Origin of the sequence: Pseudomonas sp. SWRI179, assembly GCF_014268705.1 — a bacterium.
GTDB lineage: Bacteria > Pseudomonadota > Gammaproteobacteria > Pseudomonadales > Pseudomonadaceae > Aquipseudomonas > Aquipseudomonas zanjanensis.
On record NZ_JABWRA010000050.1, the window covers coordinates 1 to 46,449 of the forward strand.

A 46,449-nucleotide genomic window follows, 5' to 3' on the forward strand; every position below is an offset into this window, starting at 1 on the left:
CGCTCGGTCGCGTAGCGGCCGCAAAAGCTTAGGGCTGCTTCGCAACCCAGCGGGAGCAAGCTCCCTCGCCACAAAAGCGTTCCTGACCACAAAAGAGAGGCATGGCCAGAGAGGTCTTCATGGTTTCAGATGTTCCTAATAGAACATCGACCGCGCTTCTTCGATATCCGCGCAGCGGGCCTTGTTTTCCGGGTCGATGCCCAGTTTCTTGAAGGCCGGGACGCCGAACACGTCGATCCTGGACAGCGGGTGGTCGGTGTCCTTGTAGCAGTACAGCGCAGCGACCTGCACCAGATCGACATAATCGATTTGCTTGGAGTCCCGGCTGAAATCCAGGTACAGGCCTGGCAGCTTCACCAACCGCTCCGGAAATTCCCAGACACTGAGCAACTTGTCCCCCAGCACCGGGTGAATCGTCTCGATGACGTGGTTGAGGCTGACCGGGTCCGACAGCAATTCATTATTGTCTTGTGCATACGTGAGGATCGGTAGCACGCCGATTTGATGCACCAGCCCGCCCAATGCGGCCTGGTCGGGCTTGAGTTGGGTGTAGCCGCGACACAGCGCATAGCTGACGCCGGCGATCTCCAGGCTCTTGCGCCAGACTTCGCGCATCTTCAGTTCCACCACCTCGGAGCGGGCATGGAAAATCTGCTCCATGACCAGGCCGATGGCCAGGTTGCTGCTGTAGTTGACGCCCAATCGAGTGATGGCCGTGTGCAGATCAGTGACTTCCTGGGTGGCGCGCAACAGCGGGCTGTTGACTACTTTTATCAGGCGTGCCGAGAGGGCCGTATCGCGGCCGATCACTTTGCTCAGGTTGCTGACGCTGATTTCCGGGTCTTCGGCGGCCCGGCGAATCTGCATGGCCACTTCCGGTAATGTTGGCAGAACCAGGTCGTCGTTATCGATGGCCTGTACCAAATCCCGTTGGACCTTATCCGCCAAATCGCTCATTTAGGTTCTCTAGAGTACTGCGGCAAATACTGCGATCAGCGCTGGATTTCGCGGTCGCGGTCCAGTTCGTAAGGCAGGTCCAACAATTGAAGGCGCGGGCCTTCCAAGGCACCGAGGTGCACATTGTCATCTTCTGCTGCTTCGGCCTGCAAAACCGCCAGCAGTTCAATGTTTCCCTCTCCGCGGGCGGCAATCACCACTTCGCCGATGGAACTGCCATGCGTGGGGGAGAACAGCGCCGTGCCGGGTTCCGGCAGTTCGCTGACGTCCAGCTGCAGGCGATACAGGCGGCGCTTGAGCTTGCCCAGGTATTGCATGCGGGCAACGATTTCCTGGCCGGTGTAGCAGCCTTTCTTGAAACTGACGCCGCCGACGGCTTGAAGGTTGAGCATCTGTGGGATGAACAATTCGCGGGTGGCCGGCATGACCTGGCCGATCCCGGCGCGAATCTGACCCAGCAGCCACGGGTTCAGGTCCGCCTCGGCCAGTTCGGCGCCCAGGCGGGTGCGCAATGTCTGGGCCTGGTCGGCGGGGGCCCACAATTCGGCGCGGCCGGGGGAAACACGGATGGCGATCAAGGCTTCATGGCGCGCCACGCTGTCGGTGTCGCTCGGCAGTTCCAGGCCCAGGCCGGCCAGGGTCGTGTCGGCGTTTTCCAGGCCGAAGCGAACCCAGGCGGCGCTTTCGTCGGTGAGCTTGGATTTGGAGAACACGGCATATTTTTTCAGATCCGCCAGTTGCGGTTCGAGCAGTTCGGTGGCCATGGCCATCAACACGCCGTCGCCTTCGAGCAGGATGCGGAAACTCGATTGCATCCGGCCTTTCTGGGTGCAGCGGGCACCGAGGCTGGCCCGGCTGACGCTCAGGTAGTCGAGGTTGCAGGTCAATTGGCCTTGCAGGAATTTGCTGGCATCCACGCCGCGGACAGCGAGGACGCCTTCGTGGGACAGGGTGCAGAAAAAAGCGAAATCAGCCATGGGTCATCGCAGGGTAAAAAGTCTGGTAGACATCATAAGGGGACGCCCTTGAAATGGGTAGTTCACAAAGGATCGATGGCGCCCGACCAAAGCTGTCTGTTCCGCTGCGGTGGGGCCTGTATACTTGCGCTCTATTTGAGGAGCGCTCCATGGTCGAAGACGTTGAACTGAATCGCCTCTACTGGCACAGCCGCCGCGGCATGCTTGAGCTGGACGTGTTGCTGGTGCCGTTCGTGAAAGAGGTTTATCCCCATCTCAATGAAGTGGACCGTGCGTGCTACGTCCGCTTGCTCGAATGCGAGGATCAGGACATGTTCGGCTGGTTCATGGAACGCAGCGAATCCGAAGACCCTGAGTTGCAGCGCATGGTCCGGATGATCCTGGACCGTGTCCAGCCCAAGTAATCGCTTCGAATGCCGCTGGCAGGCCTCCGGGCAGTTGCTGGCGGCCTATCTGCTTGCCCAGGCGTTCGCCCTGGGTTCGTTGTTCCTGTTGTCCGTGCCGTCCTGGTGCGCAGCGCTTGGCGTCGTAGTGTGCCTGGCTCATGGCGCCTGGGTGATCCCTCGACATTTATTGCTGACCCAGCGCCGGGCTTTTTGCGGGTTGCGTCGTAACGCCACTGGCTGGCAGCTGTGGAACCGGGCCGACGGCTGGCGGGCTGTGCAATTGCGCCCCGACAGCCTGGCGCTGCCAATGATCATCGTGCTGCGCTTTCGCCTGCGGGGGGAGCGGCGGGTTCGCTCGCTGTGCGTGCCCCGCGACGCGCTGGCGCCGGATGTCCATCGGCGCCTGCGGGTGCAGCTCAGGTTCAGTCGGCGTAGGTGGGTGGCACCAGGATAGTGTCCAGCGCCTCGGGCAGCAGGTTCGGGTAGTCGAGGGTGTAATGCAGCCCCCGGCTTTCCTTGCGCTCCATGGCCGAGCGAATCATCAGTTCGGCCACCTGGGCCAGGTTGCGCAACTCGATCAGGTCGCGGCTGACTTTGTAGTTGCTGTAGAACTCGTCGATCTCATCCAGCAGCAAGCGCACCCGGTGCTGTGCCCGTTGCAGGCGCTTGTTGGTGCGCACGATGCCGACGTAGTCCCACATGAAGCGCCGCAGCTCGTCCCAGTTGTGAGCGATGATCACGTCTTCGTCAGAGTCGGTGACCTGGCTGGCGTCCCACGAGGGCAGGGCGGCCGGAATGGCGATCTGCGGCAATTGCTCGAGGATGTCCGCTGCCGCCGAGCGGGCGTAGACGAAACATTCCAGCAGCGAGTTGCTGGCCATGCGGTTGGCGCCGTGCAGGCCGGTGAAGCTGGTTTCGCCAATGGCGTAGAGGCCCGGCACGTCGGTGCGGCCGCGTTGATCGACCATCACGCCACCGCAGGTGTAATGTGCCGCTGGCACCACCGGGATCGGTTGCTTGGTGATGTCGATGGAGAATTCCAGGCAGCGCTCGTACACCGTCGGGAAGTGGCTCTTGATGAACGCTTCGGGCTTGTGGCTGATGTCCAGGTAGACGCAATCGATACCCAGGCGCTTCATTTCATGGTCGATGGCCCGGGCGACGATGTCCCGTGGTGCCAGTTCGGCGCGCGGGTCGAAGCGTTGCATGAAGCGTTCGCCGTTGGGGAGTTTCAAATGAGCCCCTTCGCCACGCAGGGCCTCGGTCACCAGGAAACTCTTGGCCTGCGGGTGGTAGAGGCAGGTGGGGTGGAACTGGTTGAACTCGAGGTTCGCCACCCGGCAACCCGAGCGCCAGGCCATGGCGATGCCGTCGCCGCAGGCGCCATCGGGGTTGCTGGTATAAAGGTAGACTTTCGCCGCACCCCCGGACGCCAGGATGACGAAGCGCGCGCCGTAGGTGTCGACTTCGCCGGTGCCGCGATTGAGCACGTAGGCGCCGAGGCAGCGATCACCGTCCAGGCCCAGGCGTTTTTCGGTGATCAGGTCGACCGCGACGCGCTGTTCCAGCAATTCGATGTTCGGCCGTTGTCGCGCCTGGGCGAGCAGGGTCTTGAAGATCGCCGCGCCCGTGGCGTCGGCTGCGTGAATGATGCGCCGATGGCTGTGGCCGCCTTCGCGGGTCAGGTGAAACTCGAAACCGCCGTCTTCGGTGCCTGATTGTTCGTCACGGGTAAACGGCACGCCTTGGTCGATCAGCCACTGGATGGCTTCCCGGCTGTGCTCGACCGTGAAGCGCACCGCTTGCGGATCGCAAAGGCCGCCGCCAGCGTTGAGGGTGTCGTCGACGTGGGATTCAATGGTGTCGGTATCGTCCAGCACGGCGGCGACGCCGCCCTGGGCCCAGAAAGTCGAACCGTTGGCCAGGTCGCCCTTGCTCAGGACGGCGATGCGCAAGTGCGCAGGCAAGGTCAGGGCCAGGCTCAATCCGGCGGCACCGCTGCCGATTACCAGAACATCATGTTGGAACTGTTGGCTCATTCGAATGGTTTCCGCTCAAGGCGACCCGGGTCGGGGTTGGCGCCAGACACCGCTTCAACGGGTCGGGCAGCCACGCAGCCCACTAGTATATAGAGGGGGGGATCGGCACAATAGCCGGGCATTCATGGCAATGTGAAACCAGTGTGACAGAAAAGCGGCACGCTTCGTCGGACCAGGCGGTTGGCTCTGAGTCGACAAAGGCGTCTGTTTCGAAGACAGAACGCTGTTTATCACGTCATGGTCGTCCATTATTCTATTTGCGACGCTGGAAATAGCGGGAACTTTTGCCAGGCGCCTACGTTCAATAGACGGTTGTCTGCAAAAGGGAGCAGCGTCGGGTTGATGCAGGATTTCGATTGGAATCCCTGCCAATAGGCCCGGCGACAGATTATTCGCGCAGCCGGGGAATCTCCTGCTGCGTTTTTCGTGCGTGCCGAGATCAGAGCGCGTCGGAAACTTGCTTGGAAGGGGGAGAACTTTTGCGAAAAGCCCGAGTCTATGTTTGCAAGCCCGGTCAATTAGTAATGCAAGCCTCCTTCGAGCTTATCGAGGAGTGTTCATGCTAACCCAGGAAGAGGATCAGCAGCTGGTCGAGCGCGTCCAACGCGGCGACAAGCGAGCTTTCGATCTGCTAGTGCTGAAATACCAGCACAAAATTCTCGGGTTGATCGTGCGTTTCGTGCACGACACCCATGAAGCGCAGGATGTCGATCAGGAAGCCTTCATCAAGGCCTACCGCGCACTTGGTAATTTTCGCGGGGACAGCGCGTTTTACACGTGGCTTTACCGCATCGCCATCAACACGGCGAAAAACTATCTGGTTTCACGCGGCCGCCGGCCGCCGGATAGCGATGTAAGTTCTGAAGATGCCGAGTTCTACGATGGCGATCATGGCCTCAAGGATCTCGAATCACCGGAACGTGCGTTGCTGCGGGATGAGATCGAAGGCACCGTCCATCGAACCATCCAGCAACTGCCTGAAGATTTGCGTACGGCTTTAACTTTACGTGAGTTCGACGGTCTGAGTTACGAAGACATTGCGAGCGTCATGCAATGTCCTGTGGGCACCGTGCGCTCCCGGATTTTCCGCGCTCGGGAGGCCATTGATAAAGCCCTGCAACCGTTGTTGCAGGAAAACTAGAGACAGCGGCGACAGCCAAGAGAGGAACGCCATGAGTCGTGAAGCCCTGCAGGAATCGCTGTCCGCAGTTATGGACAACGAAGCGGACGAACTTGAATTACGTCGGGTATTGAATGCCTTCGACGATGTTGAAACACGTGAGACCTGGGCTCGTTACCAGATCGCCCGGGCTGTGATGCACAAGGACTTGTTGCTTCCTCGCCTGGACATCGCTGCCGCCGTTTCTGCTGCATTGGCTGACGAAGCCGTACCGGCAAAAGCATCTCGCGGACCATGGCGCAGCCTGGGTCGCCTGGCGGTAGCCGCGTCGGTCACCGTCGCTGTACTGGCGGGTGTACGCCTGTATAACCAGGATGAGATTGCCGGCGTGCAGATGGCGCAGCAGTCCAACCAGCCTGGCTTGGCCGCTCCACAGGTCAAGGGCCCAGCGGTATTGGCCGGTTACAGCGAAGGTTCGGAAACCGCAGGCCCAATGGCCAACGGTGTTCTGCAAGGCCAGCCTGGCTGGCATGATCAGCGCCTGCCCAACTACCTGCGTCAGCATGCCCAGCAAGCTGCCCTGAAAGGTACCGAAAGCGCGCTGCCTTACGCCCGTGCCGCCAGCCTGGAAAACCGTTAATAAGGAAAGCCATTGCGCGCCATACCTCTATTCACGCTTCTGCTTGGTGGCTGGTGTGCAATTCCAGCCCATGCCGATGAGGCTCAGGACTGGTTGAACCGCCTGAGTCAAGCCGAGCAACAGCAGAGCTTCCAGGGCACTTTCGTTTACGAGCGCAACGGTAGTTTTTCTACCCATAACATCTGGCATCGCGTCCAGGATGGCAAGGTCCGCGAGCGGTTACTCCAGCTCGACGGCTCGGCACAGGAAGTCGTGCGCATTGATGGGCATACTCAATGCGTAAGCGGCTCCTTGATCCCGGGGCTGGGCAATACGCCGGACAGCACTTCACGTGCGCTCGATCCGCAAAAACTCAAGAATTGGTATGACCTTGCAGTCATTGGCAAGTCACGTGTGGCCGGACGTCAAACGGTCATCGTTGCGCTGACGCCCAAGGACCAGCATCGCTATGGCTTCGAGCTGCACCTGGACAGAGAAACCGGCCTGCCGCTCAAATCCTTGTTACTCAATGACAAGGGCCAGTTGCTCGAGCGCTTCCAGTTCACCCGCATGAATCTCGCCGCGCCCGCAGACGCTGATTTGCAGGCCAGCGCCGATTGCAAGGCTGTCACGCAGGATCCCGGCAAGGCCGTCGCGGCGAAAACCGCCTGGCACTCGGACTGGCTGCCGCCCGGCTTCGAGCTGACCAGCAGTACCGCGCGCAAGGACCCGGATTCCCAGGTCCAAGTCAGCAGCCTGATGTATGACGACGGGCTGGCGCGCTTCTCGGTGTTCCTGGAGCCGTTGAACGGTGCCAACGCCACCGATACCCGTACTCAACTCGGTCCGACGGCGGCCGTGTCTCGCAGACTGACGACGCCCCAGGGCGAAATGATGGTCACGGTGGTCGGTGAAATTCCTATCGGTACGGCGGAACGGATCGCGCTGTCTATGCGCTCTGACGTCACGGCGACCCAATAACCTGCTGGCTGCACGGGTGATTCGATTGCGCGAGAGGCCGATGACGCCAGGGCTTGATCGAAATGCCGAAACTTCCTGTCAGCATTTTCATTTGCAAAAACTCAGCTTTTTTTCTATAGGTCAGAGCCGCTCGGCTCTGGCCTTGTCTGTTCCCGGAACAAAAATACCGGCGTATCTTTCCCTGGTATTCCTTGCTCCATATCGCTTAACCATGCTCGTCGTAACGGGAGCCGTATGTCGATACCACGCTTGAAAACCTATCTCTCCATTTTTGCCACCGTGCTTGTGCTCGGCCAGGCCGTTCCTGCCGTGGCGGTGGAATTGCCCGATTTCACGCAACTGGTCGAGCAGGCTTCACCCGCCGTGGTGAACATCAGCACCACCCAGAAGCTGCCGGATCGCCGTGTATCGGACCCGCAGATGCCGGACCTGGAAGGCTTGCCGCCCATGCTGCGGGAGTTCTTCGAGCGCGGCATGCCGCAACAGCCGCGCTCGCCCGGTGGTGGCCGCCAGCGCGAAGCGCAATCCCTGGGCTCGGGGTTCATCATTTCGCCTGATGGCTACATCCTGACCAACAACCATGTGATCGCCGACGCCGACGAAATCCTGGTGCGCCTGGCCGACCGCAGCGAGCTCAAGGCCAAGCTGATCGGCACCGACCCACGTTCCGACGTGGCGCTGTTGAAAATCGAAGGCAAGGACCTGCCGGTGCTCAAGCTGGGCAAATCCCAGGACCTGAAAGCCGGCCAATGGGTGGTGGCCATCGGTTCGCCGTTCGGCTTCGACCACACCGTGACCCAGGGCATCGTCAGCGCCATCGGTCGCAGCCTGCCGAACGAAAACTACGTGCCGTTCATCCAGACCGACGTGCCGATCAACCCGGGTAACTCCGGTGGCCCGCTGTTCAACCTCGACGGTGAAGTGGTCGGCATCAACTCCCAGATTTATACCCGTTCGGGCGGCTTCATGGGCGTGTCCTTCGCCATTCCGATCGACGTGGCCATGGACGTGTCCAACCAGCTGAAAAGCGAAGGCAAGGTCAGCCGTGGCTGGTTGGGCGTGGTCATCCAGGAAGTGAACAAGGACCTGGCCGAGTCGTTCGGGCTGGATAAACCTGCCGGTGCGCTGGTGGCGCAGATCCAGGAAGGTGGCCCGGCTGCCAAGGGCGGCCTGCAAGTGGGTGACGTGATCCTGAGCATGAACGGCCAGCCGATCGTCATGTCCGCCGACCTGCCGCACCTGGTGGGCGCTCTCAAGGCCGGCGCCAAGGCTAATCTGGAAGTGATCCGCGAAGGCAAGCGCAAGAACGTCGAACTGACCGTCGGCGCCATTCCTGAAGAAGGCAAGGAACTGGATTCGCTGCCAAAATCCGGCGTCGAGCGCAGCAGCAACCGCCTGGGCGTGGCCGTGGTCGAGCTGACCGAAGAGCAGAAACGCACCCTGGAACTGCAGGGTGGTGTAGTGATCAAGGAAGTGCAGGACGGTCCTGCCGCGCTGATCGGTCTCCAGCCGGGCGACATCATCACGCACCTGAACAACCAGGCCATCGGTTCGGCCAAGGAGTTCACCGACATCGCCAAGGCATTGCCGAAGAATCGTTCGGTGTCGATGCGGGTCCTGCGCCAGGGGCGCGCGAGCTTCATCACGTTCAAGCTGGCCGAATGACCGGTTAGCCGCTGAAAAAAAACCGCCTCCAAAGAAGTAATGCAGTTACTCAAGAGAGACGATGGACCTGTGGCGAGGGAGCTTGCTCCCGCTTGAGCGCGAAGCGCTCACAAAAAGGGCCGCTTCGCAGCCCAGCGGGAGCAAGCTCCCTCGCCACGGTTTTTTTCGATCGACTTAAGTGAGCCGCATTAGCTCGAGAGAGGCGGTTTTTTTATGCCTGGCGAATGCTCAGCCCATCATGTCCTTGACCATGCGCTCCTGCTCCATGAGTTCCCGCTGGCGCGCATCGATGCGTGACGAAAGGGGGAAGTTGGTGCCGGCGCGCCGTTTGGCGAAGTCCAGTTGCTGGATGGCCTGACGGTAATCGCCCACCAGGGCGAAGTACTCGGCACGGGCCTGATGCAGGCCAATGATGTTGCCGGACAGCCCACGGGTCTCGGCCACCATGTACCAGACGTCCGGATCGTCCGGGCGCGACTTGAGCAAGGTTTCCAGGGCCTTCTCGGCGTCGGCGGGACGGTTCTGCTTGAGCAGCAGGTCGACGCGGACCTGGTTGAGCGGATAATTGCCCGGGTACTGGCTCAGCATTCGGTCGACGCGGGACTGAGCGTCGGCCAGTTTGTTGCTGGTGATGTCCAGGTCCACCAGGGCGAGGTTGTAGATGATCTCGTTGGGTGATTTGGCCAGCAACGGCTTGAGGTTCTCCCGAGCTTCGTTCAACTGGCCGCCCTTGATCTGCGCGATCGCCAGGCCATAGCGTGCCACGTCGTTCTTCGGGTTCTCGTCCAGCTGTGCCCGGAAGCGCTTGGCGGCCAGGCCCGGGGTTTCTTCATAGGTCAGTTGGACCCGTGCACGAATCAATTGATAGCGCACGCTGTCCTCGATGCCGCCCGGCCTGGCCTGTTCGGCGCGGTTACGGGTGTCGGCGATCCGCGATTCGGTCACCGGGTGAGTCAGCAGGAATTCCGGGGGCCTGGCGTCGAACCGATACTGGCGCATCAGGCGCTCGAACATGGTGGGCATGGACCGCGGGTCGTAGCCGGCCTTTTCCAGGTTCTGGATGCCGATGCGGTCGGCTTCCTGTTCGTTCTGGCGCGAGAAGCGCCGTTGTTCCTGGATGGCGGCGGCCTGGGTCCCGGCGATGGCGGCGATCCCGGCGTCACCGCCACCGGCGGCGGCAATCACGATGCCGGCCAGCAGTGCGGCCATCATCGGCACCTGCATGCGTTGCTGGGCTTCGACGCCACGGGCGAAGTGGCGCTGTGACAAGTGGGCCAGTTCGTGGGCCATGACCGAGGCGTATTCGCCTTCGGTCTGGGCGTTGAGGAACAGGCCGCCGTTGACCCCGACGATCCCGCCCGGTGCGGCGAAGGCGTTTAGCTGCGGGCTGTTGATCAGGATGAACTCCAGGCGCCGGTCATTGACCTGGCTGGTCTCCACCAGCTTGTAGACGCTGGTTTCGACGTAGTCCTTGAGCTGTGGATCGTTGAGCTGTGAAACCTGGCTGCGCAGCAGGGCCAGCCAGGCGCGGCCCAACTGGTGTTCCTGTTCTGGTGAGACGATGGCAGAACTGGCATCGCCAAGTGACGGCAAGTCGTCGGCGAAGCCCGGTGAGGCAAGCAGGCAAGCGAGCGTCAGCAGGGTGGGGCGCAGAAATGTCATGCACGAGGCCTTAGTTGACAAAGACCCTACTGTAGCCGGACACCGGGCCCGGGACCAGATATTCTAGGCCGCTCAACGACCTGCCGCGGAGCGAACCCATGACTGATGCTGTAGCCCACGATGCCGAACTGGACGCCAGCGGCCTGAACTGTCCGTTGCCGTTGCTCAAGGCCAAGCTGGAACTCAATCGCCTGGCCAGCGGCAGTGTGCTCAAGGTGATCGCCACGGATGCGGGCTCGCAACGTGACTTTCGCACCTTCGCCCGATTGGCCGGTCATACGCTGCTGCGTGAAGAAGACGAAAACGGCGTCTACCGTTATTGGCTGAAAAAAGCCTGAAAACACCGACAGCGTCCTTAAGGATTTTTAATGTTCAAAGTGTTACGCGACTGGATTCAGCGCTACTTCTCCGATGAAGAGGCGGTGGTCCTGGCAGTGCTGTTGTTCCTGGCCTTTACCGCCGTGCTCACGTTGGGCGGCATGCTGGCGCCGGTGCTGGCGGGGATGGTGCTGGCGTACCTGATGCAAGGGCTGGTCACGACGCTGGAGCGTCTGCGGCTGCCCGGCACCGCGGCAGTGGGGCTGGTGTTCGCCCTGTTCATGGGTGTGCTGGTGGTGTTTCTCGTGGTGATCGTGCCGTTGCTCTGGCACCAGTTGGTGACCTTGTTCAATGAGTTGCCAGGCATGCTCGCCAAATGGCAATCCTTGCTGTTACTGCTGCCCGAGCGTTATCCGCACCTGGTCTCCGATGAGCAAGTGCTGCAGACCATCGAAGTGGTGCGCGGCGAAATTGGCAAGTTCGGCCAATGGGCGCTGACGTTTTCGCTGTCCAGCCTGCCGCTGCTGGTCAACATCATGATCTACCTGGTGCTGGTGCCGATCCTGGTGTTTTTCTTCCTCAAGGACCGGGAGATGATCGGGCGTTGGGTCCGTGGCTACCTGCCGCGCGAGCGGGCGCTGATTACCCGCGTGGCTCAGGAGATGAACCGGCAGATCGCCAATTACATTCGCGGAAAAGTCATCGAGATTTTTATCTGCGGTGGCGTGACTTACATCGGCTTCGTGACCATGGGGCTCAATTACGCTGCGCTGTTGGCGCTGCTGGTGGGCATTTCGGTGGTGGTGCCTTACGTCGGCACCGTGGTGGTGACCGTGCCGGTGGCCTTGATTGCCCTGTTCCAATGGGGCTGGAGCGATCAGTTCATCTACCTGATGGCGGTCTACGGGATCATCCAGACCTTGGACGGCAACGTGCTGGTCCCGCTGCTGTTCTCCGAGGCGGTGAACCTGCACCCGGTGGCAATCATCTGCGCGGTGCTGCTGTTTGGCGGGCTGTGGGGGTTCTGGGGGGTGTTCTTTGCGATTCCCCTGGCGACGCTGTTCAAGGCGGTGCTGGATGCGTGGCCGAGCAAGGAGCCGGTGGTGGCGCCGTTGTTGTAGCTTGATTATTCAGGTGATGCTGATGGCCCCTTCGAGAGCAAGCCCGCTCCCACATTGGATCTGCGGTGACTTGGTCAACCCAGACCCCCTGTGGGAGCGGGCTTGCTCGCGAAGGGCCTGAACAGGCCCAAGGTAAAATCAGCCCTTGTCGAGGGCCTGGGCCGCCGCCAACACCGCATCCACATGTCCCGGCACTTTCACACCACGCCATTCCTGGCGCAGCACACCCTCCTTGTCGATCAGAAAGGTGCTGCGATCAACGCCCAGGTATTCCTTGCCATAGAGCTTTTTCAGCTTGATCACGTCGAACAATTGGCAGATAGCCTCGTCCTTGTCGCTGATCAGCTCGAACGGGAACTCCTGTTTGCACTTGAAGTTCTCGTGGGACTTGAGGCTGTCCCGGGAGACGCCGAACACTTCAGTGTTGGCGGCTTGGAATTGTGCATATTGATCGCGAAAACCCTGGCCTTCGGTGGTGCAGCCAGGGGTGCTGTCCTTGGGGTAAAAATAGATCACCACCTGCTTGCCCTTGAGGGCGGCGAGGCTGATCGTCTGCCCGCTGGTGGCAGGCGCTTGGAAATCGGTAACCGGCTGGTCGACGGCAACGGCCATGAACGCTTCCTTACATTGGGTTTTGTGGGCGCCACGGCTCGATCAGGGCATCCAGGTTCATCGCATCGGCGAAGTCCAGGAACTGATCGCGCAGCCAACTGATCTGGGTGCCGGCCGGCAGGGTCACGGTGAAGGTGGCGTTGAGCATGGTGCCGCCGGTCTGCGGAGCCTGATAGGTGTCGCAGGTCAGGTTTTCCAGCTCGACGTGATGGTCCATGAAGAACTGGCACAGCTCGTTGATGATGTCCGGACGGTAGGCCGAACTCACGTAGGCCACGTAGGGCAGGGCCTGGGGACGGTTCTCCAGGGCGGCGCTGCGCACCACGTTGACGGTAAAGGCATGCTTCTTGGCCAGCACCGGCAGGCTGCCTTCCAGGCGCGCCAGGGCGTCCCAGCTGCCGGAGATCTCGAGCACGAGTGCACTGCATTCGCCATGACGGGTCAGGCGTGAGGTCACGACGGCGCAGCGATTTTCATGGCTGGCGCGGCACAGGACGTTAGTCAGCTCCATGGGGTTGGCGCCGAGGGCACTGATAACAAGGAATTGTTCGCGGACTGTGGGGGTGGACATGCAGCATTCCTAAAGCGATGAGCGGTCGGTACCTTTGCCGCTCGACACGACGCCCGGCCCCGGAAAACGAACGGCTCAAGCCTGGTGCCCGGGGTTGTGCTGCATTCCGCGACAACAGGAGTGCACCAGGACAAACCCGGGATCGGGGCTTGTGACGTCGAAAACGGAGGCTGGAAACCGGCGTATGAGCTTGTCGGTACCGATCAAAGCCTGAAGGGTAGCGAAAACCAACGCCAAGGGGAATGGTAGTTCGCTTGTACAAGCATCTTGGCGCCAGTACCATTACGCTCTCTTTTTCCGGCAGGAGCGGTTTCATGATTGCGGGCAGTATGGTGGCTCTGGTCACACCCATGGATGCAGACGGGCGTCTTGACTGGGACAGCCTCAGCAAACTCGTGGACTTCCACCTTGAAAACGGCACCCATGCCATTGTCGCCGTCGGTACCACCGGCGAGTCGGCAACGCTTGATGTAGAAGAACACATCGCCGTGATCAAAGCCGTGGTCAAGCAGGTTGCCGGGCGCATTCCGGTCATCGCCGGCACGGGCGCCAACTCGACCCGCGAAGCCGTCGAGCTGACCCGCAACGCCAAGGAAGCCGGTGCCGACGCCTGCCTGCTGGTCGTCCCGTACTACAACAAGCCGACCCAGGAAGGCTTGTACCAGCACTTCAAGCACATTGCCGAAGCCGTCGACATCCCGCAGATCCTCTACAACGTTCCCGGCCGCACCTCCTGCGACATGCAGGCCGAGACCGTGATCCGCCTGTCCACCGTGCCGAACATCATCGGCATCAAGGAAGCCACCGGCGACATGAAGCGCGCCAAGGCCATCCTCGATGGCGTGGGCAAGGACTTCATCGTGCTGTCCGGTGATGATCCGACCGCCGTCGAACTGATCCTGCTGGGTGGCAAGGGCAACATCTCCGTCACTGCCAACGTCGCGCCGCGCGAAATGGCCGACCTGTGCGAGGCCGCGCTCAAGGGCGACGCCGAGACCGCACGGGCCATCAACGAAAAACTGATGCCGTTGCACAAGGACCTGTTCATCGAGGCCAACCCGATTCCGGTGAAGTGGGCCTTGGTCGAAATGGGCTTGATGCACGATGGCATCCGCCTGCCACTGACCTGGCTGAGCACCCCCTGTCACGAACCGCTGCGGCAGGCCCTGCGCCAGTCCGGCGTCCTGGTTTAATTGAGGAAGTACAACGCATGAAGCGAATGGCCGGACTTTCCGCACTTGCCTTGATTATCTCCAGCACCAGCGGCTGCGGATGGATCTGGGGGCCGGAGGGTTACTTCCGCGACCGTGGTAGTGATTACCTGCAAGCGCAACAGACTGCACCGATGCAACTGCCGCAAGACGTCAGCGTCGCCAAGCGCCTGGATCCGTTGTTGCCGATCCCGCGCAACGTCGCGGACGACAGCGTGAAGGGCGAATACATCGTTCCGCGTCCACAGCCGCTGTCGGCCGTGGCCGATGCCAGCGACTACACCCTGCAGAAGAGTGGCGATTCCAGCTGGGTCATGGGCCAACACCCGCCGGCCGAAGTCTGGCCCGTGGCAATCCAGTTCTTCCAGGACAACGGTTTCCGCCTGGACGAGCAGCGCCCGCAAACCGGCGAGTTCACCACCACCTGGCAGCGTTCCGATGAACTGTCCGCCGCCATGGCCAAGCGCCTGAGCGCCGCCGGTGTCGCGGCCGACAGCGAAACCCGCGTGCGGGTGCGCATCGAGCCGGGCGTGCAGCGCAACACCAGTGAAATCTACGTGGTCAGCGCCGAGCGTCCCGCCGGCAGCACCGCCGACGTGGCCTTCACCAACCGTTCGGTCAATACCGGTCTCGACGCTGCGCTGGTGGACGACATGCTTGCGAGCATGAGCCGTACCGCAGAGCAGGGCGGTTCGGTGTCGATGCTGGCGACCCGGGACTACGATACGCCGAGCCGCGTCAGCCTGAACGAAGACGGCAGCGGCAACCCGGTGCTCAACGTCGGCTCCGACCTGGACCGTGCCTGGTCGAGCGTTGGCCGTGCGCTGGAGCAGGGCGAGTGGCGCGTTGAAGACATCAACCGCAGCCTGGGCCTGTACTACATCAACCTGGCTGAAAAGGCCGAGAGGAAAGACGAGAAGCCTGGCTTCTTCAGTGGCCTGTTCGGCAGCAAGCCGGACAAGGAAGAAGTCGAAGCCCGCGCCGAGCGTTACCAGGTTCGCCTGAGCAAGGTCGGCGACAACGTCCAGGTCACCGTCGAGAAAAACATCAATACCGTGGCGCCGGCCGACGTGGCCCGCAAGGTGTTGAGCGTGATTCAGGACAACCTGGGCTGATCCGATGCGTTTTGCCGTTCTCGGCAGCGGTAGCCAGGGCAACGGCACGCTGATCGCCAGCGCCGGCACGTATGTGCTGGTCGATTGTGGTTTCTCCCTGCGGGAAACCGAGAAACGCCTGTTGCGCCTGGGTGTGCACCCGGCGCAACTGAGCGCGATACTTGTGACCCACGAACATGCCGACCATGTGCATGGCGTGGGTTTGCTGTCTCGGCGCTACAATCTGCCGGTGTACCTGAGCCGTGGCACACTGGAAGGCCTGCGCAAACCCATCGAGCCAGCTGGTTTCGTGGCCGGTGGCGAGCAACTGCGTATCGGTGGCCTGGACATCAGCGTGGTCAGCGTGGCCCACGATGCCCGGGAGCCAACGCAGTATGTGTTCAGCGACGGCGAGCGGCGCTTCGGCTTGCTCACCGACCTGGGGTCGTATTGCGACCGGGTGATGGACAGTTACCGGGACCTCGATGCGTTGATGATCGAGTCCAACCACTGCCGTGACATGCTGGCCCGTGGTTACTACCCGTACTTTCTCAAGCAGCGGGTCGGCGGGGAGCACGGACATTTGAACAACCACCAGGCCGCGTTCCTGGTGGCCGAGTTGGGCTGGCAAGGCCTGCAACACCTGGTCCTGGCCCATCTGAGCAGCAAGAACAACCTGCCGCAGCTGGCCCGGCAATGTTTTGTCGACACCCTCGGGTGCGACCCGGACTGGCTGCAACTGGCCGATCAAGATTCAGGGCTCGACTGGCGACATATCGCCTAGCCCACTACTTAGCAAGCGGAGCCCATCATGGAAAAACGTGAAGAACTCTACCGCGGCAAAGCCAAGTCGGTTTACAAGACCGACGACGCTGACCGCTTGATCCTGCTGTTTCGTAACGACACCTCGGCGTTCGACGGCAAGCGCATCGAACAGCTGGACCGCAAGGGCATGGTGAACAACAAGTTCAACGCCTTCATCATGCAAAAGCTCGAAGCCGCCGGCGTGCCGACCCAGTTCGACAAGCTGCTGGGCGACAACGAATGCCTGGTCAAGAAGCTGGACATGATCCCGGTCGAATGCGTCGTGCGTAACTACGCCGCCGGCAGCCTGGTCAAGCGCCTGGGCGTGGAAGAGGGCATGAAGCTCAACCCTTACACCTTCGAGCTGTTCCTGAAGGACGACGCCAAGGGCGACCCGTTCATCAACGAATCCCACGTCGTGGCATTCGGTTGGGGCACCGCCGAGCAATTGGCGCGCATGAAGGAATTGTCCCTCAAGGTCAACGACGTGCTGACCAAGCTGTTCGACGACGCCGGCCTGCTGCTGGTGGACTTCAAGCTTGAATTCGGCGTGTTCAGCGACGGCTCCATCGTCCTGGGCGACGAATTCAGCCCGGACGGCTGCCGCCTCTGGGACAAGGACACCAAGAAGAAAATGGACAAGGACCGCTTCCGCCAAGGCCTCGGTGACGTCATCGAAGCCTACGAAGAAGTTGCCCAGCGCCTGGGTGTACCGCTGTAATCGACGCAAGCATCTGATAGCACGGAAAAAATTTCGCTCGGGGGTTCGCTTCCGGCGAATGTGCTGGTATGATGCGCGCCACTGGAGAGATGCCGGAGTGGCCGAACGGGACGGATTCGAAATCCGTTGTACTGGCGACAGTACCTAGGGTTCAAATCCCTATCTCTCCGCCATATTCAGAAAACCCCTGTAACTCAATGAGTTACAGGGGTTTTTCTTTTTCAGTTGTACTACTCATTTGTACTACTTCCTCTTGTCGCTCAAGAGCCCGTTTGAGGCAATCTCAACCCTTCTCTCTGTGCAGTTTTAATCTGTCAGGTGGCCGGTCCGAATAATCAATTCGTGGGGGGCTAGTACAGGCGCGTTCTCCTTATGTGGACAGGGTTCGTGCAAGCCGATAATGTCGAGGGAATACGTTTCCCATCTTGCCATTTAGAGCCAGTCCGTATGACCGCGCAGACGCCACCACCGACAAAAAAAGAGTTCTGTATCGCTTATCCCTTGTATAAGGAATTTACGTTTGCTGAAGAGCACGATCAAGAAGGCTGGAACGTATTTTTCTCCCAAGAGCCTATCGACACGTATTGCCCGGAATGTAATGCACACAGCATTTTCCACCAACATAACAACGGGAACACTCCTCATTATATTGACGCATGGGCGGGGAGTAGGCGTTACAGCGTCTTGCTTAGATGCTCTAGAAATTCGGCCCATCACTTGTTCTTCCTGTTCGATATTGAGGGCAGGACGGTGCAGAAGATTGGACAGTATCCGTCCCTTGCTGACCTCAACACTTATGATGTGCGTCAATATTCTACTGTGCTATCCAGAGAGGATTTCAAAGAGTTCACTAAAGCGATCGGCTTGGCTGCACATGGTGTGGGTGTAGGGTCTTTCGTGTATCTAAGACGAATCTTTGAAAATCTTGTCGATGCTGCGTATCAGGTCGCGAAAAGCGATAGTGGATGGGATGATGAGGCTTACTGCAAAGGGCGGATGGCTGAGCGGATACAGCTGCTAGGAGGGCACCTCCCCGAATTCCTTGTGGAGAATCGTTCGATGTACAAGATTCTTAGCCAGGGCGTGCACGAGCTGACAGAGAACGAGTGCCTAGCGGCGTTCCCAGTCGTGAAAATGGGAATTGAGCTGGTCCTAGATGAAAAGCTTGCCGCAGCGGCAAAGCAGCAAAAACTGGAAGAGGCAAAGAAAGCTATTCATGGCCTTGTCAGTAAAGCAGGGGCTGAGGTTCGCTCTGGCACTAGTAGGTAGCCCTTTTTTCTATGGAATCTACAGAACCACAAGGATATATGCGAATGAAGCTTCCTTCCGATCGTGCCATTTTAGAACGCATTTACAAACTCTACTACGAAGAGTTTCAGAATCACTCCGATGGAGAAAATAGTGGGCGACGCAGCAAAATTTACGTTCCCATCGACTGCAAGATGATCGCCCAAGACCTTGATGTAGATGCCGATATCATCTTTGGGCGCCTTTACTATCACCTTCAAAAAAAGCATGGTTACACCAATGAAAACGGCTCCAAAGTCATTTTCTTTGATGAGGTGGCGAGCGATGGGCGCTGTATCAACTTTCCACTCATGTCGTCCGTGCTGGCAGGCCTCCAAGAGGATGCCAATAAATTCAGAACAGCCACATGGTTATCCACCTGTGCGCTAACGGTCTCAATTGCAACAGCCGTGTTCAACATCTTCTTCAAATGATCTTTTTTCTGGATGCCCACCGCCGCCGAACACATGGGGGCGCATATCAGGGGGGGCTGTTTGATAGAAGAAAATGAGGGTAGGCCACGATTTTGAGGTGGGGCGATTATAAGTTAACTCAAAATCGTGGTCTGTCTCCCTAACACTTATAAGAGAAAGGCTGTTTCGCCCTCGGGTGAATAATATTAATAAAGGGGGTGTCAATGTGGTACGAGTTCATTACATTCTTAAAGTCAGTTCCGGACGTAATTTGGTCAGGTATTGTAGCGTCGTGCATTACGCTCATAGGTGTCATGCTCTCGAATAGAAGTAACAATGCTCGGCTGAAGCTTCAGCTTGACCATGATGCGCGCGAGAAGTCTAAGGAGAAGATCAGTAATCTTCGGCGTGAGGTTTATTTGAAAGCTGTTGAGGATATTGAAGTAACCAATATCCATGTTGGCAGTTTGGCTAGTCGTGATTTGTCTACGTTGACTATGAATTCTGAGCTTCAGGCAATAACAGCGTCGATGGCAAAGTTGAAATTAGTAGCTGAGCCGAAAACCACGCAGCTAGCAGGGGAGCTAAGTGTGGCGTTCGGAGTATTGTTTTTGAAACTACTACCGAGGCTTCTTCCGGTGCAGGATGCAAAAGCCGATATTGAAATAAATGATACGGGTTATATAGGTTCGTCAGCTGAAGCCTCAAGAATATTGCGAGAGATGCATAAGTTTAATGAGGAGGGGAGAGGGGACGCTGAGATATTTAAAACTCTCCAAAACTCTTACGAGTTTTTTTCCAGTCAGGCTCAGGATTACGCCGATGCTAGGTCGACTGCATACGATGTCTACAATGCTCGATTGGGGGGATTTAACAAATTGCTGATGCCAGATATGAAAGAGCTTTCCAAGATGCAGCTAAAGCTCACGATGTCTATTCGCAATGATCTCGGAATTGTCTGTGATATTCCTGCTCTTGAGCAACAGCTAGAGCGCCAATGGACGGTAATGGGCGCCGAGTTTGGAAATGCAATGGATTTGTTTCGGGAAAAACCTGACGCCGGACCAGGCTGAAACTCTCTTGGAGTTACAATTGTAAGGGAAACGGTGACAGACCACGATTATGAGGCGGGTCGATTACCAGTGAACTCAAAATCGTGGTCTGTCCCCCCGTTCTTCCCGGAGTGTGATAATCAGATTTTCAAAACTTGGCCCAACGCATGACGTGATGGCGCGGAGGCATCAGCGCCGATAGGCTCAGCCCCAATGCAAGCCGGAGAGCAATCAGGAATGGAAAGGATCAACGAAAGGATTGAACTGCTGACGACCCTGCACAAGGACGCGGCGAACAAGCTCGACTATTTCATCCTTGGTGCAACGCTAGCGATCTGTGCCTACCTCGCCCAAACAAATCCGTATGGCCGAATCGGTATCAACACGGAAACGTTTCTGTTGGGCTCACTTTTTATCTTTGCCGCTAGTGCTATTTGCGGATTCAAACGCATCGAATCAACTGTCACATCACTAGGGCTCAACATTTTTGCGCTCCAGCATGAAGATCCGGCTACCCGGCGATACTTCATCAGTCTGCTGAAAGAGCGTAAGGCGACCTCTCGTTACTATGTCGCACGCAATTACTTACTGATGCTGGGATTACTCGCCTACCTAATCACGAAAGTGTGGGCTGCCTACCAGAACAACGGATGGATACCGGTGCACTAAATTCATCGGGAGCGGGGGGTGAACCACTATTATGAATCGGAACGATAATAAGTGAACTTAAAAATCTTGATCAGTCTCGCCGTTTCCTTCAGGCTTTGGCTGTTCCACAGCGAACTACTGACTGTGGAAAAAAACTATGTAAGAGCTGTGCAATGTCGTCATGATGCGTAATATTGCAGGAGCGTTATGTGTCGGAGAGAAGTCATGTCTAAGAATAATGCCGAAAGAAATGCGAAAACTCAGGTGGTCATAGAGTTTCTCGACCTGCTTAATAGGGACATCAAGAACAATCCTAAGAGTCTTCAGCCTATCTCTCGTAACCTATTGCGGCGAATTCAAACTGTTCGCAATCAGGCTGACGCCAATCGTTGTCGCGAGCGCTAGAAAGACTAAGGGTGACTGAAAGGTACAATTCATATCGAAACAGGTCTTCGAAGCGGCGAGCCCGAATGTTTGCTTAGAGCTAGATGGTGTCAGTCATCTAGCTCAGGAAAAGTGATTTTTCCTACAATCCAAGGTTCCACAATGTCGCTATGAATCGTACGTAAAAACGATCCCCACTCTTTACGGTTGTGAGCGTCTGGTCCAATGATCGTCAGCAGTAGGTACGCATCTTTGAAGTCATCATAGGCATAAATAAGCCAGAAGTCGTTGTCAGGGTCTTCCGTTAAGGCTGTGCGATAGTACTGGCGGTCGATTTGGGCCCAGCGAGCTTGTGTTTCTGCAGTGCTCGCCAAATGGATGTGACACATATCACTCAGATCGAGCTGTTCATCTCTGCCAAAGATAGCCGGAAGCTCGCCGCACACTTTGTAATTGTAAAAGTGTGCGGCAAAATTTCTCCAATTTTGTGTTTCTTCAAAAAGTGCGGAAATTTTAACGTCTGGCATCCACGCCTACTTTGTAATAGGAAGCTTGCCAGTGATTACAAATTTATCGAACACTTTCTGACCATCACGTGCAGCTTGTCGAACGTCAAGAAATGTCAGCTCTTCGTGAGTGACTTTTCTGCGCGTTTTCTCGACTTTTTTTGTGGTAGCCATCGGAGCCTCCGAGGTGTGTGTATTCATGCCGATCAGCTTATGTGATTAATCGAGTCCGGGCAAACCGGCGGTTTGGGTGTCATAGAACCATGCTCGTTTCGATGAAATGGGCCCCATGGGAGGCCCTTTAAGCTAGGCCGGCTCTGCGTCCAAGCGTCGGGCGATGACATCAAGTACGTCACAACCATCCCTCAAGGAGATGCAGCATAGCTGCGCAAAGTCCTGAAGGACCACTGAGTCACTCGGAATGTCCCCTCGCATGGCGAGGTTCTCTAAAAGCTGGGTGACTGCGCGGATTCTATAGCCCGCCGTGTCAAGCAGGATGTGCAAAGGCGCAGAGGTATCGACGAAAAGGGGCTGATCGTCGGCATTACTGGTGAGAGCCATGTATCTATTCATTTTTAAATTCCATTTGATTGAAGACCTTCTTAATCGTCGCCAAACGAATAAGGTGGTAGCTGTACGCGGGTTGGCGAACCGGGACAAATGGAAAAAACCGGCAGATCCGAAGATCTCCCACGCACAGCTACCGAAAAGCAGCATATTGCGCACGGAAGCGTTCCGCAATCCGCGAGAGGTTCCTGCATATTTGTCATGGGTCGCCAAACCCAAGCCGCTCTGATGAACGACGCGCTTGAACTATAGATCCCTTCCGTAGAAATCATCAATCAGATGATGAGTCAGAAAGTTCTCTAAATTATGTGGGCGGAAAATGTAGGAAATATTCCCCGCTGCAATTGCCTCCCCGCTTTTTTTTACCCCCTCCGCATCCTGAATAACCACAGCCCTTCACACCAAAACCTTTGTGACAATCAGACTAATGGGCTATAGCTCAAGGCATGGCTGCCGATAGGCAGGTATTCCCCCCGTGTAAGGAGTGACACCATGCTGCGGTTCTTCGCCGACTTGGGCTTTCGCTGGAAAATCACTCTCCCGATAGTGTTCCTGGCTGTGTTGCTGGTCCTGATGGGGGGCGCGGGGATGCGCGGCATCAGTCAGGTGACCGAATCCAGTACGCAGTTGACCAAACGTTATCTGCCGGCCATCAGCCTGTTGCTCAATGCCGACCGCGACCTCTACCAGGCATTCGTGGCCGAGCGCAGCCTGCTGGACGGTCATGCAAACGAGCATTTGAAAGCGCTGAGCGCCAGCCATGGCGAAAATGCGAAGCAGGCTTACGACCGTGTGCAGAAATATGCCGCGATGCAGCCCGGTGCCGAGGCGCAGGCGTTGGTCAGTCAGTTCAATGACAGCTTCGGCAAATGGATGCAGGTTTCACGGCGGGTCCTCGAGCTGTCGGTAGGCGATCCGCAGGGTGCCAGTGCGCTGAGCTTCGGTGACAGTGAGCGCCTGTTTGAAGCCACGCGGGATGCCATCGACAAGCTGGGTGAGCTGGAAGATGCGGCGTCCCATCGCGAAGGCGATGCTGCGATTGAAAACGGTGAGGCAGTCGGAGTGCATCAGGGTGTGATTCTGTTGATCGGCCTGCTTGGTTGCGTCCTTGTGCTGGTTGCCCTGCCGCTGGTGGTGTTGAGCCCCATGCGTCGCTTGCTGCACCGCGTCGAGCAGATTGCCGAGGGCGGTGGCGATCTGAAAGGGCGTCTCGAAGTACGCTCGGCCGATGAGCTGGGACAACTCGGCAGTGCCTTCAACCGTTTTCTCGACAAGTTGCAACCGTTGATCGCCGAGGTTGGGCGGGTGACCGGAGAGGTAGACTCCGCAGCGCGGGCCATGGCCGACATGGCCTCGACGAATGACCGATTGATCAGCAGCGAGCACGCGGCGCTCGATCAGGTCAGTACCGCCGCCACCCAGATGAGCGCTGCGGTGCATGAAGTGGCGCATAACGCGGCGAGCGCCTCGGGCGCCGCGCAGGAGGCGAGCAGCCAGTCTCGTGACGGCGCTCAGGTGGTCAGCAGTACCATCGAGTCGATCCGCCAGTTGGCCCAGGAAGTGGAGACCGCTTCGGGCACTATCGAGGCATTGGCCCAGGAAACGTCCAGTATCGGCGCCGTGCTCGAAGTGATCCGTGGCATCGCCGAACAAACCAACCTGTTGGCGCTGAACGCTGCCATCGAAGCGGCGCGGGCCGGTGAGCAGGGCCGTGGTTTTGCCGTGGTGGCCGATGAAGTGAGGGCGCTTGCGGCCCGCACCCAGGACTCGACCAAAGACATTCAGGTTCGCATCGAGCGCTTGCAGAGCGGTGTCGCCAAGGCTGTGCAAGCCATGCATGTGGGCAGCAGCAAGGCCCGGGACAGTGTCGAACGTGCAGCGGGTGTCGACCAGGTGCTCAGCGGTACCGGCGGTTCGATCCAGCGGATCAACGACATGGCCGCGCAGATCGCCAGTGCTTGCGAGGAGCAGAGCAGCGTCACCGAGGAGATTGCCCGCAACATCTCCGATATCCGCGACTTGTCCAACGAAGCGGCTGCCAATTCCGCCCAGAGCATGCATGCCAGCCGACAGCTGTCCTCTCTGTCGCAAAACCTGGCTGGGCTGGTCGGCCGCTTCCGCACCTGAGGCCGGCGCGCTGTGGCCATCAGCGATAGTCTCCGAGCGTTGCATCAGGACGGTTTCGTCCTGATGCCAGCCGTACTAAATGCCGCGCAGATTGCCAACCTGCGCCATGCCATCGACCAGTTGAAGCCTCAGCACTGGGACTACAGCGGCGTCATCGATCACTACAAATGTGTGTTTAATCGCGACCCGTTCTGGCTGCCGTTCCTGGAGGTGGCCGGCGTGATCGAACTGGCCGAGGCGGCCCTGGGCGATGACTGTCATGTTATCGGCCAGACGGCCTGGCGCTGCCATCCGGGTTTCAAGGGGGCGCCGTTGCACCTGGATTACCTGGCGATGAAATTGCCGCCCACGCTGTTGGCCGACCCGGCCTTCGAGCTGCCAATGCAGGTGTTCACCGCGCAGTTTTACCTGGATGACATCGACGCCGACTTGAGCCCGACCCAGGTGATTCCTGGCAGCCACAAGGCTGGTCGGGCGCCGGTGGCGGGTGAAACGCAATGGCAGGGGCGCTCCGCGCAGCCCGTGTTGTGCCGGGCGGGCGATGTCTTGATATTGCGCAGCGAACTGTGGCACGCCGGCAGCGACAACCGCACCGCCGACCGCACCCGCTACATGCTTCAGGTGCACTACGGTCGGCGGATGGTCGCACAGAAGTTTTCACCCTATCTGCACTGGCAGTTCAACCCTGAGGTGCTGGCCGCGGCGACACCTCGCCAGCGGCGGCTACTGGGTGATCACCAGGAAGCTGAATACGATTGAGGCGGGCTCAGTCAGATCCACACATCATTGACCGCCGTTCGCTCATTGGTTTCTTCGCCGGTATTGATGACGCCGCGAGGTTCGATCAACAGCAGTTTCACTTCCTGCGCGGCGCTGGGCTTGTGCTCGACGCCTTTTTTGACCACGTACATCTCGCCTGGGCCAAGGGTCACCGCGCCATCGCGAAAGTCGATACGCAGCTCGCCTTCCAGCACGATGAAGGTTTCATCGGTGTCGGCGTGGGTGTGCCAGACGAAATCCCCTTCGAGCCGGGCGAGCTTGAATTGGTAGTCGTTCATTTCGGCCACGACTTTTGGCGTCCACTGTTCCTGGAACAGGGTGTATTTCTGGGCGAAATTGATGGGGGAATAACGGGTCATCGAGGCATGCTCCTGGGTGGGTGGTGCGTCCTACTTTATTGTTCGAGCCAACGTGCGTATTGGATGATCGTGCAGCTTTTTGCAGCGCGCAGTCGATGCCTTAGCGCAGCATGTTCAGCCAGCGTGCCGGTGAAACGCCAAAGGCCTGGGTATGCAGCCGGGTCATGTGGCTTTGATCGAAAAAACCACAGGCCAGGGCCACTTCGCTCAATGGCGTGCCGTGGAATGCCAGCCGCCGGGCTTCATGCAAGCGACGCTGGGTGATGTAGCGATAGGGGCTGGTGCCGTACAGCGCCCGGAAATCCCGGGACAGGCTCCATCGATCCCTGCCGCTTGCCTGCACCAGGTCGTCCAGGGTGATGACCTGGTCGAGGGCATCGTGAATGAACAGGCGGGCACGCTCTGCTGCCGGGTAGTCGATCAATCGCCGTCCACGCCGATTGCCCGCCGCAAGGTCGAGCGCCTGGGCCACGTCGTAGATGGCGTCCTCTTCCTCCAGCGGGTCGAGGGGGTGATCCAGGCTGTTCAACAATCGGCGGGTCGCGATGTTGAGATGAAGGTCGTTGGACAATCCACCTTCGATGAAAGGCAATGGCTTGCCTCCCAGTACGTGCTGGATCATCGACGGTTCTATGTAGAACATCCGGTAGCGAAAGCCCTCGCGCGTCCCGGCTTCGCCATCGTGTACCTCGTCCGGGTGCAGGACGATGGTGCCGCCGGGCTGGCTGTGGCGTTTGCTGTGGCGATAGTTGAAGCTCTGCACGCCCGAAAGCGTGATGCCAATGGCGTACGTGTCATGGCGATGTGGGCTGTAGCCATGGCCACTGAAATAAGCCTCGATGCGTTCCATTTTCCTCGATTCGGGTGCTCGCACCAGCCAGTCGCGGTTGTGGATGGATCGAGTCATTGCGCCGGGCCTCCTGCTTTTGTCCCGTATACCCTACCTAACGCAGTTCTCTCAAGAAAAACGATGAACCTTGTGGCGAGGGAGCTTGCTCCCGCTTGACCGGGCTGGCGCTCCAGTGCGAAGCGCTCACAAAAAAGGGCTGCTTCGCAGCCCAGCGGGAGCAAGCTCCCTCGCCACAATGATTCAAACAAGCCAGTGAGTTGAGCCCAGGCCAATCTCTTTCAGCGCCGTTCAGATCTCTTTTACCGGCGTCTCACCCTGGACATTCTTGATCAGCCCGATCACATGAAGACAGTCACTCTTGTTCACATAGGATTCGCCACTGGCGATCGTTTCGTGGTTGCCGGCCCTCAAGCGCCAGCGCCATTGGCCTTTTCCGGTGCTCGGGGTGCCTCGGGTCTGTCGATAGATTTCAAAATACATCGGTTCGCTCCCTGCGATTGATTCAGTCAAGACATGCGTTGGACATGTGGCTGCAAGCCTAGCCAAGTGGGTGGTTTTGGCTACGGGAAAATCGTTTCCATTGGTTATCGAATATTGCCGGATCGGGCATTTGACCATTTCCATGGGGAAAGTCATGTTGCGAACATGTGGTCGGCTGGAAGTTCGGGCTGGATCCTTGCGTTGCCCTGCCTGGTCCTGCTTAATACGTTTCGACGCCTAGGGCCGGAAGCCCGAAGGGACTGAAAACACTATAAGAAAAAGAGCCATCAAGTGACTGAATATCCAGGAGTGGATCTACAAGGTCGTCTAACGCTTTCGCTTGTCATCCCGGTCTTCAACGAAGCCCAGTCCATCGATTTGTTCATGGCCCGGATCGACCAGGTCTTTGCCGATGAATCACTGGTAAGCCTGGAGCTGGTGTTCGTCAACGACGGCAGTGGCGACGATACGTTGGTGTTGCTGCTGGACAGGCAGAAGGCCGACCCGCGCATCCGGATCGTCGACCTGAGTCGCAATTTCGGCAAGGAGGCGGCCTTGAGTGCCGGCCTGCAAGCCGCCCGTGGCCAGGCGGTGGTGCCGATCGATGTCGATCTGCAGGATCCTCCCGAAGTGATCCTGGAAATGATCGCCCATTGGCGCAACGGCGCCGAAGTGGTGTTGGGCCATCGGATCAATCGCGACTCCGATTCCTGGGCCAAACAGGTGTCCGCCAACGGCTTCTACCGACTGCACAACAAAATCGCCGACCACAAGCTGCCGGAAAATGTCGGCGATTTTCGCTTGATGGATCGCTGCGTGGTCGATGCCTTGCTAACCCTGCCGGAATCGCGTCGCTTCATGAAAGGGTTGTTTGCCTGGGTGGGTTTCCGGACCACCTACGTGGACTACGTCAGGCCTGAGCGCAGCGCCGGAGAAAGCAAGTTCAATGGCTGGCGCTTGTGGAATTTTGCCCTCGAAGGCATCACCAGCTTCAGCACCGAACCGCTGCGTATCTGGACGTACCTGGGGCTTTGCGTCTCGCTGGTGTCCTTTGCGTTCGCCATTTTCATCGTGTTGCGGACCCTGATTTCCGGGGTCGACCTGCCGGGCTATGCCTCGCTGATGGTCGCGGTCACCTTCCTGGGCGGGTTGCAATTGATCGGCATCGGCGTGTTGGGTGAATACCTGGGCCGCACCTATATCGAATCCAAGCGTCGACCGGTTTTCCTGGTGCGGCGCATCTATGACGCCAAGGACTGACCATGGACCTCAAGGAAACCGACATCCTCGGTCCCGATATCGAGCAGCACTGGTACTACCGGTCGAAAGCCCGGGCCATGCTCCACATGCTCAAGGGCACCTCCGCCAGTACGCTGCTGGACGTGGGCGCCGGGTCGGGCTTTTTTTCCCATCACTTGTTGACCCATACCGCAACCGCCCAGGCCTGGTGCGTGGACATCAGCTACCCGGCCGACTCCGACGCGAGCACCGCCGGTAAACCGGTCCGCTACCGACGCGCCATCGACACGCTGGACGCCGACCTGGTGTTGCTGATGGATGTGCTGGAGCACGTGGACGATGACGTGGGCCTGCTCAAGGCCTATGTCGACAAGGTGCCGTCCGGCAGCCGTTTCCTGATCACCGTGCCGGCGTTCCAGTTCCTCTGGAGCGGGCATGACGATTTTCTCGAGCACAAGCGCCGCTATACCCTCAAACAGTTGGAGAGCGTCGTGGCGCAGGCGGGTTTGCAGGTGCAGCAAGGTGCGTACTACTTCGGCCTGGTCTTTCCCATCGCCGCCGGCCTGCGCCTGTTACAGCGCAACGCCACCGGGGCGCCGGCCAAGTCGCAGCTGGCGCGGCATCATCCGCTGGTCAATGGCGTATTGAGGGCATTGTGCAGCCTGGAGCGTCCATTCATGGGGGCCAATCGCATTGCCGGCCTGACGGTGTTCTGCCTGGCGCAGAAGCCGTGACCTGGACGCACTCGCCCTTGCTGCGACGTGCCTTGCGTTTTGCCATGACCGGCCTGCTCGTCACTGGCGTCCACGTGGTGGCGGCCGTGTTGTTTGTGCACCTGGTTCTGGCCAACCCGCCATTGGCCAATGGTTTCGCCTTTGTCGTGGCGACCGTGGTGTCGTACCTGATCAACACCCTCTGGAGTTTTTCCAGCCGCTTGCATGGCCGCACCCTCGGCCGTTTCGTGGTGGTCTCGATCGGCGGGTTGGGGCTGGCGATGCTGGTGGCCTGGGTGGCCCAGCGCGTCGGCCTGGGTTACCTCGCGGGTATCATGGCCGTGGCGCTGATCATCCCGGTGTACACCTTCATCCTGCATAATTTCTGGACGTATCGATGACCCTTCGTAGTCAGCGTTTCCCGGTTTCCTTGTTGCCCATATTGTTGGGCGCGCTGGCGTTCCTGTTGGTGATCGGTCCTCGGGTGCTGGATCCGACCAACATCGCCTGGCTGGGGGAGGGCGATGCGGCGACCCATTACATGGGCTGGGCATTTTTCCGCAGTTCACCCTGGACCTTTCCGTTGGGCATGAACCCTTCCTATGGTCTGGAGTTGGGCAACGGCATCATTTTTTCCGACTCCAATCCGTTGCTGGCGTTCTTGTTCAAACCCTTCAACGCCTGGCTTCCCGAGACGTTCCAGTATTTTGGCCTGTGGTTGCTGGCCTGTTTCGTCCTGCAGGCCTGGTTCGCCTGGAAACTCGTCGGACTGCTGACGCCGTCGCTGTGGATCAGGCTGTTGGGTACTGGGTTATTTGTGTTTTCGCCGCCGATGTTTCTGCGCATGGGCGGGCACTTGTCGCTGTCCGGGCATTTCCTGATCCTCGCAGCCCTGTACCTGGCGCTGCGGCCCGGCTTGCAAAAGCGGCGGCTGGCCTGGGGCGTGCTGTTGGCCGCCACCGCGCTGGTGCATGCGTACCTGTTGGCGATGGTGGCGTTGATCTGGCTGGCCGACCTTGCCAGCCAGGCCATGAAGGGGCGGTTGTCCCGGCGTGATGCCTTGATTGAGCTGGGCGGCTTGTTTGTGCTGGTGGCGTTCTGTTGTTGGCAGGCGGGTTATTTCAGCGTGGGTGGCGGGACCGTGGCGGGCGGTTTTGGGTTGTATCGCCTGAATGTGATGTCGCTGGTCAACCCTAGCGGCTGGTCCTACACCTTGCGCGATATGCCCCAGGGCCCCGGGGACTACGAAGGTTTCAATTACCTGGGATTGGGCGTCCTCATGCTGGCGATCTGCGCCGGCGTGGCTTTGCTGCAAGGCAACACCGGTTTGGTGAATGCCGTGCGCCACAGGCGCCTGTTGCTGTGGGCATTGATCGGGCTGACGTTGTTTTCGCTGACCAACCATCTCGGCATCGGCATGCAGAACGTGCATTACTGGCTGCCAAGACCCGTTGAGCTTGTGGCGAACGTCTTTCGCGCGGCCGGTCGGATGTTCTGGCCGGTGTTCTACGCCATCATATTTGCGGTGATTTTCCTGGTGATCCGCGGCAACAAACCCCGGACGGCGGCGTGTCTGCTGGCCATGACCCTGGTGGTGCAGGTCCTGGATACCCGCGCGGGATGGGCCGGCCTGCGCCAGAGCCGGATGACGCCGGCGGCCTCGAGTTGGCCTACGCCCCTGAATGATCCGTTCTGGGCCAGTGCCGCCGGTCATTATTCGAAAGTCCGCACGTTATTGCCGCAGAACCAGCCGGACAACTGGCTGCTGACCAGCCAATACGCCCTGACGCACGGCTTGGAAGCCGATGGCGTGTACTTGGGGCGCATGAGTGACCGGGCGATCGAGCGAGCCCAGCGACACGCCGAGCAGATGCTTGCCAGCGGCCAGTACGTCGCGGATTCGCTGTACATCCTCGACCCTGGCGCCGCGCTCCAGGCGGCGAAAACCGTCAATCGCCAGACCGACCTGTTGACCCGTATCGATGGCCTGGTGGTGCTGGCGCCGGGCTGGAAGACATGCGCCCAATGCCCACCGTTCGCCGATGAAACACTGGACATGCAGGTCAAGCTCGGTGAGCGCCAAGTGTTCAGCCGAGCCAACGCGATGTTGGCCAATGGCTGGGGACGGGTCGAGGATTGGGGCACTTGGTCGGAAGGGCCTGAGGCTGAGGTTGTTTTACGCATACCGCCAGAAGCGCGTGCCCTCTCGATCGAAGCCGCGGCGTTCGTGCAGCCCTCGCACACGCGCCAGCGGGTGGAGGTGTCGATCAACGGCGTTGCGGCGCTGGCGACGCAGTTCAACCGACTGCAGGACAACACGCTGGAACTGCCTCTGACGGCAGCCATTCGCGAAACGATGGGTGCGGATGGGCGAGTGCGGGTGCGGTTCCATTTGCCCGATGCCATCAGTCCCAAGGCGCTGGGGCTGGGGAGTGATGAGCGCGTCATGGCGTTGGGGTTGAAATCGCTGACTGTGAAGTAGTTTTCCACTTCACAATGGCTTACTCATTGTGGCGAGGGAGCTTGCTCCCGCTGGGCTGCGAAGCGGCCCCAATATTTTGCGGTTGCTGCGCAACCGAGCGGGAGCAAGCTCCCTCGCCACAAAAGCAGGCGACTGGACGTTTAGCGCATAGACGCACAGCCCCCAGCGTTCCTACACTGCACCCCATCAAGGGATCGAGGGGCAGTGGATGAACCGCAACGAATTGCGCAAGGCCGACATCAACCTGATGGTGGTGTTCGAAACGTTGATGCTTGAGCGCAACGTGACACGGGTGGCGGAAAAACTGTTCCTGGGCCAACCGACCATCAGCTCGGCCCTCAATCGTCTGCGCAAGATGTTCAACGATCCGCTGTTCATTCGCGTCGGCCACCGCATGGAGCCGACGGCCCGGGCCGAGGAAATCATCCAGCACCTCTCGCCGGCGCTCGATTCGCTGTCGGTGGCGTTGAGCCTGACCCACGATTTCGATCCCGCCAACAGCGCCATGACATTCCGCATCGGCCTGTCGGACGACGTCGAGTTCGGCCTGTTGCCGCCCCTGCTGAGCAGCCTGCGGCAAGAGGCGCCGCAAATCGTGTTTGTGGTCCAGCATGTCGATTACTGGCGCATCCCCGATTTGCTGGCATCGGGCGACATCACCGTGGGCATCAGCCAGACGCGCGGCCTGCCGGCCAACGCCAAGCGCAAGCTGTTGCGCCATATCCAACCCCGCGTGTTGCGCGCCGATGCGTCGGACACGCCGCTGACCCTGGACGAATACTGCTCGCGGCCTCATGTGCTGGTGTCCCATACCGCCAACGTCGCCGGGTTCGCTGACGAATGGCTGGCGGAGATCGGGCGCAAGCGCCAGGTCGTGTTGTCGGTGCCGCAATACAGCGCATTGCCGGCATTGCTGGCCGGTACTGACCTGATCGCCAGCCTGCCGGACTATACCGCCGCCGCCATGGCGGCCTCGGGGCAATTGTTCAACGAACCCTTTCCCTTCAAGACCCCGACCCTGGATTTATCCATGGTCTGGTTGAGTCATGTCGACAGTGACCCGGCCGAGCGCTGGTTGCGCTCGCGGTTGGAGGCCTTCATGGGCGAGCGCGGGCCCTTGGCACAACCTTGACACCGGCCTGCCGCGAAACAAAATCCTGCCCCAAAGAATAAAGTCGAGGTAAGGTTGTGACCGCTGAAACCACCTCGTCATATTTTTCGAATCGGAGTCGAACACATGCCTCACCTGCACATGGAGTACACCGCCAACCTGCCCGGGCTGAAGGCCGACGTCGCGTTGCTGCGGCTGAACAATGCGCTGGTGGCCTCCGGTCAATTTTCCGCCGAGCACGACATCAAGGGCCGGGCGGTGAAACTGGAGACGTTCCGGGTGGGTACAGGGATGGGCGAGCGGGGTTTCGTGCACGTGAAACTGGCCCTGCTCAGCGGCCGCTCGCCGGAAATCAAGAAACAATTGGCCGAAAGCCTGCTGGAGGTGATCAAAGGCCTGGAGCCATGGCCGGCCGAAGTCAGCGTGCAATTGTGCGTTGAGATCCTCGACATCGACCGCGAGCCCTATGCCAAGGCCTTGATCGGTCAATGACGCGCAGGCGTTGCGTGGGCGCAGGCCTTGATGATCTGTTCGCGTAGCCAGGCGTTGGCACTGTCCTGATCGAGGGCCGGGCTCCACTGCATGTCCAAGGTCAACCCCGGCAAGCCCTTGGGCGCTTCGTGGTGATTGAAGATCGCCTCATTGGCCAGCAGTTTCTGGATGCGCCGGGGCAGGGTCAGGATGAAGTCAGTGCCGGTGATCATCTTCAGCGCGGCACTGTAGCTGTTGGCGCGCGCGGCGACTTGCCGGTGATGGGCCTGCCGCGACAGCCAGCCGTCCACCCTGTTGCTCGCTGACGCCCAAGGCGTCGCAAACACGTGTCGGCGCTGTACGAAAGATTGAAGGCTCAGTTGTGGCTCAAGTGGCGTCGCCCGTTTGTCCATGACGCAGACCCAATCTTCCTCCAGCAACTGCCGGGATCTTACATCGGCATGGTCGCCGTGAACGTTCGGGCCGAAGCAGATCACCAAGTCCAGGCTGCCGTCGCGCAATTCCTCGGCGGGAATGTCGGCTTCAAGCTTGTGCACGTTCACCACCACCGGCAAATTGGCGTAATCGAAGCCTTGCAGCAGCTGCGGCAGGATCAGGTGTTCGAAATATTCTGGTGCGCAGATGTTGAAGGTGACGGCTTGCCGGGTCGGATCAAAGGTCGGCGGACCGGCATGGCAAAGGTTGATGCTTTGCAAAATGGCGCGCACATGGTTGTACATGCCCTCGGCCTTGCAGGTGGGGCGCATGCCGGTGCGGGTGTTGATAAACAGTTCGTCCTCGAAACAGGTTCGCAGTTTCTTGAGGCAATAACTGACGGTTGACTGGCTGACGCACAGGGCCTCGGACACACCGGTGACACTGCTTTGCTCGTACACGGCGCTAAACACCATGAGGTCCTGCATGTCGAGCTTTCTGAGGGCGTTACTGTTCAGCATCCGTTCTGTCTCTCACTCGCTTCCTTGCGCGGATCTTGCGCAAACCAGGCTGACGATCGTAACGGAACGATGGTGCCAAGAGAATGCCAGGCAGGCGCTTTCATGGTCGGGAACGGGACAGATAGTGTAGGGAACACGACGTGTCGATCAACGACCGACTCGTTTGCTTAAGTTTAGTTAGCGGTGATCCAAGCTTCATCAAATCCATGTTTAACCGCCCAAGGTGCCGTGGGACGCTTGCCCGATGTGTTTCCTGTGATGCGCTCATGGACGCTTGGCCCCAGGCAGTGCAATACCCTCCATCCGCCGCAGTCGATTCGGTCGGCAGATGCACGCCCGTCATGGCCCCCTCCCTTGGTGCGCTGCCCTCCGAGCTGGCTTTTTGGGCGCTCTGGCATTGTCGCCATGCGCGTCCTCCGGACACTCGTTTTTCCCGTTGAACCTCCACGGCGCTCGCTCAATGGCGAGCACAGACTGACGGCGCGTTGTCGCCCGTCCGACACGGAAATACGAGTTTTCTCATGAGCCTTGCCAAAATGTCTTTCGCACCCGTGCAACACGCCCAGGCGTTCCTTGCGCAAAACCCCGATATCGAGTTGTTCGAGTTGTTCATTCTCGATAACAACGGCGTGCCCCGTGGCAAGTTGTTGCATCGGGACGAGTTGCTGGCGGTCTATGAAAGTGGCCGGCCGCTGCCCAGTACGATTCTCGGGCTGACCCTCAATGGCGATGATGTGGAAAATTCCGGGCTGGTGTGGGAAGTCGGTGACATCGATTGCCGCGCCTATCCCCTCAGCGGCAGCTTGCAACGCATGCCGTGGCGGTTGATTCCCACGGCGGCGGTGCAGGTCAGTATGCATCCCCAGGAAGGCCTGCCAGCGACCATCGCCGATCCGCGTTATCTGCTCAGCCAGGTGATCGAAGCCTTGCAGGCCGACGGGTTTTATCCGGTGATGGCGGCGGAGCTGGAGTTTTATCTGCTGGACGCACAGCGCGACAGCCAAGGCCGGCCGCAACCGGCGCGGGACGCTGACGGTGGTCGGCCGCGCACCACCCAGGTCTATGGTTTGCGCGAACTGGAGCAGATCGAGCCGTTCCTCGCCGATCTGTACGCCGCGTGCAAGCTGCAAGGCATTCCGGCCCGGACCGCGATTTCCGAATACGCCCCGGGGCAAGTGGAAATCACCCTTGAACACCGCAGCGATGCCTTGCAAGCCATGGATGAAGCGGTGCGCTACAAACGACTGGTCAAGGGCGTGGCCCACAAGCACGGCATGCAGGCGTGTTTCATGGCCAAGCCGTTCGAGCACTTGGCGGGCTCCGGCCTGCACATGCATGTCAGCCTGGCCGACCGCGATGGCCACAACCTGTTTGCCAGTGAAGCCGGCGACGGTACGCCACTGTTGCGCCATGCCGTGGGCGGGATGCTCGATACTTTGCTCGATTCGTTGTTGATGTTTTGCCCGAACGCCAACTCCTACCGGCGCTTCCAAAGCAACAGCTACGCACCGCTGGCCGCCACCTGGGGCGTGGACAACCGCACCGTGAGCCTGAGGGTACCGGGCGGCCCGGCGTTCTCGCGGCACATCGAGCATCGTATTTGCGGCGCCGATGCCAACCCGTACCTGGCGGCTGCGGCGATATTGGCGGGCATCCATCACGGCTTGCGTGAACAGTGCGATCCCGGGAAACCTGTGGAAGGCAACGGCTACGCCCAGGCGACCGAGCTGCTGCCCACTGACTGGCTCACTACCCTGCGTGCCCTTGAAGCTTCGACTTGGGCGCGGGGAGCGTTTGGCGAGGCGTTCCTAGGTGTTTATCTGGCGGTCAAGCGCGCCGAATACCGGCAGTTCATGGGGGAAGTCGGGGAACAGGATTGGCGCTGGTATCTGAATCAGGCCTAGCAGCAGCTTAAATAATTATTTAACAGCAACTTTTTCACGAAAAATTGATGGTGGGCTGCCTAAAGTTTGTGCTGCCGTAGAAAACATTTTTTTCACATGTTTTCTGCGGCACTTCTTTTTCAAAGAGCAACTTCAGGAAGCCTTCAACCCTCATGCTGACTATTAAAGCCGTGCGCCCCGAGTGGGTGACGCTGGCCGCCAGTGCCTTTTTGTTAGTGGGCTTCAACCTCGTGCTCTGGCAACACTTGCTGGCGATCACGACGGCGGACGCTCGGGGCCTGCTGATGTGCGTGGCGTTTGGCCTGATGATTTTCTGTGCGTTCAACCTGGTGTTGACCCTCGTGGCCTTCCGTCCGCTGCTCAAGCCGGTGCTGATGCTGTTGTTCCTGATCAGCGCCGGCGTGGCGTATTTCATGGCCCAATACGGCGTCTTGATCGATGCCGGCATGTTGCGCAACTTCGCTGAAACCAATGCCACGGAAGTCCGTGATCTGTTGTCGTTGAAGTTGTTTGTCTATATCGGCTTATTGGGTGTCTTGCCGTGCTGGTTGTTGTTCAAGACCCCGATCAACTACCGTCGTTGGCCAAAGGAGTTATTAAGTAAGTTACTGGTCGGCGTGGCCTCGGCCGCGGTGATCGGCGTGGTTGCCCTGGTCAACTACCAAGGTTTGTCGTCACTGTTTCGCAACCACCACGAGTTGCGCTTGATGGTCGTACCGAGCAATTACATCGGTGCCTCGCTTGGGTATTTGCGCGAACAGGTCGCGTCGGCCAAGCAGCCGTTCATCACCTTGGGCGAGGACGCGAGTCGCAACCCGGCCTGGCAAACCCATGGCCGTAAATCCCTGACCGTCCTGGTGGTGGGCGAGAGCGCCCGGGCCGAGAACTTCGGCATCCTCGGTTATCACCGCGACACCACGCCGACATTGGACAAGGAGGCCGGCCTGATCGCCTTCACCGACGTGCATTCCTGCGGCACCGAGACCGCCGTGTCGGTGCCCTGCATGTTTTCCAACATGGGGCGCAAGAACTACGACGCCAGCAAGGCCAAGAATGAGGAGGGCTTGCTGGATGTGCTCAAGCGCGCCGGGCTGGAGGTGATCTGGCGGGACAATCAATCTGGCTGCAAGGGCACCTGCGACCGGGTCACGCTGCAGGATGTCAGCAACCTCAAGGACCCGGCGCTGTGCGCCAACAGTGAGTGCCGCGATGAGATCCTGCTCCAGGGGCTGCAGCATTTCATCGACACCCTCGACAAGGACACGGTACTGGTGCTGCACCAGATGGGCAGCCACGGGCCGGAATACTTCAAGCGCTACCCCAAGGAATACGAGCATTTCACGCCGGTGTGCGAAAGCAATGCGCTGAACAATTGCAGCCGCGAGAGCATCGTCAATGGCTACGACAATACGCTGGTGTACACCGATCATGTGCTGTCGACCCTGATCGATCTGCTGCGGGCCAACCAGGACAAGGTCGACACGGCCATGCTGTACCTGTCCGACCATGGCGAGTCCCTGGGCGAGTACAACCTGTTTCTCCATGGCACGCCCTACATGCTCGCCCCGGAACAACAGAAACACGTGGCAATGCTGGCCTGGTTCTCCGACAGCTACCAGAAGTCCTTTTCGGTCGACACCCATTGCCTGCAACTGAGTCGTGAAAAGCCCTTGAGCCAGGACAACCTGTTTCATTCGATGCTCGGGTTGCTGGAAGTCAACAGCCAGGTCTACAACCGCGACCTGGACTTGTTCGCCAATTGTCGCGGCGCGGTGATTGACGGTGTCCTGGCACGGGAGTGAACGCCTGGACCTTTTTTTCACGCGGGGTTGGTTAACCTGTCAGCCAGCCTTTTCCAAGAGCCGTTTGTATGTCCGGGTTACCCCCATCCACCATCGAGCTTGAGTTCGCCAGGCAGCATGACCAGGAGCATGCGCAGGTTTGCTGCCGACCGGCGCCTCGCCGCTTGCGCCTGGCGTTCTGGCGCGACGAACAAATGGTGCGCAATGCCCTGAAAGTGGCGGGCGAGCCGGGGTTGGTGCTGGACGTGGCCTGTGGGGCAGGGCGGTTCTGGCCGGTGCTGGCCGAGCATGCCAACCGGGTGATCTTGGCGGCGGACCCGTCGCCGGACATGCTCGAACACGCGCTCACCCACCATGGCGACACGTTGCTCCAGCGGGTCAAGACCTTCCCGAGTTCGGCATTCACCCTTGGGCTGTCGGCCAACGCAGTGGATTGTATTTTCTGTTTGCAACTGTTTCGCCACCTCCGCGCCAGCGAGCATCGCCTGGTGCTGTTGCGCGAGTTTCATCGGGTCAGTCGCGACACGGTGATCGTTTCGGTGAAAATCGAAGGGCGCCTCAAGAGGGGCCTGGTGCCGCAACGCAGCCTGGCCGACAAGGCCAATGTCGAAGCCGAGTTTCGCCAGGCGGGTTTCAGCGTGCTTTGGTACCAGGATTTCCTACCCGGTTTTGCGCTGACGCGTGTTTATGTATTGCGTAAGACCGGTTAATTCTTGATGTAGGACTATTCTTGCTTTTTCGCAGGCGATTTCTCTCAGACAGCTGCTCTATGGATGCTCGCAATCGCCAGCGGCGATATATACTGCGCGCCATTCTTCAAGGGAGAGCCGTGTGGCCATCGATATTCACTGGATTCGCGACAACGATAGCCTCGGTCAGTTTTGCGCCGAGTGGCAGCAGTTGCCATTCGTCGCCCTCGACACCGAATTCATGCGGGTCGACACCTTTTATCCCATTGCTGGCTTATTGCAGATTGGCGACGGCAAGCGTGCCTACCTGATCGACCCCTTGACCATCGACAACTGGCAGCCGTTGGCCGCTCTGCTGGAAAACCCGGCGGTGCTCAAGGTGCTGCACGCTTGCAGCGAAGACCTTGAAGTGCTGCTGCGCCTGACCGGTAGCCTGCCCGCGCCGCTGTTCGATACCCAATTGGCTGCCGCCTACCTGAACCTGGGTTTCTCCATGGGCTATTCGCGGCTGGTGCAGGAAGTGCTGGGCATCGAGCTGCCCAAGGGCGAGACCCGTTCCGATTGGTTGCAACGGCCCCTGTCCGAGACGCAAATCAGCTATGCGGCAGAGGATGCGGTGCATCTGGCGGAGGTTTTCGTAGAACTGCGCCCGAAGCTTTCCGACGAAAAATACCGCTGGGTCTTGGAGGATGGGGCCGAACTGGTGGCCAACCTGCGTCGCGAAGTCGACCCGTACGAGGTCTACCGCGAGGCGAAGCTGGCCTGGAAACTGTCCCGTGCCCAATTGGCCGTGCTGCGCGAGCTGTGCGCCTGGCGCGAACGTGAGGCGCGGGCCCGTGACCTGCCGCGCAACCGCATCATCCGCGAGCATTCGCTGTGGCCCCTGGCCCGCACCCAGCCGGATAACCTCGGCGCGCTGGCGAAAATCGAAGACATGCACCCGCGTACCGTGCGCCAGGACGGCCAGTTTCTGCTGGACCTGATCCAGCGCGCCGCCAGCATCCCGCCCGAGCAATGGCCGCCGGCCGTGGCCGAGCCGTTGCCCATCGAGGCCGCTGCCCTGGTCAAGCGCCTGCGGGCGCTGGGGCAGGCTGAAGCCGAGCGCCTGGGCATTGCCCCGGAGCTGATGCTGCGCAAGAAAACCCTCGAGGCGCTGATCAAGAGCGGCTTTCCCGAGGGCCCTTACCAATTGCCCGATTCGCTGCGTGGCTGGCGCCGCGAATTGATGGGCCAGGCGCTGCTCGACAGCCTGGCCACTGCCGGAGAACAGCCTTGAAACGTATCTGCTCCATCTACCGCAGCTCGAAGAAAAACGAGATGTACCTGTATGTGCTCAAGAGCGATGCCTTGGAGCGCGTGCCCGAGCCATTGATGGCCGCCTTCGGCAAGGCGATCCACGCCTTTGACCTGGTGCTGAGCCCCGAGCGTGAGCTGTCCCGGGAAGACATCAACAAAGTGCTGGAAAACCTCGACACCCAGGGCTATCACTTGCAGATGCCACCGGCCGAAGACGAGTACATCGAGCATTTGCCCGAAGAGTTGTTGCGCCGCAACGACCCGGTCTGATGGTATTGGAGGCGCCTGTCCTGGGCGCTTCTTGAAACACGGAATGATTTATTGACGACGATCGCAAGGATAGAGCGACACTCTGTCGGCGGTCGTCTGCACTGTTTTTGAAAGGTTTGATTCATGCGCGTTCTGATTGCCGAACACGATCACGCGGTGTATGCCCAGCTTCTGCGTCAGGCTGCACCCGATATTGAAGTGCTGACCAGCGGCGATTCCGCCGAACTGTCGCGACTGGCCACCGATTGCCCGGTCTGGCTCGGCCAGCCTGATCTGCTGGCCACCCTGTTGCGTCAAGGCCACCAGCCCCGTTGGCTGCAATCGACCTGGGCGGGCATCACGCCGCTGCTGGCCGATGGCTTGAGCCGCGATTACCGCCTGACCCGTGCCGTGGGCATTTTTGGCCAGGTGATGGCTGAGTATGTGCTGACCTACATGCTCGGCCATGAGCGCGAGGTGCTGGCCCGGTTGGTCAGCCAGGTCGAGCGCAAGTGGGACAACCGCCAGGGCCAAGGCCTGGCTGGACGCAAGGTGCTGATCGTCGGGACGGGGGACATCGGCCAGTGTGTGGCGCAGTTCCTGGTGCCGTTCGGCGTGCAGTTGTACGGCATCGCCAGCGAAGCCAGGGAAATGGCGCCGTTCATCGAGGTCGGGGCACTGAAGGATCTGCCGCGGCTGGTGGGCGAGGTGGATTACGTGATCAATTTGCTGCCCAACACGCCAGAGACCCATGACATCTACGACGCGGCGCTGTTCAAGCAATTCAAGCCGACCGGGTTGTTCATCAACGTTGGCCGCGGCGTAGCGGTTGTGGACGCGGACCTGGTGCAAGCCCTGAAGGAAGGGCACCTGGCCGGCGCGGTGATCGACGTCTGCCGCCAGGAGCCGCTGCCGCAGCGCCATCCGTTCTGGACCGCCTGGGGCCTGCTGCTGACCGGCCACAGTTCGGCACCGACTTCGCCACCGATGATGGCGCAGTTGTTCCTGGATAACCTGCGGGCCTATCAGGCGGGCGAAGCACTGCGTGGTGAAGTGGATTTCGCCCGAGGCTATTGAAGCCATCCTCGATCAAACTGTGGGAGCGGGCTTGCTCGCGAAAGGGCCGGCACATTCAACATTTATGCTGACTGAGACTCCGCTTTCGCGAGCAAGCCCGCTCCCACAGTGATTTTTCAGTGGCCACAAAAAATGCGTTCGCCACAGAACCCATTGTGGGAGCGAGCCTGCTCGCGATAGCTGTGTGTCAGTCGCCATCGAAGTGGCTGATCTGGCGCCATCGCGAGCAGGCTCGCTCCCACAGTGGTTATTTCAGTGAGCATAAAAGGGGTTACAGGGTGAAATCACCTTCTGCCACCAGTTCGCTCAGCGGCCGGCGTGGGCTTGGGACTTCGCGGGCCTGGAGGTATTCGGCCAGGGTCGATTTGTCCCCCAGCTTGCCAATCGCCACGGCGGCGTGCAGGGCGTAGCCTTGCGGGATCTTCAGTTCCTTGCGGGTCAGTTCCTGGTCGAAACCGGCCATGCCATGGGTGTGCCAGCCGCTGAGGCTGGCTTGCAGCGCCAGGTGGCCCCAGGCCGCGCCGGTGTCGAAGGTGTGGCTCTGCGCCGGGGTTTCCTCGGTGGCGCCGGGCACCGCGAAGGTGGTTTTCGAGACGATGATCACCAGCGCCGAGGCGTGTTGGGCCCAGCCGCGGTTGAACTCGTTGAGCAAGCCCAGGAAACGCTCCCAGTTCGGCGTGTCGCGCCGTGCGTACAGGAAACGCCAAGGCTGGGAGTTATAGGCCGAAGGGGCCCAGCGCGCGGCTTCGAAGAAGCTCAGCAAGGTTTCTTCGGCAATGCTTTCGCCGGTAAAGGCGCGGGGCGACCAGCGTTCGATGAACTGGGGGTGGATCGCGTAATCGGCAATACGGGAGTTGGCGCTCATGGGCTTACCTGGCTCGAGTGTGGAAAGACAATCAAGCAACCTACGTCCCGCCGCCCGGCCTGACAAGCCCCTGTATACCGACAGTCGCCAATGCTTGGCCTCAGGAGGTCCCGGCACTAGACTGTCGGCCTTTTCACCACCTGATGTTGATGCTCGAACCATGGCCGCCAAAGTCGAACCGTTCTGGATACGCAAAACCCTCGATCAGCTCGATCCCCAGGAATGGGAATCGCTGTGCGACGGCTGTGGCCTGTGCTGCCTGCAAAAGCTCGAAGACGAAGATGACAACAGCGTCTACTACACCCGCATCGCCTGCAAACTGCTGGACCTGAAAACCTGCCAGTGCACCGACTACCCCAACCGTCGTGAGTACGTGCCCGATTGCATCCAGCTCACGCCGGGCAAGGCCGATGAGTTCAAATGGCTGCCGCCGACCTGCGGTTATCGGCTGGTCAGCGAGGGCAAGGACTTGCCCTTGTGGCACCACCTGGTCTGTGGCGATCGCGATGCCGTGCACCATGAACGCATTTCCCAGTCCGGACGTATGCTGGCCGAAGGCAGCGTGCCGGAAGACGACTGGGAAGATCATCTGATTTTTCGCGCCGGCTGAACCGCCGGGCGGCGCGCCACCTGGGAGAACCCATGGCTGCAGGATTGAAACGGATACTGGCGGCCGGGTTGCTGGCGGTATGCGGGCCGCTGTGGGCGGCGCAGAAAGTCGACCTGGATTATCATGTGCACCTGTTGCCCCAGAGCGACCAGGCCGAAGTGCGCCTGACCCTGGCCCGGGGCTCGGCGGTGCGCAGCCTGGATTTCGACCTCGGCGACGGCAGTCGCTACAGCGATTTCAAGGCCGACGGCCAATGGCAGCTCACCCCTGGCAAAGAAGCCCGTGGTGTCTGGCGTCCGGCCGCGGACAAGGCGAGCCTGAGCTACCGCGTGCGCATCAGCCATGCCCGCAAGAACGCCACCTTCGAAACCCGCATGACCCCGACCTGGGCGTTGCTGCGCGGCGATGATCTGGTGCCGTCGGCCAAGCTCGATCAGCAGGACGGCATCGAACTGGTGGCACGTCTTGAGGTTGAATTGCCTGACGGCTGGAAAAGCATCGAGACCCCTTGGCCGCGCATCGGCAAGCAGCGCTTCCGCATCGACGACCCCGCGCGCCTGTTCGACCGTCCCACGGGCTGGATGCTCGCCGGCAAACTGGGCAGCCGCCGTACCCGCCTGGGTGAAACCGAAGTGACCGTGGCCTCGCCCCGGGGCCAGGGCATGCGCCGGATGGACGTGCTGACGCTGCTGACGTTCGTCTGGCCGCAGGTGCAAGCGCTGGTGCCGCGCCATCCGGCCAAGTTGCTGATTGTCGGCGCTGGCGATCCGTTGTGGCGTGGCGCCCAGGCCGGCCATGACTCGATTTACCTGCACAGCCGCCCGCCGCTGGTCAGCGAGCGGGGCAGCAGCCCGTTGTTGCGGGAGTTGGTGCAGGCACTGGCCCGGGTCAATGATCAGGACCGTAGCGATTGGATCAGCGAGGGGCTGACCGAATATTACGCGGTCGAACTGCTGCGCCGCGCCGGCGGCTTGAGCGATGAGCGCTACCAGACCCTGAACGACCGACTCGCCCACGACAGCAAGGGCGTCACCACTTTGCGCGGCGAGCAGATCAGCCCGGCGGCCGTGGCCAAGGCGGTATTGCTGTTGCAGGAACTGGACCGCGAGATTCGCCTGAAGACCCGTAACAAGCGTTCGCTGGATGATGTGTTGCAGGGGGCGATGCGCCTGGAAACCGTCGACACCGAGGCGTTTGTACAGCTCAGTGAAAGTGTTTTGGGTGGGGCTTCCACTGTGCTGGATACCCAGTTACTTCAGTGACATCGCCATCGCGAGCAACCCCCACAATTTTGCGCAATGGCCTGGAGGCTTGTGTGGCGAGGGAGCTTGCTCCCGCTGGGGCGCGCAGCGGCCCCAAAAAAGCGGTGAGCGCTTCGCACTCAAGCGGGAGCAAGCTCCCTCGCCACGAGACTGTGCGATTTTTAAACCTCTGTGAAAGGGAGCTTGCTCCGGGGCAATTCAGAGCCCAACCTTCGGCGAATTCAACGAATCATTCCCCGTCACCGTAGCCGTGCCAGTCGCCGCCTCGGCGTTGGCCTTCAGGCGACTCAGCTCTTCACCGGCCTGCTCGATGCGGGCACGGGCGTTGTCCAAGTTCTGGCGATTCTTTTCCAGCAGGCTCTTGGCCGAGCAATGCCCGGTGATGCCCCGCGCCAACGCCATGCCGCCGATCGCCAGTTGAGCCAGCCCGATCACCCCGCCACGGCGTAGACCCTTGCCCATCATCAGCACGCCGCCGGCCAACGAGCCAATGCGCTCCCAGCCGTGCACGTTTTGCGGCGGATGGGATTGGAAAGGGGTGCGCTCAATCGGCTCGAACGGATTGTTATCGCTCATGATCTGTCTCCAGTGTGGGGATTGGTATAAAGCTGACTGCCTGAGCGATTGCCTTGTTCAATCGAATATAGCACCGATCAGCGGAATTGCGGCCCCGAACGGGTGTTGTTGCCCTTGGCCATGCGGTCGTACAACACGACGTTGACGGTGGCGGCCAGGTTCATGCAGCCGTTGGTGGGGATATAGATCACGTCTTCGCACCAATCACGGATGTCCTTGTCCAGCGAGCCGTCTTCCGGGCCGAAGATGTACAGCGCCCGGTCCGGGTGGGTGTATTCGGGCAGTGAACGGGCACCTTCCACCAACTCGACGGCCACTGGCACACAGCCCAGGGGCAGGATTTTCTTCAGGTCATCGATACCGATCAGCGGGATGTCGTAGTGGACTTTCTTGGTGTCGGTGACGAAGTCGGCAGCGCGCTCATAGCGCTTGCCGGTGTAGAACACCGACGCCACGCCGTAGCAACCGGCGGCACGCATGACCGAACCGACGTTTTCCGGGGACTTGGGGTTGAACAGACCGATGCAGCTGTAGCGTTTGTTGGCCACGGGCAGGGTGCCTTTGGGGAAAAGGCGCGATTATACGGGGAATGGGGGAGGGTGGTCAGGTTCGAGATGTGTGGTGTTTGTTTGGTTGCCATCGCGAGCAAGCCCGCACACATTCGATTCGTGGGGGCTGGTGGTCCCTAGCCTGTTCACGAACCTGACCAATCGGTAACGTTCCCGCCAGCGTTGTGAAAGGCACCAGTCGTTATGGTTGCCTGACACATGACTGCCGGAGTTTCTCATGAAAACCCTTAATGCCTTGCTCGCTGTTTCGATCCTCTCCCTTTCCTCCCTGGCCTTGGCGGAAGGAGGAAGCGATCGCGTTTATGGGCAGATGATCCGTAACAATCAACAAGCCATGGCGCAATACGCCGCCGAAAACGGCAAAGCCGTCCCCGAAATCGTTCATTACAAATACGGCATGAAGCTCGATGTGAAAAAAGTGGTGAGCAGTACACCGGCCAATAAAGGTTGTGGCGTCGGGCCGTCGCGCATGACTTACGAAGACTCGAACGGCAAGCTCAATACCGTGGAATACAGGCTCCTGGGCGAGAACTGTCCGAATGGCAGCTGATTCCCGTCTCGTTTGTTTTCCTTTGGTTTTGAGACGGTAAGGCGCCCTGGTGGCGCCTGTTTTTATCGCAGGGATCAGGATGCTGGTGCGTGACGTTCTCTTGCCTCGGATTGAACGGGGTGACGCTACTCGTCTTTCTTCATCAACCCAGCCAACGCGGCGAACGGGTTGTGGGTCGCCTTGGCAATCTTCGGGGTGCTCAGGGAGCCGTCGCCGAAATATTGCTGGTCGGTGTAGCGCGAGTGTTCGTTGTCGTGGCAGTACAGGCACAGCAGTTCCCAGTTGGAACCATCCTGCGGGTTGTTGTCATGGTTGTGGTCGCGGTGGTGAACGGTCAGTTCGCTCAGGCGCTTGCCGGAAAACTCACGGGCGCAGCGGCCACAGACATGGGGGTACATTTTCAGGGCTTTGTCGCGGTAGCCCATCTCCCGGTCGCGCTGGGCATCGGCGAGGATGCGGTCCAGCTTGGCGGTGTTGGACGGTGGCGTTGACGAACTCATGGGTTCACCTTCGTAGAAAAGACTGATGACGGTTGGACAGAGTTTAGCTCAGCCCTTGAGCTTCTCGGCAATCCAGATGGTGTGGCGAGTGCCTTTGTTGCCATGGGCGAACACTTGCACCTCTTCGGCCTTGAAACCGGCCTTCTTCAGCTTGTCGGAAAACTGCCGGTCAGCGCTGGCCGACCATACCGCCAGCACGCCCTTGGGCCGCAGGGCCTTGGCGCAAGCGGCCAGGCCACCGGCCGAATACAGCCAACTGTTGGCTTTCTGGGTCAGGCCTTCCGGGCCGTTATCGACATCGAGCATGATCGCGTCGAACCCCTGGGGTTCGGCTTGCAGCACCTTGGCCACGTCTTCCATGCGGATCACCGTGCGCGGGTCCGCCAGCGGCCGCCCGGCCTTTTCACCCAGGGGGCCACGGTTCCACTCGACCACGCCGGGCACCAGCTCGGCCACCACCACTTCGGCGGTCTTGCCCAGGTGCTTGAGGGCCGAGGCGAGGGTGAAGCCCATGCCGAGGCCGCCGATCAGCACGCGCGAGCCAGGACGGCCGGCGACCTTGCGGCAAGGAATCTCGGCCAGGGCGTCTTCGGAACCGTGCATGCGGGTGTTCATCAACTGCCCGCCATCGCCGCCCTGGATCTTGATGACGAAGTCTTCGCCGTACTCGAACAGGCACAGGGCACCGCCGTTGTCAGGGATGGGCGTGGTGTCGAGCAGAACGAAACGTTTCATGGAAATCTCGTAGGAGGGCAGACCGGCGCGGTAACGACTAGCCTTAAAGCAGACAATAGCCACGGAGCCATTGATGAAGTGCATCATTCTAACGGCCATTGCCCTGGCGGCGCTCTCAATAAGTTGCGCCCAGGCTCAACAACCGACGATTCCGGTCAACCCGCCGAGCATCCCCGGATCGCCGGGCACTGCCACGCCCATGCCGTATCCGCCGGTCACGCCTAACGGCGTGCCCAAGGCCGGCCCGGGAAATGGTGGGCCGCCCTTGCTGCCGCCGATCGAAATGCCCAAGCCGCCCAAGGACCAGCCGATACCGGGCATGGAGCCGAAGCCGGTGAAGGCCAAGTCGCCGGGGGGGTAGATATGAAGCCAGTCACTTAACTTCATGCATGATGAGGTCCTGTGGGAGCGGGCTTGCTCGCGAAAGCGGTGTGTCAGGCGACAGAGATGCTGGCTGATCCGACGCCTTCGCGAGCAAGCCC

General features: G+C 59.7%; 52 protein-coding genes and 1 tRNA gene. 36 read left to right on the forward strand and 17 right to left on the reverse strand.

Going from position 1 to position 46,449, the window contains the following annotated elements:
• Window positions 1-135: 135 nt before the first annotated feature.
• A complete protein-coding gene (locus HU767_RS23170) occupies window positions 136-957 on the reverse strand; it encodes an HDOD domain-containing protein (protein ID WP_186704543.1) in 822 nt (273 codons plus the stop codon).
• Window positions 958-992: 35 nt separating this feature from the next.
• A complete protein-coding gene (locus HU767_RS23175; protein WP_186730559.1) occupies window positions 993-1,934 on the reverse strand; it encodes a folate-binding protein YgfZ in 942 nt (313 codons plus the stop codon).
• Window positions 1,935-2,083: 149 nt separating this feature from the next.
• On the opposite strand from HU767_RS23175, the gene HU767_RS23180 reads away from it, so the two are divergent.
• Both HU767_RS23180 and HU767_RS23185 read left to right on the forward strand, forming a co-directional pair.
• The gene (locus HU767_RS23180) at window positions 2,084-2,338 is read left to right on the forward strand and encodes a succinate dehydrogenase assembly factor 2 (protein ID WP_003184348.1); all 255 of its coding nucleotides are present in this window, start codon (window positions 2,084-2,086) and stop codon (window positions 2,336-2,338) included.
• Window positions 2,322-2,774, forward strand: a complete 453-nt coding sequence (locus HU767_RS23185) for a protein YgfX (RefSeq protein WP_186730560.1) — start codon at window positions 2,322-2,324, stop codon at window positions 2,772-2,774. Before HU767_RS23180 ends, HU767_RS23185 begins: the two co-directional genes overlap by 17 nt.
• On the opposite strand, the gene nadB is transcribed toward HU767_RS23185, so the two are convergent.
• The gene (nadB, locus tag HU767_RS23190) at window positions 2,743-4,359 is read right to left on the reverse strand and encodes an L-aspartate oxidase (protein ID WP_186704546.1); all 1,617 of its coding nucleotides are present in this window, start codon (window positions 4,357-4,359) and stop codon (window positions 2,743-2,745) included. The genes HU767_RS23185 and nadB overlap by 32 nt on opposite strands.
• Before the next feature lie 559 nt (window positions 4,360-4,918).
• On the opposite strand from nadB, the gene rpoE reads away from it, so the two are divergent.
• The 4 genes from rpoE (at window position 4,919) to HU767_RS23210 (ending at window position 8,744) form a co-directional block, all read left to right on the forward strand.
• A complete protein-coding gene (gene rpoE / locus HU767_RS23195; protein ID WP_186730561.1) occupies window positions 4,919-5,500 on the forward strand; it encodes an RNA polymerase sigma factor RpoE in 582 nt (193 codons plus the stop codon).
• Between the two features lie 31 nt (window positions 5,501-5,531).
• Complete coding sequence (locus HU767_RS23200; RefSeq protein WP_053120046.1) at window positions 5,532-6,119, forward strand: RseA family anti-sigma factor; 588 nt, start codon at window positions 5,532-5,534, stop codon at window positions 6,117-6,119.
• Window positions 6,120-6,131: 12 nt separating this feature from the next.
• Window positions 6,132-7,079 carry a MucB/RseB C-terminal domain-containing protein gene (locus tag HU767_RS23205; protein ID WP_186730562.1) on the forward strand — a complete coding sequence of 316 codons (948 nt, stop codon included), beginning with the start codon at window positions 6,132-6,134 and terminating at the stop codon, window positions 7,077-7,079.
• A 234-nt stretch (window positions 7,080-7,313) separates the two neighbouring features.
• The gene (locus HU767_RS23210) at window positions 7,314-8,744 is read left to right on the forward strand and encodes a DegQ family serine endoprotease (RefSeq protein ID WP_186704548.1); all 1,431 of its coding nucleotides are present in this window, start codon (window positions 7,314-7,316) and stop codon (window positions 8,742-8,744) included.
• A 228-nt stretch (window positions 8,745-8,972) separates the two neighbouring features.
• On the opposite strand, the gene HU767_RS23215 is transcribed toward HU767_RS23210, so the two are convergent.
• Window positions 8,973-10,406 carry a M48 family metalloprotease gene (locus HU767_RS23215; RefSeq protein ID WP_186704549.1) on the reverse strand — a complete coding sequence of 478 codons (1,434 nt, stop codon included), beginning with the start codon at window positions 10,404-10,406 and terminating at the stop codon, window positions 8,973-8,975.
• 98 nt (window positions 10,407-10,504) lie between these two features.
• On the opposite strand from HU767_RS23215, the gene HU767_RS23220 reads away from it, so the two are divergent.
• The gene (locus HU767_RS23220; RefSeq protein ID WP_053120054.1) at window positions 10,505-10,744 is read left to right on the forward strand and encodes a sulfurtransferase TusA family protein; all 240 of its coding nucleotides are present in this window, start codon (window positions 10,505-10,507) and stop codon (window positions 10,742-10,744) included.
• A gap of 30 nt (window positions 10,745-10,774) precedes the next feature.
• Window positions 10,775-11,845: an AI-2E family transporter gene (locus HU767_RS23225; protein ID WP_186704550.1), complete on the forward strand. Its 1,071-nt coding sequence runs from the start codon at window positions 10,775-10,777 to the stop codon at window positions 11,843-11,845.
• A gap of 138 nt (window positions 11,846-11,983) precedes the next feature.
• On the opposite strand, the gene HU767_RS23230 is transcribed toward HU767_RS23225, so the two are convergent.
• Both HU767_RS23230 and HU767_RS23235 read right to left on the reverse strand, forming a co-directional pair.
• A complete protein-coding gene (locus HU767_RS23230; RefSeq protein WP_186704551.1) occupies window positions 11,984-12,457 on the reverse strand; it encodes a peroxiredoxin in 474 nt (157 codons plus the stop codon).
• Between the two features lie 10 nt (window positions 12,458-12,467).
• Window positions 12,468-13,028 (reverse strand): glycine cleavage system protein R, encoded by a 561-nt coding sequence (locus HU767_RS23235; protein WP_003184325.1) that lies wholly within the window; start codon window positions 13,026-13,028, stop codon window positions 12,468-12,470.
• Window positions 13,029-13,342: 314 nt separating this feature from the next.
• Here HU767_RS23235 and dapA point away from each other — a divergent pair, with 314 nt between their 5' ends.
• The 9 genes from dapA to HU767_RS23280 all read left to right on the forward strand — a co-directional run bounded on the left by dapA (window position 13,343) and on the right by HU767_RS23280 (window position 20,279).
• A complete protein-coding gene (gene dapA, locus HU767_RS23240; protein ID WP_186704552.1) occupies window positions 13,343-14,221 on the forward strand; it encodes a 4-hydroxy-tetrahydrodipicolinate synthase in 879 nt (292 codons plus the stop codon).
• 17 nt (window positions 14,222-14,238) lie between these two features.
• A complete protein-coding gene (bamC, locus tag HU767_RS23245; RefSeq protein ID WP_186704553.1) occupies window positions 14,239-15,354 on the forward strand; it encodes an outer membrane protein assembly factor BamC in 1,116 nt (371 codons plus the stop codon).
• Window positions 15,355-15,358: 4 nt separating this feature from the next.
• Window positions 15,359-16,117 carry an MBL fold metallo-hydrolase gene (locus HU767_RS23250; protein ID WP_186704554.1) on the forward strand — a complete coding sequence of 253 codons (759 nt, stop codon included), beginning with the start codon at window positions 15,359-15,361 and terminating at the stop codon, window positions 16,115-16,117.
• A gap of 27 nt (window positions 16,118-16,144) precedes the next feature.
• On the forward strand, window positions 16,145-16,858 hold the full coding sequence (gene purC, locus HU767_RS23255) for a phosphoribosylaminoimidazolesuccinocarboxamide synthase (RefSeq protein ID WP_030141208.1): 714 nt from the start codon (window positions 16,145-16,147) through the stop codon (window positions 16,856-16,858).
• Between the two features lie 83 nt (window positions 16,859-16,941).
• Window positions 16,942-17,031: transfer RNA gene (locus HU767_RS23260), tRNA-Ser, on the forward strand.
• A 274-nt stretch (window positions 17,032-17,305) separates the two neighbouring features.
• Entirely contained in the window at window positions 17,306-18,127 is an 822-nt protein-coding gene (locus HU767_RS23265; protein ID WP_186730563.1) for a short-chain dehydrogenase, read from the forward strand.
• A gap of 44 nt (window positions 18,128-18,171) precedes the next feature.
• A complete protein-coding gene (locus HU767_RS23270) occupies window positions 18,172-18,579 on the forward strand; it encodes a hypothetical protein (RefSeq protein ID WP_186730564.1) in 408 nt (135 codons plus the stop codon).
• 203 nt (window positions 18,580-18,782) lie between these two features.
• A complete protein-coding gene (locus tag HU767_RS23275) occupies window positions 18,783-19,631 on the forward strand; it encodes a hypothetical protein (RefSeq protein ID WP_186730565.1) in 849 nt (282 codons plus the stop codon).
• Between the two features lie 216 nt (window positions 19,632-19,847).
• On the forward strand, window positions 19,848-20,279 hold the full coding sequence (locus HU767_RS23280; RefSeq protein ID WP_186730566.1) for a hypothetical protein: 432 nt from the start codon (window positions 19,848-19,850) through the stop codon (window positions 20,277-20,279).
• Between the two features lie 473 nt (window positions 20,280-20,752).
• On the opposite strand, the gene HU767_RS23285 is transcribed toward HU767_RS23280, so the two are convergent.
• Window positions 20,753-21,169: a type II toxin-antitoxin system YafO family toxin gene (locus tag HU767_RS23285; RefSeq protein ID WP_186730567.1), complete on the reverse strand. Its 417-nt coding sequence runs from the start codon at window positions 21,167-21,169 to the stop codon at window positions 20,753-20,755.
• A 285-nt stretch (window positions 21,170-21,454) separates the two neighbouring features.
• On the reverse strand, window positions 21,455-21,721 hold the full coding sequence (locus HU767_RS28940) for a hypothetical protein (protein ID WP_041475780.1): 267 nt from the start codon (window positions 21,719-21,721) through the stop codon (window positions 21,455-21,457).
• Here HU767_RS28940 and HU767_RS23290 point away from each other — a divergent pair.
• From HU767_RS23290 to HU767_RS23300, 3 genes are all read left to right on the forward strand, one after another.
• On the forward strand, window positions 21,708-21,944 hold the full coding sequence (locus HU767_RS23290) for a hypothetical protein (protein WP_186730568.1): 237 nt from the start codon (window positions 21,708-21,710) through the stop codon (window positions 21,942-21,944). The two genes, HU767_RS28940 and HU767_RS23290, sit on opposite strands and share 14 nt — an antisense overlap.
• A gap of 263 nt (window positions 21,945-22,207) precedes the next feature.
• Entirely contained in the window at window positions 22,208-23,842 is a 1,635-nt protein-coding gene (locus HU767_RS23295; protein WP_186704556.1) for a methyl-accepting chemotaxis protein, read from the forward strand.
• Between the two features lie 12 nt (window positions 23,843-23,854).
• The gene (locus HU767_RS23300; protein ID WP_186730569.1) at window positions 23,855-24,601 is read left to right on the forward strand and encodes a phytanoyl-CoA dioxygenase family protein; all 747 of its coding nucleotides are present in this window, start codon (window positions 23,855-23,857) and stop codon (window positions 24,599-24,601) included.
• A gap of 11 nt (window positions 24,602-24,612) precedes the next feature.
• Here the strand turns inward: HU767_RS23300 and HU767_RS23305 are convergent, their stop codons facing one another.
• From HU767_RS23305 to HU767_RS23315, 3 genes are all read right to left on the reverse strand, one after another.
• The gene (locus tag HU767_RS23305) at window positions 24,613-24,981 is read right to left on the reverse strand and encodes a cupin domain-containing protein (RefSeq protein WP_186730570.1); all 369 of its coding nucleotides are present in this window, start codon (window positions 24,979-24,981) and stop codon (window positions 24,613-24,615) included.
• A gap of 100 nt (window positions 24,982-25,081) precedes the next feature.
• A complete protein-coding gene (locus HU767_RS23310) occupies window positions 25,082-25,888 on the reverse strand; it encodes an AraC family transcriptional regulator (RefSeq protein WP_186730571.1) in 807 nt (268 codons plus the stop codon).
• Window positions 25,889-26,119: 231 nt separating this feature from the next.
• Window positions 26,120-26,311: a DUF1508 domain-containing protein gene (locus tag HU767_RS23315; RefSeq protein ID WP_014337049.1), complete on the reverse strand. Its 192-nt coding sequence runs from the start codon at window positions 26,309-26,311 to the stop codon at window positions 26,120-26,122.
• Between the two features lie 291 nt (window positions 26,312-26,602).
• On the opposite strand from HU767_RS23315, the gene HU767_RS23320 reads away from it, so the two are divergent.
• From HU767_RS23320 to HU767_RS23345, 6 genes are all read left to right on the forward strand, one after another.
• A complete protein-coding gene (locus HU767_RS23320; RefSeq protein WP_186704560.1) occupies window positions 26,603-27,571 on the forward strand; it encodes a glycosyltransferase family 2 protein in 969 nt (322 codons plus the stop codon).
• Window positions 27,572-27,573: 2 nt separating this feature from the next.
• Window positions 27,574-28,284, forward strand: a complete 711-nt coding sequence (locus HU767_RS23325; protein ID WP_186730572.1) for a methyltransferase domain-containing protein — start codon at window positions 27,574-27,576, stop codon at window positions 28,282-28,284.
• Between the two features lie 44 nt (window positions 28,285-28,328).
• Window positions 28,329-28,664 carry a GtrA family protein gene (locus HU767_RS23330; RefSeq protein WP_186730580.1) on the forward strand — a complete coding sequence of 112 codons (336 nt, stop codon included), beginning with the start codon at window positions 28,329-28,331 and terminating at the stop codon, window positions 28,662-28,664.
• On the forward strand, window positions 28,661-30,745 hold the full coding sequence (locus HU767_RS23335; RefSeq protein ID WP_186730573.1) for a DUF6311 domain-containing protein: 2,085 nt from the start codon (window positions 28,661-28,663) through the stop codon (window positions 30,743-30,745). The genes HU767_RS23330 and HU767_RS23335 overlap by 4 nt, the downstream gene beginning before the upstream one ends.
• 208 nt (window positions 30,746-30,953) lie before the next feature.
• A complete protein-coding gene (locus tag HU767_RS23340) occupies window positions 30,954-31,877 on the forward strand; it encodes a LysR family transcriptional regulator (protein ID WP_186704563.1) in 924 nt (307 codons plus the stop codon).
• Window positions 31,878-31,982: 105 nt separating this feature from the next.
• Window positions 31,983-32,348: a 5-carboxymethyl-2-hydroxymuconate Delta-isomerase gene (locus HU767_RS23345; protein WP_186704564.1), complete on the forward strand. Its 366-nt coding sequence runs from the start codon at window positions 31,983-31,985 to the stop codon at window positions 32,346-32,348.
• Here HU767_RS23345 and HU767_RS23350 read toward each other — a convergent pair.
• The gene (locus tag HU767_RS23350; protein ID WP_186730574.1) at window positions 32,342-33,283 is read right to left on the reverse strand and encodes a LysR family transcriptional regulator; all 942 of its coding nucleotides are present in this window, start codon (window positions 33,281-33,283) and stop codon (window positions 32,342-32,344) included. The genes HU767_RS23345 and HU767_RS23350 overlap by 7 nt on opposite strands.
• A 536-nt stretch (window positions 33,284-33,819) precedes the next feature.
• On the opposite strand from HU767_RS23350, the gene HU767_RS23355 reads away from it, so the two are divergent.
• The 6 genes from HU767_RS23355 (at window position 33,820) to HU767_RS23380 (ending at window position 40,300) form a co-directional block, all read left to right on the forward strand.
• The gene (locus HU767_RS23355; RefSeq protein ID WP_186730581.1) at window positions 33,820-35,187 is read left to right on the forward strand and encodes a glutamine synthetase family protein; all 1,368 of its coding nucleotides are present in this window, start codon (window positions 33,820-33,822) and stop codon (window positions 35,185-35,187) included.
• 152 nt (window positions 35,188-35,339) lie between these two features.
• Window positions 35,340-36,989 carry a phosphoethanolamine--lipid A transferase gene (locus tag HU767_RS23360; protein WP_186704566.1) on the forward strand — a complete coding sequence of 550 codons (1,650 nt, stop codon included), beginning with the start codon at window positions 35,340-35,342 and terminating at the stop codon, window positions 36,987-36,989.
• Between the two features lie 68 nt (window positions 36,990-37,057).
• On the forward strand, window positions 37,058-37,699 hold the full coding sequence (locus tag HU767_RS23365) for a class I SAM-dependent methyltransferase (RefSeq protein ID WP_186730575.1): 642 nt from the start codon (window positions 37,058-37,060) through the stop codon (window positions 37,697-37,699).
• 121 nt (window positions 37,700-37,820) lie between these two features.
• On the forward strand, window positions 37,821-38,954 hold the full coding sequence (gene rnd, locus HU767_RS23370; protein ID WP_186704568.1) for a ribonuclease D: 1,134 nt from the start codon (window positions 37,821-37,823) through the stop codon (window positions 38,952-38,954).
• Window positions 38,951-39,244: a YcgL domain-containing protein gene (locus HU767_RS23375; protein WP_186704569.1), complete on the forward strand. Its 294-nt coding sequence runs from the start codon at window positions 38,951-38,953 to the stop codon at window positions 39,242-39,244. Before rnd ends, HU767_RS23375 begins: the two co-directional genes overlap by 4 nt.
• A 123-nt stretch (window positions 39,245-39,367) precedes the next feature.
• Window positions 39,368-40,300, forward strand: a complete 933-nt coding sequence (locus tag HU767_RS23380; RefSeq protein WP_186730576.1) for a D-2-hydroxyacid dehydrogenase — start codon at window positions 39,368-39,370, stop codon at window positions 40,298-40,300.
• 271 nt (window positions 40,301-40,571) lie between these two features.
• Here the strand turns inward: HU767_RS23380 and HU767_RS23385 are convergent, their stop codons facing one another.
• The gene (locus HU767_RS23385) at window positions 40,572-41,165 is read right to left on the reverse strand and encodes a nitroreductase family protein (RefSeq protein ID WP_186704571.1); all 594 of its coding nucleotides are present in this window, start codon (window positions 41,163-41,165) and stop codon (window positions 40,572-40,574) included.
• A 160-nt stretch (window positions 41,166-41,325) separates the two neighbouring features.
• On the opposite strand from HU767_RS23385, the gene HU767_RS23390 reads away from it, so the two are divergent.
• The gene (locus HU767_RS23390; RefSeq protein ID WP_186704572.1) at window positions 41,326-41,775 is read left to right on the forward strand and encodes a YcgN family cysteine cluster protein; all 450 of its coding nucleotides are present in this window, start codon (window positions 41,326-41,328) and stop codon (window positions 41,773-41,775) included.
• A gap of 32 nt (window positions 41,776-41,807) precedes the next feature.
• On the forward strand, window positions 41,808-43,037 hold the full coding sequence (locus HU767_RS23395) for a hypothetical protein (RefSeq protein WP_186730577.1): 1,230 nt from the start codon (window positions 41,808-41,810) through the stop codon (window positions 43,035-43,037).
• A gap of 198 nt (window positions 43,038-43,235) precedes the next feature.
• Here the strand turns inward: HU767_RS23395 and HU767_RS23400 are convergent, their stop codons facing one another.
• Together HU767_RS23400 and HU767_RS23405 are read right to left on the reverse strand one after the other, a co-directional pair.
• A complete protein-coding gene (locus HU767_RS23400; protein WP_186704574.1) occupies window positions 43,236-43,613 on the reverse strand; it encodes a DUF2892 domain-containing protein in 378 nt (125 codons plus the stop codon).
• Window positions 43,614-43,690: 77 nt separating this feature from the next.
• Complete coding sequence (locus HU767_RS23405; RefSeq protein WP_186730578.1) at window positions 43,691-44,161, reverse strand: RNA methyltransferase; 471 nt, start codon at window positions 44,159-44,161, stop codon at window positions 43,691-43,693.
• Between the two features lie 238 nt (window positions 44,162-44,399).
• On the opposite strand from HU767_RS23405, the gene HU767_RS23410 reads away from it, so the two are divergent.
• Complete coding sequence (locus tag HU767_RS23410; protein WP_186704575.1) at window positions 44,400-44,732, forward strand: DUF2790 domain-containing protein; 333 nt, start codon at window positions 44,400-44,402, stop codon at window positions 44,730-44,732.
• A 125-nt stretch (window positions 44,733-44,857) separates the two neighbouring features.
• Here HU767_RS23410 and HU767_RS23415 read toward each other — a convergent pair whose 3' ends face one another.
• On the reverse strand, window positions 44,858-45,232 hold the full coding sequence (locus tag HU767_RS23415; protein ID WP_003184246.1) for a YajD family HNH nuclease: 375 nt from the start codon (window positions 45,230-45,232) through the stop codon (window positions 44,858-44,860).
• Window positions 45,233-45,280: 48 nt separating this feature from the next.
• The gene (locus HU767_RS23420; RefSeq protein WP_018607541.1) at window positions 45,281-45,967 is read right to left on the reverse strand and encodes a hypothetical protein; all 687 of its coding nucleotides are present in this window, start codon (window positions 45,965-45,967) and stop codon (window positions 45,281-45,283) included.
• A gap of 73 nt (window positions 45,968-46,040) precedes the next feature.
• Here HU767_RS23420 and HU767_RS28945 point away from each other — a divergent pair, with 73 nt between their 5' ends.
• Window positions 46,041-46,328 carry a hypothetical protein gene (locus tag HU767_RS28945; protein ID WP_207965389.1) on the forward strand — a complete coding sequence of 96 codons (288 nt, stop codon included), beginning with the start codon at window positions 46,041-46,043 and terminating at the stop codon, window positions 46,326-46,328.
• Window positions 46,329-46,449 lie beyond the last annotated feature (121 nt).

Bases quoted from the DNA above. Each gene is read 5' to 3' on its own strand.
- HU767_RS23395 (WP_186730577.1), top strand. From the start codon at position 41,808: ATGGCTGCAGGATTGAAACGGATACTGGCGGCCGGGTTGCTGGCGGTA.
- HU767_RS23410 (WP_186704575.1), top strand. From the start codon at position 44,400: ATGAAAACCCTTAATGCCTTGCTCGCTGTTTCGATCCTCTCCCTTTCC.
- HU767_RS23315 (WP_014337049.1), bottom strand. From the start codon at position 26,311: ATGTATTTTGAAATCTATCGACAGACCCGAGGCACCCCGAGCACCGGA.
- HU767_RS23345 (WP_186704564.1), top strand. From the start codon at position 31,983: ATGCCTCACCTGCACATGGAGTACACCGCCAACCTGCCCGGGCTGAAG.
- HU767_RS23330 (WP_186730580.1), top strand. From the start codon at position 28,329: ATGACCGGCCTGCTCGTCACTGGCGTCCACGTGGTGGCGGCCGTGTTG.
- HU767_RS23360 (WP_186704566.1), top strand. From the start codon at position 35,340: ATGCTGACTATTAAAGCCGTGCGCCCCGAGTGGGTGACGCTGGCCGCC.
- HU767_RS23200 (WP_053120046.1), top strand. From the start codon at position 5,532: ATGAGTCGTGAAGCCCTGCAGGAATCGCTGTCCGCAGTTATGGACAAC.
- HU767_RS28940 (WP_041475780.1), bottom strand. From the start codon at position 21,721: ATGAATAGATACATGGCTCTCACCAGTAATGCCGACGATCAGCCCCTT.
- HU767_RS23355 (WP_186730581.1), top strand. From the start codon at position 33,820: ATGTCTTTCGCACCCGTGCAACACGCCCAGGCGTTCCTTGCGCAAAAC.
- purC (WP_030141208.1), top strand. From the start codon at position 16,145: ATGGAAAAACGTGAAGAACTCTACCGCGGCAAAGCCAAGTCGGTTTAC.
- HU767_RS23350 (WP_186730574.1), bottom strand. From the start codon at position 33,283: ATGCTGAACAGTAACGCCCTCAGAAAGCTCGACATGCAGGACCTCATG.
- HU767_RS23175 (WP_186730559.1), bottom strand. From the start codon at position 1,934: ATGGCTGATTTCGCTTTTTTCTGCACCCTGTCCCACGAAGGCGTCCTC.
- HU767_RS23215 (WP_186704549.1), bottom strand. From the start codon at position 10,406: ATGACATTTCTGCGCCCCACCCTGCTGACGCTCGCTTGCCTGCTTGCC.
- HU767_RS23385 (WP_186704571.1), bottom strand. From the start codon at position 41,165: ATGAGCGCCAACTCCCGTATTGCCGATTACGCGATCCACCCCCAGTTC.
- nadB (WP_186704546.1), bottom strand. From the start codon at position 4,359: ATGAGCCAACAGTTCCAACATGATGTTCTGGTAATCGGCAGCGGTGCC.
- HU767_RS23230 (WP_186704551.1), bottom strand. From the start codon at position 12,457: ATGGCCGTTGCCGTCGACCAGCCGGTTACCGATTTCCAAGCGCCTGCC.
- HU767_RS23280 (WP_186730566.1), top strand. From the start codon at position 19,848: ATGGAAAGGATCAACGAAAGGATTGAACTGCTGACGACCCTGCACAAG.
- HU767_RS23225 (WP_186704550.1), top strand. From the start codon at position 10,775: ATGTTCAAAGTGTTACGCGACTGGATTCAGCGCTACTTCTCCGATGAA.
- rpoE (WP_186730561.1), top strand. From the start codon at position 4,919: ATGCTAACCCAGGAAGAGGATCAGCAGCTGGTCGAGCGCGTCCAACGC.
- HU767_RS23275 (WP_186730565.1), top strand. From the start codon at position 18,783: ATGTGGTACGAGTTCATTACATTCTTAAAGTCAGTTCCGGACGTAATT.
- HU767_RS28945 (WP_207965389.1), top strand. From the start codon at position 46,041: ATGAAGTGCATCATTCTAACGGCCATTGCCCTGGCGGCGCTCTCAATA.
- HU767_RS23305 (WP_186730570.1), bottom strand. From the start codon at position 24,981: ATGACCCGTTATTCCCCCATCAATTTCGCCCAGAAATACACCCTGTTC.
- HU767_RS23390 (WP_186704572.1), top strand. From the start codon at position 41,326: ATGGCCGCCAAAGTCGAACCGTTCTGGATACGCAAAACCCTCGATCAG.
- HU767_RS23220 (WP_053120054.1), top strand. From the start codon at position 10,505: ATGACTGATGCTGTAGCCCACGATGCCGAACTGGACGCCAGCGGCCTG.
- HU767_RS23335 (WP_186730573.1), top strand. From the start codon at position 28,661: ATGACCCTTCGTAGTCAGCGTTTCCCGGTTTCCTTGTTGCCCATATTG.
- HU767_RS23235 (WP_003184325.1), bottom strand. From the start codon at position 13,028: ATGTCCACCCCCACAGTCCGCGAACAATTCCTTGTTATCAGTGCCCTC.
- HU767_RS23420 (WP_018607541.1), bottom strand. From the start codon at position 45,967: ATGAAACGTTTCGTTCTGCTCGACACCACGCCCATCCCTGACAACGGC.
- HU767_RS23265 (WP_186730563.1), top strand. From the start codon at position 17,306: ATGACCGCGCAGACGCCACCACCGACAAAAAAAGAGTTCTGTATCGCT.
- HU767_RS23325 (WP_186730572.1), top strand. From the start codon at position 27,574: ATGGACCTCAAGGAAACCGACATCCTCGGTCCCGATATCGAGCAGCAC.
- HU767_RS23290 (WP_186730568.1), top strand. From the start codon at position 21,708: ATGTATCTATTCATTTTTAAATTCCATTTGATTGAAGACCTTCTTAAT.
- HU767_RS23270 (WP_186730564.1), top strand. From the start codon at position 18,172: ATGAAGCTTCCTTCCGATCGTGCCATTTTAGAACGCATTTACAAACTC.
- bamC (WP_186704553.1), top strand. From the start codon at position 14,239: ATGAAGCGAATGGCCGGACTTTCCGCACTTGCCTTGATTATCTCCAGC.
- dapA (WP_186704552.1), top strand. From the start codon at position 13,343: ATGATTGCGGGCAGTATGGTGGCTCTGGTCACACCCATGGATGCAGAC.
- HU767_RS23310 (WP_186730571.1), bottom strand. From the start codon at position 25,888: ATGACTCGATCCATCCACAACCGCGACTGGCTGGTGCGAGCACCCGAA.
- HU767_RS23380 (WP_186730576.1), top strand. From the start codon at position 39,368: ATGCGCGTTCTGATTGCCGAACACGATCACGCGGTGTATGCCCAGCTT.
- HU767_RS23210 (WP_186704548.1), top strand. From the start codon at position 7,314: ATGTCGATACCACGCTTGAAAACCTATCTCTCCATTTTTGCCACCGTG.
- HU767_RS23170 (WP_186704543.1), bottom strand. From the start codon at position 957: ATGAGCGATTTGGCGGATAAGGTCCAACGGGATTTGGTACAGGCCATC.
- HU767_RS23250 (WP_186704554.1), top strand. From the start codon at position 15,359: ATGCGTTTTGCCGTTCTCGGCAGCGGTAGCCAGGGCAACGGCACGCTG.
- HU767_RS23180 (WP_003184348.1), top strand. From the start codon at position 2,084: ATGGTCGAAGACGTTGAACTGAATCGCCTCTACTGGCACAGCCGCCGC.
- HU767_RS23400 (WP_186704574.1), bottom strand. From the start codon at position 43,613: ATGAGCGATAACAATCCGTTCGAGCCGATTGAGCGCACCCCTTTCCAA.
- HU767_RS23365 (WP_186730575.1), top strand. From the start codon at position 37,058: ATGTCCGGGTTACCCCCATCCACCATCGAGCTTGAGTTCGCCAGGCAG.
- HU767_RS23285 (WP_186730567.1), bottom strand. From the start codon at position 21,169: ATGCCAGACGTTAAAATTTCCGCACTTTTTGAAGAAACACAAAATTGG.
- HU767_RS23415 (WP_003184246.1), bottom strand. From the start codon at position 45,232: ATGAGTTCGTCAACGCCACCGTCCAACACCGCCAAGCTGGACCGCATC.
- HU767_RS23295 (WP_186704556.1), top strand. From the start codon at position 22,208: ATGCTGCGGTTCTTCGCCGACTTGGGCTTTCGCTGGAAAATCACTCTC.
- HU767_RS23340 (WP_186704563.1), top strand. From the start codon at position 30,954: ATGAACCGCAACGAATTGCGCAAGGCCGACATCAACCTGATGGTGGTG.